At 69.4% G+C, this 52,889-nt stretch carries 46 protein-coding genes (1 of these 46 only partly in view); 21 read left to right on the top strand and 25 right to left on the bottom strand.

Annotated features, from left to right (window positions below; translation table 11 throughout):
• The coding region (locus ACI3KX_RS05155) for a family 16 glycoside hydrolase (protein ID WP_404908343.1) at positions 1-3,095 on the bottom strand (3,095 nt) is incomplete at its 3' end.
• A gap of 263 nt (positions 3,096-3,358) precedes the next feature.
• Here ACI3KX_RS05155 and ACI3KX_RS05150 point away from each other — a divergent pair.
• The 3 genes from ACI3KX_RS05150 to ACI3KX_RS05140 are packed head-to-tail and all read left to right on the top strand — an operon-like array spanning position 3,359 to position 6,847.
• On the top strand, positions 3,359-4,462 hold the full coding sequence (locus ACI3KX_RS05150) for a substrate-binding domain-containing protein (RefSeq protein ID WP_363356709.1): 1,104 nt from the start codon (positions 3,359-3,361) through the stop codon (positions 4,460-4,462).
• 46 nt (positions 4,463-4,508) lie between these two features.
• Positions 4,509-5,159, top strand: a complete 651-nt coding sequence (locus ACI3KX_RS05145) for a helix-turn-helix domain-containing protein (RefSeq protein ID WP_363356708.1) — start codon at positions 4,509-4,511, stop codon at positions 5,157-5,159.
• Positions 5,156-6,847, top strand: coding sequence for an MDR family MFS transporter (locus ACI3KX_RS05140; RefSeq protein ID WP_363356707.1), 1,692 nt, complete (start codon positions 5,156-5,158; stop codon positions 6,845-6,847). Before ACI3KX_RS05145 ends, ACI3KX_RS05140 begins: the two co-directional genes overlap by 4 nt.
• Before the next feature lie 8 nt (positions 6,848-6,855).
• Here the strand turns inward: ACI3KX_RS05140 and ACI3KX_RS05135 are convergent, their stop codons facing one another.
• The 5 genes from ACI3KX_RS05135 to ACI3KX_RS05115 form a co-directional block, all read right to left on the bottom strand.
• Positions 6,856-7,677 (bottom strand): isocitrate lyase/phosphoenolpyruvate mutase family protein, encoded by an 822-nt coding sequence (locus tag ACI3KX_RS05135; protein WP_363356706.1) that lies wholly within the window; start codon positions 7,675-7,677, stop codon positions 6,856-6,858.
• Between the two features lie 64 nt (positions 7,678-7,741).
• Positions 7,742-10,528 (bottom strand): TIM barrel protein, encoded by a 2,787-nt coding sequence (locus ACI3KX_RS05130; protein WP_404908339.1) that lies wholly within the window; start codon positions 10,526-10,528, stop codon positions 7,742-7,744.
• A gap of 28 nt (positions 10,529-10,556) precedes the next feature.
• On the bottom strand, positions 10,557-12,320 hold the full coding sequence (locus ACI3KX_RS05125) for a thiamine pyrophosphate-binding protein (protein WP_404908337.1): 1,764 nt from the start codon (positions 12,318-12,320) through the stop codon (positions 10,557-10,559).
• A complete protein-coding gene (locus ACI3KX_RS05120) occupies positions 12,317-13,171 on the bottom strand; it encodes a citryl-CoA lyase (protein WP_404908336.1) in 855 nt (284 codons plus the stop codon). Before ACI3KX_RS05120 ends, ACI3KX_RS05125 begins: the two co-directional genes overlap by 4 nt.
• The gene (locus ACI3KX_RS05115; RefSeq protein WP_404908333.1) at positions 13,168-14,616 is read right to left on the bottom strand and encodes an aldehyde dehydrogenase family protein; all 1,449 of its coding nucleotides are present in this window, start codon (positions 14,614-14,616) and stop codon (positions 13,168-13,170) included. The genes ACI3KX_RS05120 and ACI3KX_RS05115 overlap by 4 nt, the downstream gene beginning before the upstream one ends.
• Before the next feature lie 304 nt (positions 14,617-14,920).
• Between ACI3KX_RS05115 and ACI3KX_RS05110 the strand changes: the two genes are divergently transcribed.
• From ACI3KX_RS05110 to ACI3KX_RS05095, 4 genes are all read left to right on the top strand, one after another.
• Complete coding sequence (locus tag ACI3KX_RS05110) at positions 14,921-17,617, top strand: PQQ-binding-like beta-propeller repeat protein (RefSeq protein WP_404908331.1); 2,697 nt, start codon at positions 14,921-14,923, stop codon at positions 17,615-17,617.
• Between the two features lie 213 nt (positions 17,618-17,830).
• Positions 17,831-18,487 (top strand): TRAP transporter small permease, encoded by a 657-nt coding sequence (locus tag ACI3KX_RS05105; protein WP_363356700.1) that lies wholly within the window; start codon positions 17,831-17,833, stop codon positions 18,485-18,487.
• A 2-nt stretch (positions 18,488-18,489) separates the two neighbouring features.
• The gene (locus ACI3KX_RS05100; protein ID WP_363356699.1) at positions 18,490-19,767 is read left to right on the top strand and encodes a TRAP transporter large permease; all 1,278 of its coding nucleotides are present in this window, start codon (positions 18,490-18,492) and stop codon (positions 19,765-19,767) included.
• Between the two features lie 13 nt (positions 19,768-19,780).
• A complete protein-coding gene (locus ACI3KX_RS05095; protein WP_363356698.1) occupies positions 19,781-20,218 on the top strand; it encodes a type II 3-dehydroquinate dehydratase in 438 nt (145 codons plus the stop codon).
• Between the two features lie 26 nt (positions 20,219-20,244).
• On the opposite strand, the gene ACI3KX_RS05090 is transcribed toward ACI3KX_RS05095, so the two are convergent.
• Both ACI3KX_RS05090 and ACI3KX_RS05085 read right to left on the bottom strand, forming a co-directional pair.
• The gene (locus ACI3KX_RS05090; protein ID WP_404908327.1) at positions 20,245-21,603 is read right to left on the bottom strand and encodes an FAD-dependent oxidoreductase; all 1,359 of its coding nucleotides are present in this window, start codon (positions 21,601-21,603) and stop codon (positions 20,245-20,247) included.
• Positions 21,600-22,691, bottom strand: a complete 1,092-nt coding sequence (locus ACI3KX_RS05085; RefSeq protein WP_404908324.1) for a Gfo/Idh/MocA family protein — start codon at positions 22,689-22,691, stop codon at positions 21,600-21,602. The genes ACI3KX_RS05090 and ACI3KX_RS05085 overlap by 4 nt, the downstream gene beginning before the upstream one ends.
• Before the next feature lie 313 nt (positions 22,692-23,004).
• On the opposite strand from ACI3KX_RS05085, the gene dctP reads away from it, so the two are divergent.
• Positions 23,005-24,060 (top strand): TRAP transporter substrate-binding protein DctP, encoded by a 1,056-nt coding sequence (gene dctP, locus ACI3KX_RS05080; RefSeq protein ID WP_363356695.1) that lies wholly within the window; start codon positions 23,005-23,007, stop codon positions 24,058-24,060.
• A gap of 114 nt (positions 24,061-24,174) precedes the next feature.
• On the opposite strand, the gene ACI3KX_RS05075 is transcribed toward dctP, so the two are convergent.
• Together ACI3KX_RS05075 and ACI3KX_RS05070 are read right to left on the bottom strand one after the other, a co-directional pair.
• Positions 24,175-24,951, bottom strand: a complete 777-nt coding sequence (locus ACI3KX_RS05075) for an IclR family transcriptional regulator (protein WP_404908321.1) — start codon at positions 24,949-24,951, stop codon at positions 24,175-24,177.
• Between the two features lie 4 nt (positions 24,952-24,955).
• Entirely contained in the window at positions 24,956-25,714 is a 759-nt protein-coding gene (locus ACI3KX_RS05070) for an IclR family transcriptional regulator (protein WP_363356693.1), read from the bottom strand.
• Positions 25,715-25,848: 134 nt separating this feature from the next.
• Between ACI3KX_RS05070 and ACI3KX_RS05065 the strand changes: the two genes are divergently transcribed.
• From ACI3KX_RS05065 to ACI3KX_RS05055, 3 genes are read left to right on the top strand one after another with little or no spacing between them, the layout of a single operon-like run.
• Positions 25,849-27,693 (top strand): bifunctional sugar phosphate isomerase/epimerase/4-hydroxyphenylpyruvate dioxygenase family protein, encoded by a 1,845-nt coding sequence (locus ACI3KX_RS05065; RefSeq protein WP_404908318.1) that lies wholly within the window; start codon positions 25,849-25,851, stop codon positions 27,691-27,693.
• Positions 27,690-28,616 carry a shikimate dehydrogenase gene (locus ACI3KX_RS05060; RefSeq protein ID WP_404908315.1) on the top strand — a complete coding sequence of 309 codons (927 nt, stop codon included), beginning with the start codon at positions 27,690-27,692 and terminating at the stop codon, positions 28,614-28,616. The genes ACI3KX_RS05065 and ACI3KX_RS05060 overlap by 4 nt, the downstream gene beginning before the upstream one ends.
• Positions 28,613-29,275 (top strand): TetR/AcrR family transcriptional regulator, encoded by a 663-nt coding sequence (locus ACI3KX_RS05055; RefSeq protein WP_363356690.1) that lies wholly within the window; start codon positions 28,613-28,615, stop codon positions 29,273-29,275. The genes ACI3KX_RS05060 and ACI3KX_RS05055 overlap by 4 nt, the downstream gene beginning before the upstream one ends.
• 19 nt (positions 29,276-29,294) lie before the next feature.
• Here the strand turns inward: ACI3KX_RS05055 and ACI3KX_RS05050 are convergent, their stop codons facing one another.
• The 3 genes from ACI3KX_RS05050 to ACI3KX_RS05040 form a co-directional block, all read right to left on the bottom strand.
• On the bottom strand, positions 29,295-30,062 hold the full coding sequence (locus tag ACI3KX_RS05050) for an IclR family transcriptional regulator (RefSeq protein WP_404908312.1): 768 nt from the start codon (positions 30,060-30,062) through the stop codon (positions 29,295-29,297).
• 3 nt (positions 30,063-30,065) lie between these two features.
• Positions 30,066-30,806, bottom strand: coding sequence for an IclR family transcriptional regulator (locus ACI3KX_RS05045; protein ID WP_363356688.1), 741 nt, complete (start codon positions 30,804-30,806; stop codon positions 30,066-30,068).
• Positions 30,807-30,990: 184 nt separating this feature from the next.
• Entirely contained in the window at positions 30,991-31,959 is a 969-nt protein-coding gene (locus ACI3KX_RS05040; protein WP_363356687.1) for a ThuA domain-containing protein, read from the bottom strand.
• A gap of 305 nt (positions 31,960-32,264) precedes the next feature.
• Between ACI3KX_RS05040 and ACI3KX_RS05035 the strand changes: the two genes are divergently transcribed.
• Positions 32,265-33,317, top strand: coding sequence for a CorA family divalent cation transporter (locus tag ACI3KX_RS05035; protein WP_363356686.1), 1,053 nt, complete (start codon positions 32,265-32,267; stop codon positions 33,315-33,317).
• 12 nt (positions 33,318-33,329) lie between these two features.
• Here ACI3KX_RS05035 and ACI3KX_RS05030 read toward each other — a convergent pair whose 3' ends face one another.
• The 8 genes from ACI3KX_RS05030 to ACI3KX_RS04995 all read right to left on the bottom strand — a co-directional run bounded on the left by ACI3KX_RS05030 (position 33,330) and on the right by ACI3KX_RS04995 (position 42,742).
• Complete coding sequence (locus ACI3KX_RS05030; protein WP_363356685.1) at positions 33,330-34,637, bottom strand: ROK family transcriptional regulator; 1,308 nt, start codon at positions 34,635-34,637, stop codon at positions 33,330-33,332.
• Positions 34,634-37,024, bottom strand: a complete 2,391-nt coding sequence (locus ACI3KX_RS05025; protein ID WP_404908308.1) for a glycoside hydrolase family 2 TIM barrel-domain containing protein — start codon at positions 37,022-37,024, stop codon at positions 34,634-34,636. The genes ACI3KX_RS05030 and ACI3KX_RS05025 overlap by 4 nt, the downstream gene beginning before the upstream one ends.
• Before the next feature lie 6 nt (positions 37,025-37,030).
• Entirely contained in the window at positions 37,031-37,690 is a 660-nt protein-coding gene (locus tag ACI3KX_RS05020) for a YesL family protein (RefSeq protein WP_404908305.1), read from the bottom strand.
• Positions 37,691-37,768: 78 nt separating this feature from the next.
• Positions 37,769-39,310, bottom strand: coding sequence for an extracellular solute-binding protein (locus ACI3KX_RS05015; RefSeq protein WP_404908303.1), 1,542 nt, complete (start codon positions 39,308-39,310; stop codon positions 37,769-37,771).
• Between the two features lie 120 nt (positions 39,311-39,430).
• Complete coding sequence (locus ACI3KX_RS05010) at positions 39,431-40,411, bottom strand: carbohydrate ABC transporter permease (RefSeq protein WP_331909213.1); 981 nt, start codon at positions 40,409-40,411, stop codon at positions 39,431-39,433.
• Complete coding sequence (locus tag ACI3KX_RS05005; protein ID WP_363356681.1) at positions 40,398-41,264, bottom strand: ABC transporter permease subunit; 867 nt, start codon at positions 41,262-41,264, stop codon at positions 40,398-40,400. The genes ACI3KX_RS05010 and ACI3KX_RS05005 overlap by 14 nt, the downstream gene beginning before the upstream one ends.
• Positions 41,265-41,503: 239 nt before the next feature.
• Positions 41,504-41,893 (bottom strand): pyridoxamine 5'-phosphate oxidase family protein, encoded by a 390-nt coding sequence (locus ACI3KX_RS05000; protein WP_363356680.1) that lies wholly within the window; start codon positions 41,891-41,893, stop codon positions 41,504-41,506.
• Between the two features lie 36 nt (positions 41,894-41,929).
• Positions 41,930-42,742 (bottom strand): phytanoyl-CoA dioxygenase family protein, encoded by an 813-nt coding sequence (locus ACI3KX_RS04995; RefSeq protein WP_404908298.1) that lies wholly within the window; start codon positions 42,740-42,742, stop codon positions 41,930-41,932.
• 71 nt (positions 42,743-42,813) lie between these two features.
• On the opposite strand from ACI3KX_RS04995, the gene ACI3KX_RS04990 reads away from it, so the two are divergent.
• The 3 genes from ACI3KX_RS04990 (at position 42,814) to ACI3KX_RS04980 (ending at position 45,821) form a co-directional block, all read left to right on the top strand.
• Positions 42,814-43,665 (top strand): helix-turn-helix domain-containing protein, encoded by an 852-nt coding sequence (locus tag ACI3KX_RS04990; protein WP_404908295.1) that lies wholly within the window; start codon positions 42,814-42,816, stop codon positions 43,663-43,665.
• Positions 43,666-43,730: 65 nt separating this feature from the next.
• The gene (locus ACI3KX_RS04985) at positions 43,731-44,381 is read left to right on the top strand and encodes a DUF2510 domain-containing protein (protein WP_404908292.1); all 651 of its coding nucleotides are present in this window, start codon (positions 43,731-43,733) and stop codon (positions 44,379-44,381) included.
• 99 nt (positions 44,382-44,480) lie between these two features.
• Positions 44,481-45,821 carry a hypothetical protein gene (locus tag ACI3KX_RS04980; protein ID WP_404908289.1) on the top strand — a complete coding sequence of 447 codons (1,341 nt, stop codon included), beginning with the start codon at positions 44,481-44,483 and terminating at the stop codon, positions 45,819-45,821.
• Between the two features lie 16 nt (positions 45,822-45,837).
• On the opposite strand, the gene ACI3KX_RS04975 is transcribed toward ACI3KX_RS04980, so the two are convergent.
• The 3 genes from ACI3KX_RS04975 to ACI3KX_RS04965 form a co-directional block, all read right to left on the bottom strand.
• Entirely contained in the window at positions 45,838-46,176 is a 339-nt protein-coding gene (locus ACI3KX_RS04975) for a hypothetical protein (protein ID WP_404908286.1), read from the bottom strand.
• A gap of 74 nt (positions 46,177-46,250) precedes the next feature.
• Entirely contained in the window at positions 46,251-46,994 is a 744-nt protein-coding gene (locus ACI3KX_RS04970) for a GAF and ANTAR domain-containing protein (RefSeq protein WP_404908283.1), read from the bottom strand.
• Complete coding sequence (locus ACI3KX_RS04965; RefSeq protein WP_349426146.1) at positions 46,991-47,698, bottom strand: GAF and ANTAR domain-containing protein; 708 nt, start codon at positions 47,696-47,698, stop codon at positions 46,991-46,993. The genes ACI3KX_RS04970 and ACI3KX_RS04965 overlap by 4 nt, the downstream gene beginning before the upstream one ends.
• Before the next feature lie 165 nt (positions 47,699-47,863).
• Here ACI3KX_RS04965 and ACI3KX_RS04960 point away from each other — a divergent pair, with 165 nt between their 5' ends.
• The 6 genes from ACI3KX_RS04960 (at position 47,864) to ACI3KX_RS04935 (ending at position 51,668) form a co-directional block, all read left to right on the top strand.
• The gene (locus ACI3KX_RS04960; protein ID WP_349426145.1) at positions 47,864-48,199 is read left to right on the top strand and encodes an ATP-dependent DNA ligase; all 336 of its coding nucleotides are present in this window, start codon (positions 47,864-47,866) and stop codon (positions 48,197-48,199) included.
• Positions 48,200-48,279: 80 nt separating this feature from the next.
• Positions 48,280-49,245, top strand: coding sequence for a TIGR03885 family FMN-dependent LLM class oxidoreductase (locus ACI3KX_RS04955; RefSeq protein WP_404908279.1), 966 nt, complete (start codon positions 48,280-48,282; stop codon positions 49,243-49,245).
• Positions 49,246-49,294: 49 nt separating this feature from the next.
• The gene (locus ACI3KX_RS04950) at positions 49,295-49,420 is read left to right on the top strand and encodes a hypothetical protein (RefSeq protein WP_349426143.1); all 126 of its coding nucleotides are present in this window, start codon (positions 49,295-49,297) and stop codon (positions 49,418-49,420) included.
• Positions 49,421-49,423: 3 nt separating this feature from the next.
• Complete coding sequence (locus tag ACI3KX_RS04945; protein ID WP_404908275.1) at positions 49,424-50,098, top strand: DUF6766 family protein; 675 nt, start codon at positions 49,424-49,426, stop codon at positions 50,096-50,098.
• Between the two features lie 6 nt (positions 50,099-50,104).
• Positions 50,105-50,830 carry a histidine phosphatase family protein gene (locus ACI3KX_RS04940; RefSeq protein ID WP_404908272.1) on the top strand — a complete coding sequence of 242 codons (726 nt, stop codon included), beginning with the start codon at positions 50,105-50,107 and terminating at the stop codon, positions 50,828-50,830.
• Positions 50,814-51,668 carry an NAD(P)H-hydrate dehydratase gene (locus ACI3KX_RS04935; RefSeq protein ID WP_404908269.1) on the top strand — a complete coding sequence of 285 codons (855 nt, stop codon included), beginning with the start codon at positions 50,814-50,816 and terminating at the stop codon, positions 51,666-51,668. The genes ACI3KX_RS04940 and ACI3KX_RS04935 overlap by 17 nt, the downstream gene beginning before the upstream one ends.
• A 15-nt stretch (positions 51,669-51,683) precedes the next feature.
• Here the strand turns inward: ACI3KX_RS04935 and ACI3KX_RS04930 are convergent, their stop codons facing one another.
• Positions 51,684-52,889 carry the 3' portion of a family 43 glycosylhydrolase gene (locus ACI3KX_RS04930; protein WP_404908266.1) on the bottom strand. The gene runs 582 nt beyond the window's last position, so only the last 1,206 of its 1,788 coding nucleotides appear in the window; its start codon lies beyond the right edge, outside the window; its stop codon occupies positions 51,684-51,686.

The raw sequence follows: 52,889 nt of genomic DNA, 5'->3' as shown, positions 1-52,889 counted from the left end.
TCCTTGGGCGTCAGGCCGTCGGCCGCCCCCGCGAGCCGGGCGGCGAGCGCCGCCGCGCCCTCGGCGTCGAGGCCGTACGCCCCCGCGTCGGCGACAGCGGAGGTCGCGTCGGCGAGCACGGCCGCGAACACGGCCCACGTCTCGGCGCTGTACTCGCCCTCGTCCAGGCCATCCACGGCGTCGATCGCGGCGGCGAGCGCCGTGGTGTCCACCGCGGCGGAGTCCGCGGTCGCCGTGATGACGCCCACGGCGTCGACGTTGATCGAGGCGTCGTTCGCGGTCTTGATGACGACCGTGTGCGCGGCATCCTTCAGACCGCGGAGGATGAACGTCGTCCGCTCGCTGCCGGCCGCGAAGGTCGGCGCGGCGGCCACGATCGGGACGCCGTCCACGCTCACATCGAGTGTCGTGGCCCCGCCGTTGGTGCCGATGATGTCGAGGCCCGTGCCGGTGAACGAGTACGTCATCGCGGCGCCCTTGGCCGTGCTCTTGGAGGCGGTCCGCTGCCACTCGAACATGCCCTGGCCGTTGACGTGGCTCCAGCTCGCATCGAAGGTCAGCACCGGGACGGAGCGGTCCTCCCAGCTGGTCTGGTGCATGCCGTCGATGATCGTCGCGTAGTACGGCGTGTAGCCCGGTACGGTCTCGATCTTCAGGTTGTCGAACTGCACGAAGGTGAAGCTCGAGCCCAGCTGGATCCGGCCGGCTGCCTGCGGAGCGGCATCCGTGTAGGTCGCCACCTGCACGCCGTTGACGTAGGCGGTGTACACGGAGCCGGCGACCTTCACCGCGATGTTGTTCCAGACGCCCGCGCCGGCCTTGAAGGCGACGTCCGGCGTGCTCGCGACCGAGCCGCTCGACAGCGTGGCGCCGAAGCGCATGAAGGTCCAGGCGCCGGTCGGATCGATCTTCAGCTCCGCGGCCGAGACGCTCTGGCCGTTGGCCGTGCCGCCCTGCTCGCGCGCGCCGATGGTCGCGTACTGCGATCCGGTCGCCTCGAACAGCACGTCCGACGAGACGGTGTAGTTCGTCCACCGGGCGTCGCCGATCGTGGTCTTGGGGTCACCGGCGTTCCACGCTCCTCCCGCCATGCCCGGGCCCACCTGCTGGCGGAGCACCCGGTCGTGCGCGGCATCCGAGGTCGCGACCGACTCGAACGCGCCGTTCGTGTCGTTCGTGTAGCGGGGGGTCGCGCCGTAGTCCTCGCTCTGGACCGCCGGCGTTCCTGCGGGCTTCGCCTCTGCGCCGCGGCTGTCGAGGTACGACTGGCCCGAATCGATCAGCTGGCCGGTCGCCGGGTCGTAGCCCTTGATCGCGCCTTCTTCGCTGTAGTCGAAGTCGTCGGCGTAGATGACCGCGTCGTCGGTGACGCCGTTGACGTTTCCGCTCGCGTCGGTGTCGAGCACATCGCGGCCCCCCGTGTACTGACCATCGCCGTCGGCGTCGGTGTACTCCTCGGACGTGGGCAGCGCGCTGCCGTAGCCGTCCTTGGCGGTGAGAGCGCCGCCCGCTCCCGCCGTCGCGTGATCGAGCGTGGTGACGGTGAGCGCCGACCACGGCTTGACCGTGACGGTGTACGCGCCGTCGGCGGCGGGCGTGAGCTCGCCGACCGGCTTCAGGTAGTTCGCGTCGTACGCCTGTCCGGCGTCGGCGGCGCGGGTCTCCCAGACCTCGGCCGTCTGGTCGGATCCGAGGTCGAGGTCGCTCGCGACGATGCGGTAGGTCTTCGTGAACTTCGAGTCGTTGATGATGACCGTCGAGAAGTCCGACGCGTCGGGGGCCGCGAGCGTCGTGTACGACGCACCGCCTGCGCGTGCACCGCTCGGCGGGTTGCCGGTGCCGAGCTCGCTCTTCGAGGCCTGCGGGATGGCCCGCCAGATGCCGGCCGTGTTGTCGGCGTTCTCCCACCCGAGCTTCGCGAACTGGGTGAACTGCTCGATCACGGCGAGGCCGCCGTCGTAGTACATCCAGCCCGACCACGGGTCGCGGGCGTTGACGAGCTCCTTCGACGAGTACTGGAACCCGTCGTAGAACGAGCCGATGGCGGGCTGGAAGATGTTCAGCGTCCGGCGCGAGGCGGAGAAGCCGGTGGTGACCCAGTTGCCCATCTCGAGCGCGCTGTTGGTGCCGCCGAACTGGGTGCCGAAGCCCCCCTGCTCGTCACTGGCGTTGTTGTTGGGACGGTCGGCCGAACTCGAGAACGTCGACTGGCCCTCCGAGTTCCAGACCTCCTTGTCGAGCTGCTCGGCGATCTTCTTCATGTTGCCGGCGCTGTCATCGGCGCTGGAGTAGTGGAATCCGACGACGTCGACGGCGTCGCGCAGCGACGAGTCGGTGGCCGACGTCATGGCATTCCCGAACGACACCGGCGGCGTGCCGACCGTGTCGGCGGCGACGGTCTGGATCGCGTGGAAAAGGTTCTTCTCCTCGTCCGAGGCGAAGCCGTTGTTGGGGTCGGCGGCATCGGCGCCCTCGTATCCCGCGCTGTCGGCGGCGACCCAGGCGGAGAAGTTCTTGTACAGCTGGATGTTCGGGCTGCTGGTCTCGTTCGTGTCGGGGTTGATCGAGTCGACCATCACCCCGTACTCGCGGTACGCGGCCAGCACGGTGTTCTTGAACCAGATGTACTGGTCGGCGTCGTTCTGGACCCACGCCGGGCGGTTCCAGCGCAGCAGGCTGAGGTGCACGTCGCCGTGGGCAACCAGCTGCGCGTCCGCCGCGAGCTGGAAGCCGGGCTCGCGCTGCACGTTGGGGTATTCGTCGCGGCTGCGCATGGTCGACGCGTTGGGGCCGGTCGAGGTGTTGCGGTCGTTGCCCATCTCGATCTTGACCGTGGTCATGATCGGGTGGTCGCCGCCGAAGAGCGTCTCGATCAGCTCCCAGTACTTGTCGGGATGCTGCGACTTGTAGTCGAGGAGGAGCGCGCTGGTCGAGTTGGCCGACAGTACTCCGAAGCCCTTGAAGGTGAGGCCGTTCTTGTTCAGCGCGGCCGCTGCGACGTCGGCGCCGGTGACGTTCACGACGACCGGGTCGGTCACCGCCGCCTGCGCCATGGCCGGCACGGCGAGCGGGGCTGCGATCACCGCAGCGGTCACCGCTGCCGCCAGTGCGATCCTCAGTCTCCGCGGTGGCTTCTGAGCGTCCTTCGGACGAGGCGTCCCTGCCTGCGACATCGCAGTCTCCGTTCCCTGGGCTTCTCACGTGCGCTCGCGAACCCGGGCCGGCTTCGACGCACGAAAGGGCACGACCGCGTGCCCGCAGCGAAATCCTGCAACGAGAGGGACGCACGCCGGAACCAAACCGAACACACTTGATCACTCTTGAACCGACTCGAACACACTTGTACGCTGAGGCGATCATGGAGCCACCCCTCGACCCGCCCGCCTTCGGCCTTTCGCGCCGCGAGCACATCCTCGACGAACTGCGCCGGACCGGGTCGGTCCGCGTCGCCGAGCTCGCGCGCGAGCTGCGCGTGTCGGAGCTCACCATCCGCCGCGACATCGGTCACCTGGCCGACCGCGGCCTCGTCACCCGCGTCCACGGCGGCGCGACGCTGCGCAGCCGGCTGGATACGAGTGTGCCGGCGTCGTCCGGCGGGGCACCCATCCGCTTCCGGGTCGGCATGGTGGTGCCGTCGCTCAGCTACTACTGGCCGCACATCATCATCGGGGCCCGCGCGGCCGCCACCGACCTCGGGGTCCAGCTCATCCTGCGCGGCGCGAGCTACTCGGTCGACGACCAGCGCCGACAGATCTCCTCGCTCGTCGAATCCGGCAGCCTCCACGGCCTGATCGTGGCGCCCGAGACGCTCGGAGCCGACGGGCGCGCGCTGCTGCACTGGCTCGAGGCGCTGCCGATCCCGGTCGTGCTCGCCGAGCGCCGCGTGCCGTCGACGCTCGCGCTCACCAGCCTCGAGTGGGTCACGACCGACCACGTCTTCGGCGGCTCGCTGGCCGCCGATCACCTCGCCGCGCTCGGCCACCGCCGCGTCGGCATCCTCACCTCCGCCGGCTCCCCCACCTCGTGGCAGCTCCGCCGCGGCTGGGACCGTGCCGTGGAAGACCTCGGCCTGGAATGCCTCGTCGACGTCGACGCGACGCTCGACGCGCTGGACGGCGTGACCCGCGAAGCCCTCATCGCCGAGCTGCTCGGACGCTGTCGGGAGACATCCACCACCGCCCTGCTGATCCACAACGACCCGCAGGCGGTGCTGCTGGAGCAGTACGCCCGCGACCACGGCTGGTCGATCCCCGACGACCTGGCGATCGTCGCCTATGACGACGAAGTCGCCGAGAGCGCCGAACCCCCGATCACCGCTCTGCGCCCGCCGAAGCAGCACATCGGGCGGCTCGCCGTCGAGACGATGGTCGATCGCCTGGTGGACGGACCTCGGCGTCCGGTGCAGCGGACCTCCGTGCTGCCGGAGCTGCACCCTCGCGCCTCCAGCGCCGTGGCTCGCTGACCGCCGTCAAGCGGGTTTTTTGCACTTCGCATCATGAAGTGCAAAAATGCATGATGTGACTGATAGTGCAGATGGACTTCGTGAGCGCCGGCGCGCCGAGACCACCCGCACTCTCATTCGCGCCGCGCGGCGTTTCACGGCCGAGCACGGCCTCGCCGGTTTCACGGTCGAGGACCTGTGCGCCGAGGCGGACGTGTCGCGGCGCACGTTCTTCAACTACTTCGCCTCCAAGGACGACGCGGTGCTCGGCGTCCCTCTCGAGCGATCGGATGCCGCGGCCATCGCCCGCTTCGTCACCGGCGGCTGCGGCGGCCCGGGTCTCTCGCCGGACCTGCTGACCGAGCTGGCGCGGCTCGCCGAGGAGCGCTGGCGCGCCCTCGACATCGCCCCCGACACGGTGCAGGACCTCTTCCGCGCCGTGGAGAAGGAGCCGCGCCTGCTCGCGCGCATGCTCGAGCTCGGCGCCGAGGGCGAGCAGTTCGACGCGCGACTGATCGAGCAGCGCGAGAACCTGCCCTCCGGCGATCTGCGGGCGCAGGTCGCCTCCCAGGTCGTCGGCGCGCTGGTGCGCTCCGCCGCCGGAGAGTTCCTCAAGCCCGGCAACGACGACACCTTCATCGAGATCTTCGAACGACGCATCGCCGCGGCGCGCGACCTCTTCGCCAGTCAGAACGCATTGATGGGAACCTCCGAATGACCACCGCCACCGTCCCGACCGTCAGACCCGACGGCGACGCGCCCTTCCTGCTCACGCAGCGGCGCATCTGGATCATCTTCTCCGCCCTGATCGCGGGCATGCTCCTGTCGAGCCTCGACCAGACGATCGTCTCCACCGCGATGCCGACGATCGTGGGCGAACTGGGCGGGGTCTCGCACCAGGTGTGGATCACGACTGCGTACATCCTCGCCACGACCATCGTCATGCCGATCTACGGCAAGTTCGGCGACGTGCTCGGCCGACGCCGGCTGTTCATGGTGGCCATCGCGATCTTCACGCTCGCCTCGGTGGGTTGCGCCTTCGCGACCGACTTCTGGATGTTCGTGATCTTCCGCGCCATCCAGGGCCTCGGCGGCGGCGGCCTGATGATCCTGTCGCAGGCGATCATCGCCGACATCGTGCCCGCCGACCAGCGCGGCAAGTACCTCGGCCCGATCGGCGGCATCTTCGGCCTCGCCGCTGTCGCCGGCCCCCTTCTCGGCGGCTTCTTCGTCGATCACATGACGTGGCAGTGGGCGTTCTACATCAACATCCCGATCGGCATCGCCGCCTTCTTCGTCGCCGTGTTCGCGCTGAAGCTGCCCGATAAGAAGGCCGAGAAGCCCATCGACTGGCTGGGCGTGCTGTTCCTGTCGGCGGCGACGACCTGCCTCATCTTCTTCACCGACTTCGGCGGCTCGGCCGACCACGGCTGGGACTCGACCGCGACCTGGGCGTGGGGCGCCGGTCTCGTCGCCGCTGCCGGGCTGTTCATCTTCACCGAATCGCGGGCGGCCGACCCCATCATGCCGCTGTCGATGTTCCGCAACCCGATCTTCGTCAACGCCACCGCGATCGGCATGGCGATCGGCATCGGGATGTTCGCCGCGCTCGGGTTCGTGCCGACGTTCCTCCAGATGTCGTCGGGAACCTCGGCTGCGGCATCCGGCCTCCTCATGCTGCCGATGATGGTCGGCGTCATGGGCACGTCGATCGCCGCGGGTCTGCTCATCACGAAGACGGGCAAGTACAAGGTGTTCCCCATCATCGGCACGATCGTCGTCGGCGTCGCGATGATCCTGATGACGACGCTGACGGCCTCGACCCCGATCTGGCTCATCTGCACCTACCTGTTCCTGTTCGGCGTCGGACTCGGCTGCATCATGCAGGTCGTCGTGCTCGTCGTGCAGAACGCCGTGCCCGCATCCGATCTCGGCACCGCCACGTCGACGAACAACTACTTCCGCGAGATGGGCGCCGCGCTCGGCATCGCCGTGTTCGGCACGCTGTTCACCACGCGTCTCACCGAGAACCTGACGACGGTGTTCACGGATGCCGGAGCCAGCCCCGAGCAGGCCGGCGAAGCGACGTCGACCATCGATCCGTCGGTGCTGAGCACGCTCCCCGACAGCGTCCGGACCGGGGTCGTCGACGCCTACGCCGACGCGCTGGCGCCGGTGTTCTGGTACCTCGTGCCGTTCATCGCTGTGGCGCTGATCCTGGCGCTGTTCCTCAAGGAGATCCCGCTGTCGGATGTCGCCGGGCTCGTCGCCCGCGGCGAGGCCATCGGCGGCGAGGAGGCCGAGCGCCTCGAAGCCGAGCAGAACCGGATGTCGGACCAGGACGGCGCAGCGGCGCCGACCCGCGGGGCTCGGCGGTCCCGGCAGCGGGACCGCGCCGGACAGTAGTCGCGCGCTCAGGCCCCGAAGCGGCGCTGCATCTCGGCATAGCCGAGCGCGCCGTCGAGGAAGCCCAGCGTGCCGGACTCCTTGAGCTCCCGTCCGGCGCGCTCGACGAGACTGAGGGCGGCACGGGCGAGGCTGCCGCCCACGCTCACCCGTGACACGCCGAGCCCGAACAGGGTGTGTGCCGGGATGACGTTCGCGGCGAGCCCGGCGACGATGTTGAGGGGTGCGGGGATGGCGTCCGCGAGGCGCCGGATGGTCTCCTCGTCGTTGACCCCCGGCACGAAGATGCAATCGGCACCGGCACTGACGTAGCGGCGGGCGCGCTCGACGGTCTCATCGAACGGGTCGCCGGCGACACCGCCGAGGTAGGTGTCGGTGCGGGCGTTCAGCACGAAGGTGCCGGACGGCGCCGCGGCCCGCGCCGCGACCAGCCGTTCCACCGCCTCCTCGATGCCGAAGAGCCGGCCTTCCTGAGCATCCTCGATGTTCGCCCCCGCGATGCCCAGCCCCACGGCCCGCGCCACGGTGCGGCCGACCTCGGCCGGCGAGTCGCCGTAGCCCGCTTCGAGATCGGCACTGACCGGCACACCCACCGCCGCCACGATCTCGGCCAGGCGCTCGAACATGGTGTCGGGATCCAGCGCGTTCCCGTCGGGGACGCCGCACGCCCACGCGATCCCCGCGCTCGTGGTCGCGATCGCCGAGAACCCCACCTGCTCGAGGATGCGGGCGGATCCGGCGTCCCACGCGTTGGGGATGATGAACCCGGGGCCGGCGTGCAGGACGAGCAGCGCCCTCGCCCGGCTGGTGAACCTGAGGTCGTCGGCCATGGCATCCCCTGTCCTCGGGTCTGCGCCTCAGCCGGCGGCGGCCCGTCCGTGTCTACGCAACGTATCAGCGGGCCGGTGCGGCGGCGGGCAGGTTCGCGTCGAGGTGGCGGCGTGCGGCGGCGATCGCGAGGCGGGCGTGCTCCTTCCCGCCGACCTGCGCGACGAGCGTCGCTCGCGGAATCTCGAGCGCGAAGGGGAGACCCGCAGGGAGGGCATCGAGGATGCCGAGCATGTCGATGCCCCCTTCGCCCGGGAAGAGCCGCTCGAAGCGTGCGGTGTGGATCAGGCCGGCGGTGGTCGCCGGGATCTCGGCGGGGGCGTCGCACACGTGCGCGTAGTGGAACCACTCGGGCGGAAGCTCTCGCAGATCCCCCACACTCGACCGTGAGCGGGCGAAGTGCAGCAGGTCGATGAGCAGACCCGCATTCGGCTGATCCGCCGCTCGCAGGACCCGCGTCGCTTCCCGGAGGTCGGGCGTCTCCGTCCATGACGGGAACTCGAGGTCGATCGTGAGGCCGAGAGGAAGCGCCAGCTCGCAGAGCTCCGAGAAGCGGTCCGTCTTGCGGGCGAAGTCCGAGTCGGGCAGCTGCGCGATGACGTGGTGCGCTCCGAGTTCAGCACCCGCCTCGAGGAAGCGCAGGTAGTCGCGGGGGCTGTCGCCCGAGGTGATGCGCGCCAGTTCGATGTCGAGCACCTCGACCCCGGTCGCCGCGAGATGCGTCTTCGTCCTGCGCATCAGCGCCGGGTCGTACGCCAGCGGGTAGTGGGGTTCCTGCGGGGTGACCTTGGTCATGCGCAGGCCGACGTAGCGGTACCCGGCGGCGGCCGCGGCATCCACCAGTTCGGGCGGCGACAGACTCAGCGCCGTGAGATGGGCCAGCGAGTAGTCGTGACGGTGCCCGACGGCGGACTCGGTCGGGTCGCTCGCCAGTGTGCGCATACGCTGCCGGCGATGAGCGGCCATGCGCAGAGCGACACTGCGCGGGTCGCCGAAGCCGTCGTAGCCGTGGATCCGCTGCACCACCTGGAAGAAGACCCGCGAGCCGAGCATCTCTGTGAAGAAGTGCAGGAACTCCCCCTGCGCGTCTCGGTCGTAGAGGATCGAGTTCTCGCGCAGCGCCGCGACGAACTCGGCGGGCAGCGCCAGCCGCGCTTCGAGGTCGTCGTAGTAGTTCGCAGGCATCTCGAGGATGGGCGCCCGGCGCTCACGGGCCGCCCTCGCGCAGGCGATGGCGTCATCGGTGGCGAAGGCCACCAGCTGCGGGCTCGTGACACCCGGCGACCAGTCGCCCCGCCGGAGCGGGTTGGTGCTGAGAGCCACGCGGACGCAGCCGTCGGGAGCGCTGGCGGACCACGTGCGGATGAGGCCGAAGGGTGCCGTGATCTCGGTCAGCTCCCGGGGAACGAGGCCGAGCACGGAGTGGAAGAAGAGTGCGGACTGGTCGAAGTCGTCGATCGACTCGGTGACCGATACGTGGTCGATGCGGGTCAGGAGCGGTGGGGCGTCGGCCCGGGCCGCATCGGCCGGGGCCGCGTCGGCAGGGGCGAAGTCGTCGATCCAGGGCGTGCCGCCGGTGGCATCGCAGAAGAACAGCGCGGTGCCGTCCGGCGTCGCCACCGACGCGAGGTCGGTCTCGTCCGGTGACCGGCGACGCGCGAGCTTCGGCGCCAGCAGGCTCTCGGCCCGCCGCATCGACGCGGCGGCATCGGCCGTCTGCACCGCCAGGGCGCAGATCGCCGCGGTGGCGGGGTCGATCGATCGCTCCGGGGCCGAGTTGAGGAGCACGCGGGCATCGCCCTGCTGCCACAGCTGCACCGGCTTGGAGCGGTGCTGCCCGACGTGCGCGAAGCCGAGGCCGGCGAGGGCCCGCGAGACGAGCGGCCCCGAGACCTGGTCGACCGCGAGCTCGGCGAACGCGAAGCCCTCCAGTCTCGGAGCCGGGGGCAGCTCGCCACCGGCGAGCGGAGCGGGCGCATCGTCGGGGTCGCGCGCGGCCACCGCCTCGGCCAGCGCCCGCATCGAGCGCATGGCATCGATGGCGGCATGCCGAGGATCCTCCTGCTGATAGATGTCGTTGAAGACCTCGATCGCGAGGGGCCCGGAGTAGCCCATCGACAGCAGACGGCCGAGGAAGCCGGCGACATCGAGGGCTCCCTGGCCGGGGAACATCCGGTAATGGAGGCTCCACTCCCGCACGTCCATGTCGAGACGGGGGGCGTCCGCCAGCTGGACATGGAAGATCTTGTCGCCGGTCACCCGCGAGACGGCGTTCGCGTCGTTGGCGGCAGAGAGCACGTGGAAACTGTCGAGGCAGAGCCCGAGCGCGGGGTGGTCGACCTGCTCGATGAGACGCCACGCGTGCTCGTACGTGCGAACCCGGCCCCACGGCACGGCCTCATACGCCAGGCGCACGCCGCTCTGCGCGGCCCGCTCAGCCAGGGCGTGCAGCTGCTCCGCCGTCAGACCGTCGTCATCGACGCCGTCGTCCGTCCTCGACGAGCAGCACACCAGCACGCCGGCCCCGAGTTCGGAGAGCAGCTCGAACTTGCGCTCGGCGCGGCGGAGGGTGGCGCCGAAGCGGTCCGGCGGGACCGTTTCGATATGGAACGGCTGATAGACCTCGAGGGAGAGTCCGAGGTTCGCGGCCTCCCGGGCCACGCGCCCGGGAGACCACGTCGACATGATGAGGTCGTACTCCAGCAGCTCGATACCCGAGAACCCGGCCGCGGCCGCGGCACGGAGCTTGTCCTCGAGCGTGCCCGACAGGCATACGGTCGAGATCGACACGTCCAGCACGCGCTGTGCCCCGCTCATGATCGACGTGCGGTGCACATCATCGGACCGCCTCACGAATCGGTTCGTCGCCGAGGGCGACGGGTCAGGGGATGGCGACGTGCTCCACGGTCTCGCCGGGCGAGTAGATGTCGAGGATGTTCCAGTGGCCGGTCGTGGGCGTCGGCACGTTCACCATCGACACGTCGATCACGACGGGTCGCTCGAGCGCGATCGCCCGCTCGAGCGCAGGCTTGAAGTCGGCCGCCGACTCGACCTTGATGCCGGTGACGCCATAGGCCTCGGCGATCGCGGCGAAGTCGGTGTACAGGGGGTCGTCGGCGCTGCCGAACACGGTGCCGTAGGTCGTGTCGAAGGCCGCCTTCTCGAGGCCGGCGATCGTGCCGAAGGCGTTGTTGTTCATCACGACCCAGACCACCGCGACACCCTGCTCGCGGGCGGTCGAGAGCACCGCCGGATTCTGCCCGAAGCCGCCATCGCCCACGAGCGAGACCACGACGCGGTCGGGGCAGGCGATCTTGGCGCCGACCGCGGCCGGCCCGCCGAAGCCCATGGTCGCGAAGCCCCCGGGGGTGAGGAAGCTGCCGGGCGTGAGGATGTCGAATTGCTGACCGACCCCGTTCTTGTTCCAGCCGACGTCGGTGGTGATGATCGCGTCGGCCGGGAGCACCTCCCTCGTCTCGGAGAGGATCCGCTCGGGACGCATCGGCCACGCATCGGATGCCTGCGCCGGCGCGTTCTGGAGCTTCAGCGTCGCGCGGTTCGCCGCGATCTGCGAGAGCAGCTCGGTGCGCCGCACCCCGTCGGCAGCGAGGCGGCGGGCCACCCGCAGCAGCACGGTGAGAGCGGACTTGAGGTCGGCCAGGGCGCCGATCTCGAGCGGGTAGTTGCGGCCGAGCTCGGCCGGATCGACGTCGATCTGCATGAGCTTGGTGCCCGGGATGTCGAAGGTGTACTCGGCGTACCAGGAGCTCGAGTCGGCTTCCGCGAACCGCGTTCCGAGCGCGAGGATCCAGTCCGCCGTCCGGGTGGTCTCATTCGTGAACGCCGTTCCCCAGAACCCTGTCATGCCGAGGACCAGAGGGCTGTCGTCCGGCACCGCGCCCTTGCCCATCAGACTGTGGGCGACGGGGAGCGAGAGCAGCTCGGCGAATTCGGCGAGCTCGGCTGCCGCGTCCGCGGCGACGATGCCGCCGCCGACGTACAGCACCGGCCGCTCGGCATCCAGCAGATTCTGCACGATCCTCTCGGCGACGGCCTCGTCGAGGCCCGGCTTCACGAGCGCGCGGGTGTTGCCGATCACCCTGTCGAACAGCGCGACGTCGATCTCGGCCGAGAAGACGTCCATCGGCACGTCGACGAGGACGGGACCGGGACGCCCGCTCTCGGCCAGCATGAACGCCTTGTCGAGCACCTCGGCGATCAGGTGCGGCCGGTCCACCCGCCACGCGCGCTTGACGAAAGGCCGGTAGATCTCGTACTGCGCGGCATCGGCGTGGAGGTTGATCTCCTGGTGCGGATGCTTGCCGAAGTAGTGCGTGGGAATGTCGCCGGCGATGACGACCATCGGGATCGAGTCCAGGGCCGCGTTCGCGACACCGGTCGTGGCGTTGGTCAGACCGGGACCCAGATGGGTGAGGACGACTCCGGTCCGGTGGGCCGCCCGCGCATAGCCGTCCGCCGCATGCGCGGCGATCTGCTCGTGCCGCACGTTCACGAAGGAGATCCGTTCGCTCTTCTCGAGCGCTGCCAGCAGCGCGATGTTCGTGTGGCCGCAGAGGCCGAAGACATGCTCGACCTCACGTGCTTCCAGATAGCGAACGATCTGGTTCGAGACCAGGTCCCTCATGAGGTGCTCCTTCTTTCGTCGCCGTCGATCGGGACTGATCGGCGCGCCGGCCCCGTGTAGGTGTATCCGATGGATTTCGGCATCGGTCCCTTGATCCGGCCGCCCTGCGTCATCTGCTCGGCGGCGTGCGCGAGAATCCCCACCGAGCGCGCGAGGATGAACACCCCGCGGCCGAGCTCCGGCGTGAACCCCAGCTCGCAGTAGATGACGGCTGTCACGCCGTCGACGTTCATGGGGATCCGCTGGGGTCGCCCGGCGCTGATGGCGTCCTCGACGGCACGGCCGATCGCCGCGAAGCGACCGTCGATCACGCCGGCGGCGGCCGCGGCGTCGACCAGCGACAGCAGACGCGGCGTCCGGGGGTCGAGCGGATGGAACCGATGACCGAAGCCGGGGACGTAGACGACGCCGGCGTCGCGCTGACGCTGCAGCACGACGCGCGTCGCCTCCTCGAGGTCGCCCGTCCGCTGGAGCTCCTCGTCGATCGCGAGGTACACCTCCATGCACTGCTGGCCAGGACCGCCGTGCACGTCACCCAGCACGTTGATCGCGGAGGCCATCGCCCCGTTGATCGGCACGCCGCAGGTCGTCGCCATGCGGGCGATCGCGATCGATGGCGCCTGGGGCCCGTGGTCGACGGAGGCGACGAGCGCCGCCTCGAACAGAGCCGCCTCCTCGGACGAGGGAAGCTCCCCGCGCAGCATGAGCCAGATGGTGTCGACGAAGCCGACCCTGCCGAGGAGCTCCTGGATCGGATAGCCGCGCAGCGCGATCTCGCCGGGATGGACGTCGATGATGTCCGTCCGCCACCACTGCCGCGCCTCGTCGACGATGTCCTCGGCGGCGCTCACGATGCGGCCTTTACAGGATCCGCCGACTCCAGCGCGGCGTCGTAGAAGTCGCCGAACAGCTCCTCGTCGGACGGCCGGTCCTCAGCGATCGTGCGCGAGACCCACGTCGTGTTCAGGTAGTGACGCAGCGAGACGTTCTCGGACGTGATGTTGCCGCCCCACGTGCCGCATCCCATCGACGAGGTCATCGGCATCCCGTTCGTGAACGACCCGGCGTTCGCCTTCGAGTTCGGCTGGCGCACCATGATCCGCGAGACCGGCATGTGCCGGGCGAAGTAGTCGATGTGCGCCTCGTCGGTCGACGCGATGCCGCAGGAGTGGCCCTTGCCGCCGATGTCGTAGAGGCGCTTGGCGAGCTCGACGCCGTCTTCGAAGGTGCCCTCGTAGGCGTGGACCGCCATCAGGGTGGTGAGCTTCTCTTTGCAGAACTGCCGGTCCTCGGCGATGCCGTCGCCTTCGACCACGATGAACCGGCTGTCCGGCGGGATGTCGAAGCCTGCGGCTCGCGCGAGCGCCTGCGGGGAGATGGCGACGGTGTCGGGCAGCCGATGCCCCTCGTCGTCCCACATCACCGCCTGCAGCGCGGCGCGCTGCTCCGGACTCGTGAGATGACCGCCTTCGGCCTGGAGCGCCTCGAGCATCTCGCGGTATCTCGCGGCCGGCACGAGCACGTTGCCGTCGGCCGAGCAGCCCGAGCCGAAGTCCGACGTCTTCGACAGCATGCAGTTGCGTGCCGTCTCGCGGAGGTCCGCGGTCTCGTCGACGAACTCCGTCGCATTCCCGGCGCCGACGCCGTACGCCGGTGTCCCCGAGCTGTACGCCGCGCGCACCAGTCCCTGGCCGCCGGTGGCGATGACAAGGTCGGCACGCCGCATGATCTCCTGCGATGCCGCGAGGCTCGGAAGGGTGATGCACTGCAGGATGTCGGCGGGGGCGCCCTCCGCCTCGAGCGCATCGCGCATCAGCCGGACGGTCTCGAGGGTCGTGTGCTTCGAACGCGGGTGCGGCGAGAACACTACGACGTCGCGTGCCTTGATCGCATAGATCGCGTTGCCGGCGGGCGTGAGGTCGGGGTTCGTCGTCGGCACGACGCAGCCGATCACCCCGACCGGCTTGCCGTACTTGACGAGGCCCTTCTCGGCATCCTCTTCGATGATCCCCACCGAGGGGCTGCGCAGGGCATCGCGGAGGACGCCGCGGATCTTCATCCGCTTGTTCATGCGGCTGTCGAAGTCGCCGAGGCCGGACTCCTCGATACCCATCTCAACCAGGCGATGGAACGACGAGCGGTTGGCCACCGCCCACGCGACCGCGCGGATCAGCCGGTCGACACGCGCCTGGTCGTACGTCTCGATGACGGCGAGTGCCGCCTGCGCCCGGGCGAAGACGTCGTCGAGCTCCTGCTGCTGCTCGGGCGACAGGGATTTTGATGCTGAACCAGCCATGACAACTCCGTCCATGGGGGTGGGTGCCGATCGCCGCATGCTACGCAGACGCTGCCGTCGACGACAACGCGTGTCCCACTGGGCGAACAGGACGGGATCCACGGGTGCTCGGCCGTCCCGGAGCCGCACGCGCTGTACCACTCGATGGGTCGCGAGGTTGCCGCCTCCTCCGGCCGGGGTTAGCGTCCGAGCGCCGGCCGGTATGGCCGATCCCCAGGTCGGAGCCGGACGGCATTCCCCACAGCGGCGACGGGGAGGTGCGAGCCCATCCGTCGCCGGATCGAAGACGATCAAGGAGCAAGGGATGCGCAAAAGACTGACCACGAGGTTGGGAACTGCGGGAATCGGGGCGCTGGTGGCGGTGCTCGCCATCGCAGCCTCACCCGCGTACGGACTGACCACTCCGGCTGAGCCGGTTCCGCCCGCAGGATTGACGGGCCTCGAGCCGACCGGCGCCGACATGCCGACGGTCGGAGGCAATCTCGGCAACCAGCACTACTCCGCTCTCACGCAGATCACGCACGAGAACCTCGACGAGCTGGCGCCCACCTGGCGCACTCACGTGTCCTCCGTCGCGCCGGCGACCGACGACACCGGGCAGCAGACGACGCCCATCGTCGTCGACGGCGTCATCTATCTCGACACCCCGAGCGGCGGCGTGATCGCGGTCGACGGCGTCTCGGGTGCCCCCGTCTGGAAATGGGAGAACACGGTCTACGGTCTCTCCGGCACGCGACGGGGAGTGTCGGCCGGCGACGGCAAGATCTTCACCCTGGCCGGCGGCAACCGCGTGGTCGCGCTCGACCAGGCGACCGGTGCCGAGGTCTGGGCCGCACAGCCGACCGGCGCGAACGGCGAGGACCTGGGGCGCGTCGGCAAAGTCGCGACCGTCTACTACAACGGGATCGTCTACGCGCACGCCGCCGACGGGGACCGCGGCGCGGTCGTCGCGCTGGATGCGAGCGACGGATCGTATCTGTGGCACTTCTTCGGCGGCCCGCGGCGCGGTGAGCAGTTCACCGGGGTCGACGGTGTCACCTTCGACGCGTCGGCCACGTGGGGTCCCGTGCTCCCGGACGGCACCGACTGCTCCGAAGAGGGCGGCGCGACATCCTGGATGCAGGGCGCGGTGGATCCTGAGCTGGGCATGTACTACATGACCTTCGGCAACGCCCGGAGCTGCACCTCGTCGCAGGATGGATCGCTCCGGCCCGGCGACAACCTGTTCTCGAGCACGATGGTCGCGGTGGATGCCATGACCGGCGCCTACAAGTGGCACTACCAGTCGATCCATCACGACGTCTGGGACATGGACAACGTCCACCCGCCGACACTGGCGGACATCGTCGTGGACGGCGAGGAGAAGAAGGTCGTCTTCTACGGCAGCAAGTCGGGCCACCAGTTCGTGCTCGACCGCACGAACGGCGAGCCGGTGCTTCCCGTCACCGAGAAGCCGATGATCACCGACTCCCGCCAGAGCCACGCCGAGACCCAGCCGTTCCCTGCCACCCGGCTGCTGCCGGAGTGCGTCGTCTGGGAGAAGCTCGACCCCGAGAACATCCCCGGGGACCCGTGGCGCGCCGTGCCCAACTACAACGGCTACCAGCCGGATGCCGAGGGCAACCTGGTCTTCAACCCCGACAGCTACGTCGCAGCCGACGAGCCCTACCTGACGTACCCGGACGGCTACCCGTCCGACCACCGCCAGGGCTGCATGTACGACCCGCAGTGGGACGTGCCGATCCTGTCGACCACCAGCCAGAACGGCGGCGCCGACTGGTCGAACCACTCGTACAGCCACAGCACGAACCTCGTGTACTACCCGTACGGCACGAACCCGGTCGCGCACTACAACGGCGCCTCGGCCAACGGACTGCGCGCCATCGGGCAGTACCAGACCGGCGGCATCCTGGCGTACGACGCGTCGACCGGTGAGGTCGCGTGGCAGAACCACCTCGGCACCGACATGTCGCACGGTCAGGGACCGCTGACGACGGCATCCGATCTGCTGTTCGTCGGCCAGATCGACGGCCGGGTGCTGGCGATGGATGCCGTCACCGGCGACGTGCTCTGGGACTTCCAGACGGGCTCCGGCATCGCGGCGGCACCTGTCACCTACGAGGTCGACGGCGAGCAGTACGTCGCGGTGTTCGCCGCCGGGTCGACCAACCCCTACGGAGGGTCGGTGACGCAGGGCGACTCGCTGTGGGCGTTCAAGCTCGGCGGTTCCTACACGACGGAATCGGGCAGCCAGGAGGGGCCCGACACGGCACCGCTGACGATCCGCCGGCCGGTGAGCGGCGCTGCCGTCGAGGGCTCGACGGTGGGCGACACGGTGCTGCTCGCACGGCCCAGCCGCACCGCCGACACCGCTGCGGCACGCGACAGCGTGGCGACGAACGGCATGCAGCCGACCCACCTACGGGTCCCGGTCGGTACGACCGTGACCTTCCGCAACCCCGGGGCCGAGACGTTCCCGAACTTCCCCAACCAGAAGCCGCACTGCGCGACGCAGTTCTTCGAGGGCGAGTTCAACGCGAAGCTGCAGCCCGGAGAGACCTACCAGCACACGTTCGACCGTGCCGGTGAGTACTTCTTCAACGACTGCACCGACCCGCGCCCGACCGGCAAGATCGAGGTGTACCTCGTGCCGCAGGATCAGCCCGGTGCGCTGAAGTTCACGCCGGGCACGCTGCAGCTCGGCTCGGAGACCGGGCTGTTCACCGGGGTCGAGGGACGGGTCTCGGCGCACTTCGAGCTGCCGGCCGGCTACAGCTATGACGGCGGTGCGGTGCTGATCGCCCCGCTGACGTCCTCGCCGATCGAGGCGTCCGACGTCACGGCGAACAAGAACCGGATCATCGTCCGGTTCGACGCCGACGCGGTCGACCACAACGTGCCCGCAGGGGAGGTGACACTGACCGTGAGGGCGAACGTCCTCAACGCCGCGGGGGTCCAGGAGCAGCTCTCCTCCACCGCGACGGTCACCGTCGTCAAATAGCGGCTGACCCGCACCCGCCGACCCGGCACCCGATCCGCCCCCGTCGCCCACGACGGGGGCGGATCGGCGCGTGCGGCCGGTGTCCCATTCGGCGAAACTCTACTTTGCACGCCCTCACCCGCAGACCAGAGTCACAGGGGCGGCGATGCGCGCGCTCGGTCCTGCATCAACAGAGAGGTTGGCAATGCACCCTGACACCCTGGCGGTGGCGCCATGACCGACAAGGACCCGGGGCCCGAACCCGAGGAGGGCGGCAGCACCGAGCCCGAGAAGGCTGCGGAGGCCGCGCACGAGCCGGGGGTGGGCGAGTCGATCTACCCGCACACCAACACCTACTACACGACGCCGAAGCTCAATCAGGGCGTTCCGCCCGACCCGGTGTTCATCAGGGTGCTCTCGGGCATCGAGATCACGATCGGCGTCACGCTGTTCGCCTTCATCATCTTCGGCGTCATGTACCAGGTGCTCGGCCGGTACTTCCCCGCCGTCAGCTGGGTGGGCGCCGGTGAGCTCGCTCTGCTGTCGATGATCGCGCTGACCTTCATCACCACCGGCTACCTCGTCGGACGCAACGGCCACATCGTGCTCGAGATGTTCGACGAGATGCTGGCCGGCTCCCGGCTGTTCGTGGCCCTGCGCGTCATCTCGGCGGTCATCATGGTCGTCACCAGCCTCGCCCTCGCCTACGAGGCCTGGGTGAAGATCGACATCGAATGGGGCCGGCTCAGTGCCGCGATGCACGTGCCGCTCGGCGTGCTGTACATCTTCGCGCTCGTCGGCTTCGTTTCCGCAGCGATCCACTCGTCGTTCAAGATCCCCTACGCGAACCGCCCCGAGCGCAAGCTCGACATCGGCGAGATGGAGGGCTGATCGTGGACCTCTGGCTCTACATCCTGCTGTTCGTCGTCTTCCTGCTGCTGCGGGTGCCGGTCGCCTTCGCGATGATCGCGTCGAGCATGCTCTACTTCTACAGCCAGGGGCTGTCTGCCGGGTACGCGATCTCGTCGATCGTCAACGGCATCAACAGCTTCCCGCTCCTCGCCGTGCCGCTGTTCATCTTCGTCGGCACGGTCGCCAACAACCTCGGCATCGCCACGCGCCTCTACGACCTCGCGCGCGCTCTCCTGCCCCGGCTTCCCGGCAACCTCGCCTACGTCAACCTCGGCACCGCGATCGGCTTCTCGTGGATCAGCGGCTCGGCCCTCGCCGACGCCGCCTCGACGAGCAAGGTGCAGATCCCCCAGATGCTCAAGGCCGGCTATCCATACGGATTCTCCGCCGGGCTCACGGCGTCGGGCTCGCTGATGAGCACCGTCATGCCGCCGAGCATCCCGGCCGTCCTCTTCGCGGCGACCGCGTCGATCTCCACGGGCGCGCTGTTCGCGGGCTCCATCATCCCCGCCATGCTCATGGCGGTCGGCCTGGCGGCGTACATCTTCTTCTGGGTGCGCAGGCATCCGGATGTCGCCGTGGGGCGCCCGTTCGACGGGGGGATGCTCGGCAAGGCCGCCGTGCGCGTCATCGGCCCGGCACTGCTCCCGGTGATCATCCTCGGCGGCATCTTCAGCGGACTGTTCACCGCGACCGAGAGCGCCGGCATCGCCGCGGTGTACATGCTGCTCCTCGGCGTGATCTACCGCACGCTGACGTGGCGGGTGTTCTGGAAGTCGGCCAAGGAGACGGTCGTCATCTCCGGCGGGATCCTGCTCATCCTGGGCGCGTCCAACCTCATGGGCCAGGTGCTGGCACGGGAGCAGGTGTCGCGGGCGCTCGGCGAGTGGCTCACCGGCCTCACGGACAACCCGATCGTGTTCCTGCTGATGCTGAATGTGCTGCTGATCCTGCTCGGCATCCCACTCGAGGCTCCGCCGGTGATCCTGGTCCTGGTGCCGATCCTGATGCCCATCGCGACCCAGTTCGGGATCGATCCGGTGCAGCTGGGCGTGCTGATGATCCTGAACCTGATGATCGGATCGCTGACCCCACCCGTCGGCGCGGTGCTGTTCGTCGTCGGCTCGATCACGCGCAGGCCCATGGGAGAGCTGTTCCGCGGCATCCTGCCGTTCCTGATCCCGCTGGGAGCGGTCCTGCTGCTGCTGACGCTCTTCCCTGTCATCGTCACGTTCCTGCCGACGCTGCTCGGCCTGTAGAACGGAGTCATCCATGACGAGAAAGCTCTTCGTGCTGAACGGCCCGAACCTCAACATGCTCGGGGTGCGCGAGCCGGAGCTCTACGGCACCACGAGCCTCGACGAGGTGCGCGCCGACTGCGAGCGGGTCGCCGGTGAGCTCGGGTTCGAGCTCTTCTTCGCGCAGTCGAACGCCGAGCACGAGCTCATCGAGTGGGTGCACGACGCCTTCCGGCAGCAGGCGACCGTCGTGATCAATCCGGCGGGCCTGAGCTTCGGCTCGGTGTCGCTGCTCGACGCCCTGCACATGCTCTCGACTCCCGTCGTCGAAGTGCACATCACGAACATCCACGCCCGCGACGCCGACCACCGTCACTCGATCACGTCGAAGGTCGCGCGCACGGTGATCGCCGGTGCGGGCGTGTACGGCTACGAGCTGGCGATCCGCGCCGCCGACCGGCTGACCGGCTGACCTTCCTCCGGCCGGCGGCGGTCGTTTCAGGTGGCGATGCGGTCGGCGGCCACGATGCCGAATACGAGCGCCTTCGTGAGCGCCGTCCCCGTCATGTACGACGCGCCGTGGAATCCGCCGACGATCTCGCCGGCCGCGCAGAGGCCCTCGATCCGGCTGCCGTCGATCCGTGTCACCGACGTGTCGGGTGCGACGCTCAGGCCCCCGTAAGTCGAGGTCATGGCCGTCACCGCGGGATAGGCGTAGAACGGCCCGGTCGCAACCGGTGCGAGCGCGCCGACCCCGTTCACCAGACCGGCCCTGCCGAAGGGGTCGGCCGCGCGGCCGGCCACGCTGTCGTTGTACTGCCCCACGGTGCGTTCGAGCACGCCGGGAGGCATGCCGACGCGGTGCCCGAGCTCGGACAGGGTCGGCGCGCTCGCCAGATGGCCGAGCTCTTCGATGCGCTCCATGTCCGACAGCGGCACGCCCGGCCTCGAACGTGCCCGCACGCCGGAGTCGAAGATCTGGAAGGCCATCCCGCCGGGCTGGCTCAGCACCGCCGTGCCGAGCACCTTGTACGACTCGGACTCGTCGGCGAACCGCTCGCCGCGGGCGTTCACGAGGATCGCGCCGAGGTAGTTGGCGGTCAGCAGCTCGTGCTCGTCGTCCGTCGCGTCGGCGTGCTGGCCGTAGGTGCCCGCCACGTGACCGATGTCGGCGAGGCCCGCGCCCAGCATCCATGCCATGCGGAGCCCATCGCCGGTGTTGCCGACGCCGCCGTACGGCATTGCCGCGGCCTGGTCCGGTACGAACAGGTCAAGGAGCTCGCGAGAGCGCGAGAAGCCGCCGGTGGTGAGCACGACGCCCGCGTCGGCGGCGATGACGGCACGTCCTGAGCGGATGCCGGCCACCCGTCGCCCCTCGGTGATCAGTTCGTCGGCGGGGTGATCCCGGAGGATGACGGCGCCGGCGGCGAGCGCCTCGTTCTCGAGGTGCGCCAGCAGACGTCGGATGCGCACCAGGTGAGCGCGCGCGATCGTCATGCCGGCACTGACCTTGAGCTCATCCGTCCACGCGTCCGCGCGATCGATCGCCGCGACCGCGTGGGCCTGACCGGCGACGAGGGCTTCGAGCAGCGACGGGTCGGCGAAGCCACCGCCGGCGTCGACCATGTCCGAGAGGAAAACGTCGTCGGCGTCCTCGACTCCCGCCCGGCGCTGGACGGCGGTGCCCGACAGCGCGAACCACCCGCCGCTCATCGCCGAGCTGCCGCCGAGCCGGTCGCGCTTCTCGACGAGGGCGACGCCCAGCCCCCTCGCGGCCAGGCGCTCGGTGGCCGCCAGACCCGCGAGGCCTCCTCCGACGACGATCGCGTCGAACCGCCGCGTACGCGCTGCCGTCATCGGCCTTCCTCCGCCTCCGCTTGCGCGCCGGAGCGGAAGCGCGCGACGTCCACGGTCCGGCCGGTGCGCGCAGCGAGCGACGCCGCTTCGACGAGGGCGAGGGTCCGCGACGCGTCGTCCGCCGACACCACGGGCTCCGCCGTGCCCCGCGCGACCTCGACGAAGTGGTCGAGCTGAGCGGGGAAGGATCCCCGTGGCGCGTAGGGCAGGTAGGTGCGCGAGAGCGGCGAGTGCCAGTCCGCCGGCACCGACGGCGCGTAGGCGTACATCGCGAGATTCGGCACGGACAGCGCGGCACGTGTGCCGACGACGCGGTAGGCGACCTCGTCGGGCAGGAACGGGAAGGCGAGGGTCTCCTCGGTCGCCTGATCCCAGCCCCACGGCGAGACGCCGGCGTCGGAGGCGATCAGGCTTCCCAGGGCACCGCTCTCGAACCTGAGGCTCATCGAGACGGTGTCCTCGACGTCGAGGCCGCGGACATGCGAACTCCGCACCGCCTGGATCTCGGCGACCTCCCCGCACAGGTGCCGGAGGAGGTCCAGATCGTGCACGGCGTTGATGAGCGTGACGCCCGCCCCCGGCTCGCTGTGCCACGGCGCCTCGGTGAAGTACTCGGGCTCTTTGCGAGCCGACCAGAGGGCGCTGACGGCGACGATCTGCCCGAGCTCGCCGGCGCGTATCGCGGCGCGCGCCCGTGCGACCGCCGGATGGTGACGCCGGTGGTGCCCGACGAGCAGCCGCCCGTTCAGCCGTTCGACGGCATCGACGAGGCGGCGCGACTGCGCATAGGAGACGGCGACCGGCTTCTCCAGGAGCACCGCGACCCCGGCTTCGAGGCATTCGACGGCGGTCTCCACGTGCAGGGTGTTCGGGTTGGCGATGATGACCGCATCGAGCTGCTCGGCATCCATCATCTGCGCCGTCGACGAATACGTGGGGCACTCGAGCTCCGCCGGCTTCGCAGCGGGGTCGGCGACCGCCGTCAACATGGCTCCCCGCGCCGCGCGGATGAAGTCGACGTGCTGGCGCCCCATGAACCCGGCGCCGACCACGCCCATGCGAACCGGTGGGGCTGCGGATGCCGTCACGGAGCCTCCCTGCATCGTCGTCGCGGCGAGAGTCGGCCACGAGCGTATGGCACGATGGGCCGACGTGGGCGGATCGTTCCATTCAGCGGTGGGGCCCCCGCTCGGCGCTCCGACCTCATGTTCCATTCGCCGGGACATCGCTTTGCCGGCCGATCGAAGTCCGTAAGAGTCAGCACTGCCACCGGGCCGTACGTGACGGCGTGGTCGACGGGGAACTCGCAGCGCGATCAGAGTCGACCGCACGTCACGCACCGGCTACCGACTGACACGTCAGAACCCGCACGACGACGTGCGCACACCAGAGGAGAGTCCCATGAGCACAGCCCGCTCGAAGCGCCGCGGCATTTTCGCCGCGTCCGCGCTCGCAGCAACCGCTCTCGTCGCCGCCGGCTGCGCCGGCGGCGGCACCCCGGAGGGCACGAACACCGAGTCCGCGGCGGAGAACGAACCCGTCACGCTCACGGTCGCGACGAGCCAGAACGAGGAGACGCCGAACTACTACTGCGGCGTCGAACTCCTCAAGGAACGTCTCGAAGAGGCCGACATCGGCTTCACGGTCGACCTGTACCCCGCGAGCCAGCTCGGCCCCGACGCCGACCGCTTCCCGCTGGTCCAGGCCGGAGACATCGACATCGACCTGCAGGGTGCATCGGCGTTGAGCTCGACGTTCGAGCCGATCGGCGTCGTCGACGCGACCTACGCCTTCGACGACGTCGACCACGCGTTCCAGTGGATCGACGAAGGCTCGGAAGACCTGTTCACGTCGTTCCACGAGTCGACCGGCGTCAACATCGTCGACGGCTGGTTCTTCGGCTCCCGCACCTTCACCACGAAGGACGTCGAGGTGACCAGCCCCGACGACCTCGAGGGCGTGCCGATCCGGTTCCCGAACTCGCCGCAGTTCCTCGCCAACGCCGAGGCGCTCGGCGTGACGAGCCCGGTCTCGGTCGCGGTGGAGGAGGTTTACTCGGCGCTGCAGCAGGGCATCGCCGTCGGCCAGGAGAACCCGATCGTCGCGACGCGGTCGTCCAGCTACGACGAGATCCTCAACGTCGCGGTGCTGAACAACCACAACGTCGGCATCCACTGGATCCTCGTCAGCGACAAGACGTACGAGAAGATGAGCGACGAGCAGGCGGCACTGCTCGAGGAGACCATCCATGAGATCCGCCCCGAGAACGCCGCCTGCGTCGACGAGGCGACCGAGGAGATCCTCGACGAGTACCGCGCGAACGACGCGATGACGGTGATCGAGACGGAGGACATCGACATGGATGCCTTCATCAGCAAGTCGGAGGACTTCTTCAGCGGGTACTTCACCGGCGAGAGCCTGGAGGCCTACGAGGCCATCCGCGAGATGGCGGGCTGACCACTGCAACAAGAAGGGGGTGGGTGTGCGGTGCGCACCCACCCCCTTCGCGTGCGCTCGTGTCCCTTCGCTTGCGCTGGGCGGTCGGTGCGGCCGCGGTCCGCCGTCAGTGCGTCAGTGCCCCCGCTCCGCCGTGAGGCGGCGGCTGAGGGTGACGGCGGCGGCTCGTACCGCGGCCGCGACGCGGTCGGGCTGCAACGCGGCGGCGAGGCCGGCCACGCAGATCGCCGCGGTCGGCGCATCACCCGGAACGAGGATCGGACTGGCGACGGCGGCAGTGCCCGGCGCGCACTCCTCGTGCTCGGTCGCCACGCCGCTGCGACGGACATCGGCGAGCTCGCGCACGAGCGCGGCCTGCTCGACGATCGTGTGCGGTGTCCTTCTCTCCCACCCTCCGGCCGCGAAGCGCGTCACCGCCTCTGGAGGAGAGAACGCGAGGATGCTCTTTCCGAGCGCCGTCGCGTGCGCGGGCAGGCGTCCGCCGATCCGAGCCGGCGACGGCGCGGGAGAGCGCCCGGTGGACGGCGCCCGCAGCATCGCGATGAGGACGACGTCGGATCCGTCGAGCACCGCCAGCTGCACGGTCTGGGCCGTGACGTCCTGCAGCTCCCTCATGACCGGCAGCGCGAGCTGGCGGAGCATGCGCGGCTGCGGCACCGTCTGTCCGAGTTCGAAGAGTCGGACGCCGAGATGGAGCAGCTCGCCCTCCCGATCGAGGAACCGCTGGGCGACGAGGTCGGCGGCGATCCGTGACACCGTCGACTTGGGAAGATTCGCCCGCCGGGCGAGCTCCGAGACACCGAGCCCGTGATCGTCGTCGCCGAAGGCGTCGAAGACCGCGGTCACGCGATCCAGCACGCTGACCGAATCGGTCCAGTTCGCGGTGCGCATGCGCCTACGCCGCCGCCAGTCGGCGGGTGACCGTGCTGCCGGCGGCGCGCACCAGCGGCGAGGCCCGGTCCGGGTCCATCGCGCCACTCGGGCCGGCGATGGAGATCGCTCCGATCACGACGCGGTCGACGGAGAGCACGGGGCTCGCGACGGCGAGTATGCCGGGGTACGACGCCTCGACATCGAGGGCCACCGCCGCATCGCGCACGTGTGCGAGTTCTTCCCGGAAGTGGTCGGCATCGTCGTCGACGAGCGGCGCACTGATCCTGTCGACCACCGTGGGATCGGCGCAGAACGCCAGGTAGGCCTTGCCGCTGGCGGTCGTCAGCGCCGGGGATCGCATCCCGGCGCGGGTCGGCAGCATGGGCAGGCGCCCGGCCACGGCGGCGATGGACACCATGTCGGTGCCCTGCTGCACCCAGAGCCCGACACGTTCGCCGGTGGCGTCGCGCAGATTCCGCAGGACGGGGGCGGCGGCCGCGACCAGCCGGCGAGGCAGGCTGGCGCGCGCACCGAGCTCGAAGAGGCGCAGTCCGAGTGCGACGCCCTCCTCGGTGCGCTCCAGGTACCGCTGCCCGGTCAGCTCGGTGACGAGCCGCGAGACGGTGGACTTGGGCAGGGCGGTCCGGGCGGCGATGTCGGTGATCGTGATCGATCCGTCCGACTCCTTGACGGCATCCAGGATCGCGAAGATGCGGTCGAGCACAGAGACCGGCGCTCGCCCTCGCGAGGGAGTCGTGTTCCATTCGGCGAGACTCATCATCGAGTGTCCTCTCCCAGCAGGTTGAATCGTCGTCGATCGCCCTTGGCTTTCGAACGTACTAGTTAGTACACATCCATGCAATGCTCTAGACAGAATCATGCGGGCACCAGCGCCGGTGGCCGCAGGGAGGTGCCATGCGCACGTCGATCGCCACGGTCTGCCTGAGCGGAACGCTCGACGAGAAACTCGTCGCCGCGAGCGCGGCCGGGTTCGACGGCGTCGAGATCTTCGAGCCCGACCTCATCGCGTCGCCCCGCTCGCCGGAAGCCATCCGCGATCGCGCCGCCGAGCTCGGCCTGACGCTCGATCTGTATCAGCCCTTCCGCGACTTCGAGGGCGTGGGGCCCGAACTCCTCGAACAGAACCTCCGCCGCGCGGCGGCGAAGTTCGCCCTCATGAACCGCCTGGGCATCAAGGCGATGCTGCTGTGCAGCAACGTCGCGACGGCGCGCAGCGGCGACGAGCAGCTCGCCGCAGCCCAGCTCCGCCAGCTGGGAGATGTCGCGGACCGGTTCGGGGTTCGCGTCGCGTACGAGGCCCTCGCCTGGGGCCGGTTCGTGGACGGCTACGAAGCGGCGGCGCGCATCGTGCGGCTCGCCGACCATCCCCGTATCGGCCTGTGCCTGGACAGCTTCCACATCCTGTCCCTGGGCCACAATCCCGAGGCGATCGAGACCATCCCGGCCGAGAAGATCTTCTTCGTCCAGATGGCCGACGCACCGCTGCTCTCCCTCGACGTGCTCTCGTGGAGCCGGCACCACCGGCTCTTCCCCGGTGAGGGCGGCTTCGACCTCGGGACGTTCATGGCGCACCTGGTGCGCACCGGCTACGACGGCCCCGTCTCGCTGGAGATCTTCAACGACACCTTCCGCCAGGCCGACCCGCTGGCGACCGCCATCGATGCGCGACGGTCGCTGCGCTGGCTGGAGCACGAGACGGCTGCGGCCCTGGGCGCCCCTGCCGGCGGTCGCGCCGCGCGCATGTCGACGGCGAGCCTGCCGGCGGTCGATCCCCCCACCGACGTCAACTACGTGGAGCTGCGCACCAGCGAGGTGCCGGAGCTCCGGCGGCTGCTGAGTCAGCTCGGATTCCGACCGCACGGCCAGCACCGCACCAAGCCCGTGGAGCTGTGGACTCACGGCGCCGCACGGGTCGTCCTCGGCGCTCCGGACTCCGGCCGCCCGCAACCGACCGTCGCGGGCATCGGTCTCTCGGTCGGCGATCCGTCGCGCGCACTGCGCAGGGCGAGGGAGCTGTTCGCCCCCGAGGTGCCGCGCACCGAAGGAGAGGGCGACGAGCCGCTGGTCGGAGTGAGCGCTCCCGACGGCTCCGAGGTCTTCTTCGGCGCCGGACGAGGAGCGCAGCCGCGATGGGTGCGCGAGTTCGGCACGCCCGACGGGGACGACGCGGGCATGGTCGAGCGCGTCGACCACCTCAACCTCGCTCAGCCCTGGCAGCACTTCGATGCCGCGGTGCTGTTCTTCCACTCCGTCCTCGACCTGCGCACGGAGGCGTCGGTCGAGGTGGCCGCCCCCGTCGGCCTGGTGCGGAGCCAGGTGCTGCACAGCGCGAACGGCGTGCTGCGGATCGCTTTGAACCTGGTGCCCTCCGGAGCAGGAGAGGACGCGATCCTGCCGCAGCACGTCGCCTTCGCGACCGCCGACGTCCTCGAGCTCGCTCGCGCCGCCCGCGCGCGCGGCTTCAAGCCTCTCGACATCCCGTCGAACTACTACGACGACATCGAGGCGCGCTATCAGATCGACCCCGCGCTCCTGGACGACCTCCGGGAGCTGAACGTCATGTACGACCGCGACGAGGCCGGGGAGTTCCTGCACTTCTACACGCACCCGATCGGGACGGTGTTCCTCGAGGTCGTCGAACGACGGGGCGCGTACTCGGGATACGGGGCGCTCAACGCACCGGTCCGCCTGGCGGCGCAGTACCAGCACCGCCGTGCCGGCGAGGGAGTCCTCGCGTGACGGGGCGCGCCGTCGGATCGACTCCTCACCCGCCCCGCGACCGCTACCTCGTCGGGCTGATCGGCGAAGGCATCACCGCGTCGCTGACGCCCGCCATGCACGAAGCGGAGGCCCGCGCACTCGGCCTCGACTACGAGTACCTCATCTTCGATCTCCTGGAGCTGGGCCGTCCGGCCGAGGACGTCGGCGCCCTCCTCGCCGACGCGCGGTCGGCCGGCTTCGCGGCGATGAACATCACGCACCCGTGCAAGCAGCTCGTGCTCGATCTGGTGGATGAGCTCGACACGGATGCCGCGCACCTGCGCGCCGTGAATCTCGTGGTGTTCGACGCCGGCCGCCTGCGCGGTTACAACACCGACTGGCTCGGCTACCGCGACGGTCTCATCGCGGGCCTGCCCGGGGCGTCGTTCCAGCGGGTGGTGCAGATCGGCTGTGGCGGCGCAGGCGCTGCCACCGCCTATGCGCTCCTGTCGGAGGGCGCCGAACGGCTCGACCTGTTCGACGCCGATCCGAGCCGCGCGGACGAACTCGCGGCCCGCATGCGCAGCCGGTTCCCGACGCAGATCATCACGACGCTCTCGCCCGACGATCTGGCGTCCGCCATCGCGGGCGCGAGCGGGATCGTCCACGCGACGCCGATGGGGATGCTGCACCACCCCGGGATCGCCTTCGACCTCGACCTCCTCCGGCGGGAGGCGTGGGTGTCGGACGTCGTCTACCGGCCCCTCGAGACCGACCTCGTCCGTGACGCCGCGCGGCGAGGACACCCGGTGCTGGACGGAGGGCGGATGGCGGTCGGACAGGCATGCGCTAGTCTCCAGATCATCACGGGCATCCAGCCTGATCGCGACAGAATGCAGCGGCACTTCCGCGGGCTCATCAGTGCCGAGGAGCGGTCAGAGACGGGGAAGGGCGGTCGATGAGCGATCAGCTGAGCGAGGTGCGCGAGACAGCGACCACGGAGCGTGCGGTTCGCACACGGGACGACATCCTCCGGGTCGCCACCGCCGAGTTCGCCGCGAACGGCTACGCCGGCGCACGCGTCGACGAGATCGCCGCGCGCACGCGCACCACCAAGCGGATGATCTACTACTACTTCGGCTCCAAGGAGGGGCTCTACCTCGCCGTGCTGGAGCGGGTGTACGCGCAGATCCGCCAGGTCGAGCGCGGCATCCACATCGAGGAACTGTCGCCGGACGCGGCCCTGCGGACGATCGCGGAGGCCACCTACGATCACCACACGACCCACGAGGCGTTCATCCAGCTGGTCAGCATCGAGAACATCCACCGTGCCGAGCATCTGCGCCAGTCCGAGACCATCCTGCGCGAGAACGCCACAGCCATCACGCTCCTCGAGCAGGTCATCGAGCGGGGCGTGCGCGCGGGCATCTTCCGCGACGACGTGGACGCCGTGGACGTGCACATGATGATCAGCGCCTACGCCTGCTTCCACGTCGCCAACCGCCACACCTTCGCCGCCATCTTCGAACGGGACATGCTGGACCCTGACCTCCAGGACACCCACCGGCGCCTGATCGGCGACATGGTCGTCGCGACGATGACGGCTCGCCGCGGCGGCTGAGCGCCGAGGCGAAGGGTCGTCAGGCCGAGCCGGGTCGGAGCGACGCGAGCCGCCGGGTGAGGGTCGCGGCGGCCGTGCGCAGCGCCTGGGCGACCTGTTCCGCCTTCAGGTCGTCTGCGTCGCCCGAGACCGACACCGCCCCCGCGAGCGCGCCGCCCGGTGCCAGAACCGGGGTCGCCGTGCAGCACACACCGGTCGCGACCTCCCCCGCCTCCGCCGCGAGTCCGCCTCGCCGGATGGCGGTGAGCTGGCGCCGCAGCGCCGCTGGATCGGTGATCGTGTCCTCGGTCCACCACGGCAATCCCGCGGCGAGGACGTCGTCGATGTCCGACGGCGACGCGTGCGCGAGCACCGCCTTGCCGAGCGCGGTCGCGTGAAGGGGCAGCCTCGCCCCGGTGCGGACGGTGGACGGCTCGGGCGCGCGGCCGCGCATGACGGCGATGCAGACCACCTCGCCGCCGTCGCGGATGCCCAGGTGCACGTTCCCACCCGTCTGGTTGCGGAGGTCGGCCATGACGGGGAGCGCGGCGATCCTGAGCTCCCGCGGCTGCTCCGCGAGCTGGCCCAGCTCGAAGAGCCGCAGGCCCAGATGGATCAGCTTGCCGTCCCGTTCGAGGTATCTCTGGCGGATCAGGGTCGCCACCAGCCTCGAGACGGTCGACTTCGGCAGACCGGAGCGAAGGGCGAGCTCGGAGATCCCCATCCCCCTGTCGTCGCCGTCGAACGCCTCGAGGATGCACGTCATCCGGTCGAGGACGCCGACCGCGTCACCGGCGACGTCGGACATGCCTCAGGCCACCTGCAGGGCCAGCCGATGAGTGAGGGCGAGCGCCGCATGGCGCACGAGGGGCGCCATGCGCTTCGGATCCATGTCCGCCACGGGGCCCGCGACCGAGATCGCGGCCAAGGGCAGTCGCTCCGGTGAGAGCACGGGGCTCGCGACCCCCACGACGCCGGGAAAGGTCTCGCAGCGGTCGATGGCCACCGACTCCGCCCGCACGGCGGCGAGCTCCTTCTCGAGAGTGTGCCGTCGGTCGGCATCGAGACCGGTGATCACACTGCCGAGGACCCGCTCGTCGATGGTGAACGCCAGCACGGCCTTGCCGAGGGCGGTCGTCGCAGACGGCACACGCACGCCGGCGCGAGAGGGGACGGGCCGCAATCGGCCGCGTACGGAGATCACCGAGAGCATGTCGCGCCCCTCCTGGACCGCGACGTTGATGTGCTCGCCCGTGGCGTTGAAGAGCTCGGCCAGCACGGGAAGTGCGGCGGCGCTGAGCCGGCGGGGCGTGCTGGCTCGTGCGCCCAGCTCGAACAGCCGCAGGCCGATGGCGACTCCTTCATCGGTGCGCATGAGGTAGCGCTGGCGGACGAGGTCGCCGACGAGACGTGAGACGGTCGATTTCGGGATGCCGGTGGCCAGCGCGAGCTGAGTGATCGTCGTCGAGCCGTGCGACTCGCGGACGGTGTCGAGGATGGCGAGGATCCGGTCGAGCACAGACACGGGCTCGTCTCTGAGGGCGGATCTCATGTGTGCAGTATCCGTCGGCGCGATGGGCGCGGCAAGCGCCGGCGGCGGGACCGCGCCGATGGTTCCACCCAGTGGGACACCGGCCACCGGACAGGTCGCCCGCGTGACGAAACGGGGGCCCGGACGCGTCGTGACGACGTGTCCGGACCCCCGGCCCGCAGCGGGTGGACTCCCGTCCCCGCGGTCAGGTGGTGCAGAACGGCTTGACGCCCATGGCGCTCTCGATGCCCTCCATCACGTGCTGCTGGAAGAACTCGTCGCCGACGAGGGGCGCGTCGGTCCACGCCGCCACGTCGTGACCGAGGGTGGTGAGCCACGATCTGCCGCCGTCGTAGTACTGGCACCAGCTCACCGGGTGGGATTCGCCGTGGCCGGCCACTGTGGCCTCGCTGGTGGCCTGGTCGACCTCGAGCAGGACGTTGACGAAGCTCGGGTACGGAATGAGGTTGTACCACTCGTCCTTGAACGTCCACGTCTCCGGCATGAAGGACGTCGAGACGTCGCGGTTGTTGATCGTCTCGACCGTGCCTTCGCGGTTCGGCCCGTGGTTGTAGAAGTTGGCCCCGCCGAGCAGACCCTCGTAGTACGGCCAGTGATACTCGGCGCCGAAGGCGTTGTGAATTCCGACGAATCCACCCCCACCGCGGATGTACTGCATCAGCGTGGTCTGCGCGGTGTCATCGAGGGTGTCGCGGTTCGAGCCGAGGAACACGACTGCCTGGTAGTTGTTCAGTCGGCTGAAGCTCGCCAGGTCCTCGGTGTAGTCCACCGTGATCCCCCGTTCGGCCGCCCACGCGATCATCGCCTTCTGGGCGACGTTGTTGTCGTTCAGCGGTGGGTTGAGCCCAGGACCGAGCGCCGTGCCGAGATGGGCGTGACGCGGACCGGCGGTGCGGCTCCACACGAAGATGCGCTTCTCCTCGCCCTCCGTCCAGCCGTTGCCCCACTCGTGGTAGCACTCCGGATCGGTTCCCCGGCACACGCCGTAGTCCTTGATCTCGTCGAGGTAGATCTGACTGGCGGTGGCCGGCTGGCCGCCGAGGCCGTTGCCGTTGCCCTTGTCGGCCCCGGCCGCCGTCCCGGCGAGGACGATGCCGGCGCCCAGCGCCGCCGCAGCGACGAGCGCGACGCCGGAGCGTAGTAGCGATCTCATGTGATCTCCTTCGATCATTCGAGGTGGTCCTCGGGGAGTCGAAGCGCGATCGCCGCACTCGGCCGATGACGGCCTCCTGGTCCCGCCTGGGGAGCGGGGAACCCCCGGATCGACCCTCGGGTTGCTGCGAATGTAGGCGGCGCGCCACGGCGTCGGCAACGCGCGTTCCACCCAGTAAGCCAGCCGCCGCTGACCTGCGGTGACGGGCGGCGACTGCACAGGCGGTCGATCGCCGCAACCCCCTCCGGCCGCCGGCGTGGCTCGGGCTAGATTCGCGCCGACGACATGCCATGGGAGGTGCCGCTATGTCGCAACCGTCGCAGCAACAGAACGAATCCGCCACGCAGGAGCCCGCGCCGGCGGACACCGACGACGACTCGCTCCGCATCTTCATCGTGGGCCGCGAGATCGAACCACTGACGGATGCCGCCCTCGAGGACGTGCCCCCGATCGTCCGCCGCGTGCGGCGCAAGGACGAGTTCATCTGGCTGCATCTGCTCGACCCCGAAGAAGACACCGTGCGACGCGCGCGCGACGTGCTCGGCATCCATCCCACCGCCGTCGCCGACGTCGTCTCACGCCGGCAGCAGCCGAAGGTGCAGAAGTTCGACGAGCACCTCTTCGTCATGCTCTGGAACGTGCTCCACACGCCCGACGAAGCGCTCGTGCTGGGCGAGACGTTCCTCTACATCGGCGAAGACTGGCTGCTCACGGTGCAGCGCGGCAACGGCGGCGAGCCGCCCGATCTGCCGGAGCTGCTCGCAGAGGCCCCCGAGCATGCCCGGGCCGACACGATGCCGGCGGCGTACACGATCATGGCTGAGATCGTCGACGGCTATGCCAGCGCTGCGGCAGCCGTCGAGTCCGCCCTCGAAGAGCTCGAGGAGCAGGTCTTCAGCGAGAGCGAGCGCGAGGACCACCACCGCATCTACCGGATCCGCAAGGACATCGGCCGCGTGGACCGGGCGGTGTCGAGCATCGCGGCCGCGCTGCACGAGAGCACCCGGCATCTCGAGACGCTCACCGTCGGCAGCGAGCGCATCCTGCCCTACCTCCATGACATCCTCGACGACGCGGCCGGCACCGCCGCCCTGATCAACAACCAGAGCAAGGGCCTGGATGCGATCCTCTCCAGCTACGAGAACAACGTGGCGGCACGGCAGAACCAGGACATGCGCACCATCTCGGCGTTCGCCGCCCTCCTCGCGGTGCCGACCCTCATCGCCGGGCTCTACGGCATGAACTTCAAGAACATCCCGCTCGTGCAGTGGCAGTACGGGTGGATCGTGATCGGACTGACCATCGTCGTCCTCGATCTGGTGATCTACGGGCTGTTCAAGCGCCGCCGCTGGCTCTGACGGCCGGCGCCGTCACAGCGCCACCGGGATGTTCGACGTCAGGAGCCCGGCATCCACCAGGAACCGCTCGAGCACGACCGTGGCGACCCCGGTGGCCACCGAGTTGCCGCGCACCGTCGAGATCTCCAGCTCGACATCGCGTGCCGAGGCTCCGGGCGACTGCTCGAGCAGGTGCCGGCGCGTGGCCGGCATGAGGTGCTCCCCCAGTGCCCACGTGGTCCAGCCGGTGAGCGTCACGCCTTCGGGGTTGATCACGGCCACCAGGTCGGCGAGCGCCGAGCCGAGGTAGTAGGCGGTGCGGGCGATCGTCTCGGTCACGGCGGGATCTGGCTCAGGCCCGTCGGCGACCGCCGCCAGGGCGAGGATGAAGTCGTTCTGCATGTCGAGGTCGACGAGCGGATGCCCGGGGGCGATCTCGCGCAGCGTCTCCTGGATGCCGGGCGCGCCGATGTAGGACTCCACGCAGCCGCGCCGGCCGCAACGGCAGCGCCGCCCGTCGAGCACCAGCAGCGTGTGGCCCCATTCCCCGGCCGTGTTCGTGGCGCCGCGCAGGATGCGCCCCTCCAGCACGATGCCGGCGCCGACGCCGGTGCCCAGGTTGACCGTGGCGAGGCTCGAGAACCTCCGGCCGCCGCCGAGCCACAGCTCGGCGATCGCGATCGACTTGAGCGGGTTCTCGATCACGAGGGGCAGGCCGACGCGCTCCCGCAGGCGTTCGAGCTCCACTTTCTGCCAGGTCCAGTTCGGCACGACGACGGAGACGCCTTCGGGACCCTGGATGAGCCCGGGCAGGGCGATCCCGACCCCGAGCACCTCGCTGCGCGAGACGCCCGCCGCGTCGAGCAGATGATCCAGCGTGCGACCGATGCCCTCCACGACGGAATCCGGGTCGAGCAGATGCTCGTCGCGAGCGCTCTCGACCGAGAGCACCTCGTTCAGCGCCGTGTCGAACATCACCGCGCGCACGTACGTCTCGGCGACATCGATGCCGACCACGAAGCCGCGGTCGGTGTTCATGCCGATGAGCGCGGTCGGCCGCCCGATCCGCCCGGCCGCCATCTCCTTCTTCTCCTCGATGATCCCCTCGGCGAGCAGCTCGTTCACGACGGTGACGACCGTCGCCGGGCTCAACCCGGTGGACTGTGCGAGGGCGTTGCGCGTCGTCTCGCCGGCGGACAGCACGGCGTGCAGCACGTCGAGACGGGAGTCGCTGCGGATGTCGCGCGAGGTGCGCCGCGGCACGACCATGCCCGACGCGGACGTCGGCATGCGCACCGCCGGGTCGGGACGACCCTGGACCGGACTCGTCGACCGTGTCATGTGGAGCACTCCATTCGCACGTCGGGCAGGCCCGGTGAGCTCAGCACGACGGTCACTGCCCCACCGGACCGGACGAACAGGATCAGTCTCCCGTCGAGCGTACGACGCCGAGGGACGCTGTAGGCGGTGTCGTCGGTGAGATCACCATTCTCCAGCCCGAGCAGCTCCCCGTCGCGCACCTCGGCCGTCACGATTCGTTCGCCGCGCGCCACCTCGCCGTGCTGGTCGCGCAGCGCGCATTCGATCTGGAAGACATCGTCCGCGGCGATGCCCGCGTCGGCGCACCGGTCGGCGAGGCTGCCGGGGGCCCGCCAGAGGGCGGCGTCGAGCCGGACGGCCTCCCCGGCCGGCCCGAGCACATCGCGGGCGACGACCTCGCCGCCGCGCCGCGACTCCAGCACGAGCGTCCCGAAGGGCAGGGCGGTCGCGGCCGTCCAGTAGCCGTTCTCCTCGTCGCGGACGAGCGGGATGCCGCGCCCGTCGCACGTGAGGGTCAGCTCGTCGCCGTTGGCGAAGGCCAGCACCTCGACCGACGCGCCGGCCGCGAGCTCCCGTCCTCGTGAGATCGGATGCGACCAGAAGCTCTTGTCCTCATCGTCGGTGCCGGGCCGGACGGCGAGTCGGGCCACGGGCTCGTCGGACCACCAGCTGCGCCGCAGATGCCAGGTGTCCTTCTCGAATCCCGCGAGCGTCAGCAGCCCCGCCGGCGAGCCGTGCGACGGCCAGCCGCGGGTCTCGCCGAGGTAGTCGATGCCTGTCCAGAGGAACTGGCCGGCCACGTAGTCGTTGCGCTCGACGTGCAGCCAGTCGGCGTAGCGGTGCGAGTTCTCGCTGCCGACGAACGGCTTGTCGGGGAATCGGCGGTGATCGTCCTCGTAGAGATGCTCCTTGTAGTTGTAGCCGACGAGATCGAGGTCGTCGAGGAAGCCCGTCCGGCTCGACAGCTCGGGCAGTGCGGCCGCCAGCGTCACGGGGCGCGTGGGGTCGTTCCCCCGCACGATGGCCGCCAGCCGCTTCGCGATGGTCGTCAGACGGCGGATGTCGGGACGGTCGGGGTCGTAGAGACGCTCGGCCCGCGGCTTGCCGGCGTCGTTGTTGCCGACGGCCTCCTGGAAGAGCGGATGCGCGTAGGGGTCGTTCGGGTAGTCGATCTCGTTGCCGATGCTCCACGCGACGATCGACGGGTGGTTGCGGTGCGCTTCGACCATCGCCGACAGGTCGGCCTCGTGCCAGGCGGGGAAGTCGTGGGCGTAGCCCTCGTGCCGGGGCGGGTAGACGTTGTGCCCCTGCCACCACTTGTTCTTCGGGTTCTCCCACTCGTCGAACGCCTCGTCGATGACATAGAGGCCGAGGACGTCGCAGAGCGCGTACAGCTCGGGGCCGTGGGGGTTGTGCGCCATCCGCACCGCATTGCATCCCATGCGCTGGAGGGCGAGCAGTCGCCGCAGCCACACGCTCGCGGGCACTGCGGTGCCGAAGCATCCGGCATCCTCGTGCAGGCACACCCCTTTGAGCACGCGGCGTTCGCCGTTGATCGAGAAGCCGGTGTCGGGGTCGAACCGGAAGGTGCGGATGCCGACGGTCTCGACCGAGACGGCGCGCCGCGACGTTGCGACGCCCGGCCACTCGAGCGTGGTGGTGAGGCGGTGCAGCCGCGGGTCGTTGTCGGACCACAGCTCGGGATCGGTGAGCACCGTCGTCACCGCGGCGTCGGCCGAGCCGCCGGCGGGCACGTCGACCTCGGTGTCGAAGGAATGGACCCGTCCCGTCGCCAGCGACCGCAGCTCGTGGCGCACCCGCACCGCCGCCGGGGACGTCGTGTCGTTGACGACCGTCTGGACGACGCGGACGGCGGCCTCGGCGGCGTCCGCCGACAGCGTCGTGAACACGGTGCCGTGCTCGCCGACCCGCACCGGCTCATTGACCTCGAGCTCCACGCGCCGCGTGATTCCCGACCCGTTGTACCAGCGGGAGTCCGAGATGTCGGTGTGGTCGACACGGACGCTGACGACCAGGTCGTCGTCGGGCGCGTACGAGAGGATCTCGGTCAGGTCGAAGGAGAACTCCGCGTAGCCCGACGGACGGCCGCCGAGGTGGTAGCCGTTGACCCAGACGTCGGCGTTCTTGTAGACGCCGTGGAACACCAGCCGCACATGCTGCCCATCGGCCGGGCCGAGCTCCGAGATCCGCACGTGAGCCCGGTACCACCCGACGCCGCCGGGGAGGTACCCCGTGCCGCTCGAGTGCGCGGGCGAGAACGCCTGCTCGACGCTCCAGTCGTGCGGCACGACGACACCGCGCCACGACGCGTCGTAGTATCCCTTCGCCGCGGCTCCCGGGTCGTCGGCGAGCGCGAAGAGCCACCGGCTGATCGGAACTGTCTGCATGTGAACCTATTCCTCGTCTGATTCCTCGACCGCGACCGGCTGAGGTGCGTAGGTGTCGAACACCCGGGTGAAAAGGACGCCGGTCAGGAAGGCGATCGCGGCGAAGCCGATCGCGAGCCACAGCAGTCCGTACGCCGTCACGGCGGGGGAGAAGACCGTGACGACGATGGCGAGCCCGATGATCGCCAGGCTCATGATCGCCACCAGCGGATGCCGCCACGACAGCAATCGCGCGTTGCGCAGCACCTCCCGGATGGTGCCCTCGAAGTTGGCGAGATAGGGGAAGACGAACAGCAGGTTCACCGCGAACGCGAACGCCACCAGGTACCAGACGACCAGCAGGACGAGTTGCAGCCCCGCATCCAGCGAGCCGCCGGTGAGGACGACGTACCAGGCGCCGAGGGCGACCGCCACCAGGAGGAGGAGAAGCCCGAGCAGCGTCGCCTGGCGGAAGTTCTGCCGGAACGAGCGGAAGTAGTCGCGCGTCACCGCATCGCACTGGCCGCGCACGATCCGCATCACGGTGAAGTTCAGCGCCGTCAGGGCAGCGCCGAGCGTGACGACCGGGATCGCCGTCGCGATGAACACCAGGTTCAGGATCATCAGGTCCGCGATGCGAGTCAGGAACCGCATCGCTGCGGAGTCCGGTGCGAAGATGCCGCTCATTCGTACTTCCTCTTCAGATCGGTCGGGCGGGCCCACGCAGTGCGGACCCGCCCGACCGTGTCGATCCGATCCTTCGGGCTACTCGGCCCAGGCGTCGATGTCGGCCTGGATCGAGGCACGGGCGTCCTCGTAGCCGGCGTCCAGCAGCGCCTGCCGCATCTCGGCGATCGCCGCGGCCGGATCGTCGAACTTCCCGTACTCCAGCTGCGGGAGGTACTGCGAGAGCACGCCGCCCATCGCCGCCAGCGTCGGGTCGATGGCGTCCTTGTTCAGCAGCAGGGTCGAGTACGGATAGTCCTCGGCCACGGCATCCAGCCCGGCGTAGATCTCCTTGGTCGTGGGCGCATCGGTGACCTTCGTCAGCTCGAGCTCGTCCATGCGGCCGGCCCAGAAGTTCGAGCCCAGCGCATCGGTCGACGAGTCGTAGCCGTCGGGGTAGCCGAGCATGCCGTCGTCGGTAATGACGTAGTCGGTGCCCTCGATGCCGTAGTTGAGGAGGCGGTACGACTCCTCGTCGTTGCGGAGGAGGTCGTAGACCTCGAGCGCCTTCTCGGGGTTCTGCGAGTTCGCACTCACGGCCATCGCGCCGTGGGTGAGGATGTCCTTGAAGACGTTCCCGTTCTCCTGACCCCAGTAGAAGAACTTCGGGTCGGAGCCCTCCTGCTTCTTCGACATGTTGTCGTAGATCTGGCCGATGAAGGTCTGCGTGTGGTGCTGGTCGGCTCCCGACAGGCCGGCGTAGAACTCCTCGCGCGTGTCGCCGTCGTAGTTCAGCGCGTCTTCACGCCAGACGCCGATGTCGTTCCATTCCTTGGCGAGCTCGGCGGCTTCGAGCAGCTCGTCGCCCTCCATGAACCACGAGGTGACGGTCTCGGGGTCCGAAGCGCTCATCTGGAACGGGTAGTAGTTGCCCGAGCTGACCTGCTGGAGGTTCTGCAGGTCGGTGCGGCCCTGCATGTAGCCCTGCAGGGCGGCCTGGTTGTCGCCGGCGACATCCCACGGGTATGCCTCGGGCACGTTGTCCTTGACCCACTGGAAGTACGTCGTGAAGTCCTCGAACTTCGTGATGTCGCCGTTCTCGAAGCCGGCCTGCGTGGCCCAGTCGCCGCGGTAGAAGAAGCCGTGGTTCGTGTACTGGGTGAAGTTGTCCTCCGGGATGAAGTAGATCTGCCCGTCGTCCAGCTTCGTGAGGTCCCAGTGGCCGTCGGCGTCGACCTGTTCCCACGTCTTCGGAGCGTGCTCCTGGAGCATCTCCTCGGTGAGGGGCAGGAAGGCGCCCTTCTCCGCGTTCTCCCACGCGAAGAGCCAGTCGGTCGCCGTCGTGATCAGGTCGACGTTGGAGTCGCCCGACAGCAGCTGGAGGTTGTACTGGGTCTGCCAGTCCGCCCACTCGACGTAGAAGAGATCGAGGGTCGCGTTCGCCTCCTCGGTGAGGCGCTCGTTGAGCTTGTCGAGCATCGCCTCGAGACGCCCGTTGGTGGGCTTGTCGCCGAGCACGAGCATCGTGATCTCGGTGGGCGTGCCGTCGTCGTCAGCCGGCCCGGTGCAGCCGGCGAGGGCGGTCGCGCCCAGGCCGAGAACGACCAGCGCCGCTCCTGCCTTGAAGAGTTTCCTTGCCATGTGAGGCTCCTTCGGCTCTCATTACTCGGTGATTGCAGTGGTGTGTGCGCGCCTCAGGGAGGCGTTCTGGGGGGAGCGACCGGGCTTCGGCGACCGGTCGCACGACGTCAGCTGCGCGTGTCAGCCCTTGACGGCACCGACCGTGATGCCGCTGACGAAGTATTTCTGGACGAACGGGTAGGCGAAGAGGATCGGGACCGTCGCCACGACGGCGCTCGCCATCTTCAGCGTGTTGCTCGGCAGGTCGGTGATGCTGACGTTCGAGCCGGCGACCGAGTTGCGCAGGGCGTTGGCCGTGTTGATCACGTTGTAGAGGTAGTACTGCAGCGGCTTGAACTCGACCGTGCTGCCCAGGTAGAGCGACGACAGGTACCACTCGTTCCAGTACCCGAGGGCGAGGAAGAGACCGACGGTCGCGAGGGCCGGCTTCATCATCGGCAGCGCGAGCTGGACGAAGATCCGGAAGTCGCCGGCGCCGTCGATCTTGCCGGACTCGATGATCTCGTAGGGGATCGTGCGCATGAAGTTCTTCATCAGGATGATGAGCCACGGCGTCATGAGGAGGGGGAGGAACACCGCCAGGTAGTTGCCCCGCAGCCCCAGGTCGCGGCCGATCCAGAGGAACGTCGGGGCGAGGCCGGCCGAGAAGAGGGTCGTGAAGTAGATGAAGAACGCGATGTAGTTGCGCAGCCGGAAGTCCTGCCGGTAGAGCGCGAACCCGGTCATCGCGATGATGAACAGACCGATCGCGGTGCCGGCGACGGTCATCACGATGGTGACGACGTACGAGCCGATGATCTGCCGGGGCGCCCGGAAGATGTACTCGTAGGCGGTGAACGAGAACCCCTTCGGCAGCAGGCCGAAGCCGCTCTTCATGATCTCCGACTCGCTCGAGAACGAGGCCGAGACGATCATGATGAAGGGCAGCAGGCAGAAGAGCACGAACACCGAGATCGACACGTACGAGACGCCCCGGATGACGTAGTCGCTGCGGTCGAGTCTGATGCGACGCGTGCGTTCCGCGGCGACGGCCTTGCGCTTTCGGGCGGTCTTGCCGAGCGTCTCGGTCACGGCGACCGCGCCGATGTCAGAAGAGAGCATAATCGGGGTTCATCCTCCGGACGATCCAGTTCGCCGTCATCACGATCGCGAAGCCGAACAGCGATTGATACAGGCCCACCGCGGTGGACGTCGTGAAGTTGTTCTGCGCCATCACCATGCGGTACACCGAGGTCTCGATGATGTCCGTCGTGGGGAAGAGCGCGGCGTTGTTGCCGACCAGGTTCCAGAAGAGCCCGAAATTGCCGTGCATGATGCCGCCCAGCGAGAACAGCAGCAGGATCACGAAGATCGGCTTGAGACTCGGCAGGATGACGTAGCGGATGCGCTGCCACGCCGATGCGCCGTCGATCGCGGCCGCCTCGAACAGCACCCTGTCGATGCCCATGATCGCCGCGAAGTAGACGATCGTGCCGTATCCGGTGCTCTGCCAGAGATGGACCAGCGTGATGATGAACGGCCACGCGCCGGGGCTGCTGTAGACCTTGACCGGATCGCCGCCGGTCTGCTCGAGGAAGCCGTTGAGCGCGCCGTTGTCGTAGTTGAGCAGGTTGAACGCGATGACGCCGACGAGCACGACCGAGATGAAGTACGGCAGGAACATGACGCTCTGGCTGATCTTCTTGAAGTACTTCAGCCGCACCTCGTTGAGCATCACCGCGAATGAGATCGCCAGGATGTTCCCCAGCACGATGAAGGCGAGGTTGTAGAGGATCGTGTTCCGCGTGAGCAGCCACAGCTGGCCGGACTTGATCAGGAACTCGAAGTTCTTGAAGCCGACGAAGGGGCTGCCGAAGATGCCGTCGCGGTAGTTGAAGTTCGTGAAGGCGATCCAGATGCCGGGCAGCGGCGCGTAGTTGAAGACCAGGAAGAACGCGATGGCAGGAACGCACATCAGCAGGAGCATCCTGCTCCCGGTGAGCTTCCGCCACCGCGACCGCGGTCGCTGGGGCACCACTTTCACAGACATCCGTCCGCCTCTTCGCGTTCGTGAAGTCGCCTCGTCGCGACTCGTCTGCCAGTTAACCTAACCATCGATATAACTCGGCGCGCCTCACGGTACAGCCCGCGTCGGGCCGACGCAAGCATGAGTTCGCGGGCTGTGGAGAACCCCTCGTGGACCTCGCGGAGGCGTCAGACGGTGCGGAGAAGCCCGCTGCTGCCCATCAGCCGCACGGGCACGAGGTGGATCGCGACGCGGGACGGATTGACGCGCGGTTGGCGGTAGCGCTGTGCATAGAGCTCGACGGCGAGGGCGACCTCGTCCGGGTCGTCGTGCACGGTCGCGCTGGCGGGGAACGCGAGCCAGCGGGCGCCGTCGACCTGGCTGACGGTGGCGGTGGGGTCGCGCAGGACGTTGCGCACCTTCTGGGAGTGGCGCGACGTGATGATGCGCAGCACGCCCTCGTGCAGGGTGAAGCCCACGGGCACCGAGTGGATGCCGCCCCACGGCGCCATCGTGGAGAGCGTGGCGATGTGCCGTTCACGGACGAACTCCTCGCCCGCCTCCGACAGTTCCCGCACGCTCTCACGTTAGCCGCGTGCGGCGGGCCCGCGCGATCAGTGCGGTGCGATCGGCGCCCAGCCTTCGCCGCATGCGCCCCCGTCGGTCACCTCCGCGATCACGACCTCGCTGCCGTCGAGGCTGAGCAGGGGGTTGTAGAACCGCGAGATCTCCACGCTGTCGACCGGCACGTAGTGGAAGATGAGCGACCGTCGGAAGCGGTCGGCCGACCGGTTCGGTCCTGAGCCATGGACCATGCTGCCGTGGAAGAAGAGCACGTCGCCGGCGGTGAGCTCCGTCTGCACCGCCTCGAAGCCCTCGGGCAGCGTGATCTCGGTGCTTGTGAACGACTCCTCGGGGTCGGCCTCATCGGGGCAGACGATCTCATATCGGTGCGAACCGGGCACCATCTTCAGCCCGCCGTTCTCGCCGTCGCAGTCGTCGATCGCGACCCAGGCGGCGATGCAGGTCTCGGGGTGCGCCTGCAGGAAGATGTTGTCCTGATGCAGCGCCTGCCCGCGCGCGGTCGGCGGCTTGAAGTAGAACATGGACTGCGCGGCGTGCACCGGCCCCACCATGTCGGTCACGGGCCCGACGATGCGCGGGTCCAGCATCCACCGCCGTGCCAGGCGACCGATCTCGAGGTCCGTGCGCCGGTGCGGATGGATGAGCCGGGGAAAGCGCGCGAGAACGTCATCGGCCGAGATGTTGTCGTCGTGCCCGATCGTGCGATCGCGCTCGACCTGCTCCATGAAGACGTCGCGGATCTCGGCGACCTCCGTCGGGCTGAGGAGCCCGCGGACGTGCACGACGCCGTGCTCTGCGTAATCGAGGGCGAGATCGGGGGTCGGAGTGCTCGTGAGGGACATGGCTGCAACTCTTGTCTGCAGCCACCGCCGACGCCATGGGATGATCGGGCGATGACATGGATGATCCTGCTATGACAGCGCTGGCGTCTCGGCGTCGCGAGACGCCGCACCCGCACGTCGTACGCGTCGTGGCGGGGGTCTTCTCCGAGGGCGGCGAGTATGCGACGTGGCGCGAGCGCGGCACCTCGGACTGGCTTCTCATCCACACCGTCGCGGGGTCCGGCCGCGTGGCCGGCCCCACGGGCACGGTCCTCACCGGAGCGGGCGACACCGTGCTGCTGCGACCACATCAGCGGCACGACTACGGCACTGCGGCGACGTCGTGGTCGCTCGCGTATGCGCATTTCCATCCGCGCGCCGAGTGGTCGCCGCTCCTCGAATGGCCGGCGCAGGCGGGAGGCGTCGGCGTCGTGCACACCCAGGGCGAGGTGCGACCACGGATCCTGGCGTCCCTTCGCGCGTGTGCGCGGTCGTCGGCGGGGTCGCTCCCCCAGTCGGAGCTGTTCGCGATGAACGCCCTCGAGACGGCGCTGTTGTGGCTCGACACCCAGAACCCGCTGCGCGGCCGTATGGACGAACGGCTCATGCGCGTTGTCGAGCACATCGGTGCCGACCTCGCCGGCGATCTGGGCGTCGCCACGCTCGCGCGGATCGCGACGCTCTCGCCGTCGAGGCTCACGCACCTGTTCACCGCGACGCTCGGCATGCCGCCCCAGCAGTACGTGGAGCGCGAGAGGCTGACCCGCGCCGCGCACCTGCTGGCATCGACCGATCGCGCGGTCGGCGAGATCGCGCGTGACGTCGGCTGGGACGATCCGCTGTACTTCTCGCGGCGCTTCTCGGGGCTGCACGGCCTCAGCCCGACGGCCTACCGTCGGGAGCGGTCGGCGTCGGCCGGCCGCGGAGATCGGCGTGACGTGTGAGGCGCGGGAGGTGCCCGCGAATGCCGGTCTGACGGGAACGGATGCCGCGGGTCTATCGTTCTCGCATGACGACGACTCCCCCCGGGTGGTACGACGACGGCCACGGTGCGATGCGGTGGTGGGACGGCACCCGGTGGACGGAGCACGTCGCCGCGCAGGATGCTCCCCCGGCGCCTGCGGCTGACCCGGCGCCGGCGGCTCCCCCGGCGCCGGCGAAGTCGAAGCTGTGGATCGTGTGGGTGATCCTCGGCGTCGTCGTGCTCGGCATCCTGATCCTCGGGGCCGTTCTCCTCTCCCGGATCCTGAGCGCCGGTGTCGGGCAGGTCGGACTGTCCGGCGACGGCGGGCCGGCCGACGCCGACCAGCAGGCCGCCGTCGCGGCGGTCGAACTGTACGACGACGCGTGGCAGGACGCCGATTGCGAGGCCTACGTGGCGTCGACGACGGAGGGCTTCCGCGCGGAGTCGGGGCTCACGGACTGCTCGGCCTTCGAGAGCGAGGCCGAGGCGTTCGGGTCCGCGGTCGAGCACTACGAGGTCGAGGTCACCGACGTCCGGCAGGAGGAGGACGCGATCGTCGTGACCACCACCGAGACCTATACGGCCCTGGTCGACGACAACGGCGAGCCGCTCGAGGAGCCGGCCGACGACTCGATCGACTGGGTGTACACCGTCGTCGCCGACGGCGACGACTGGGTCATCGACGACATGCAGTAGCTCCGGCGCCCGGGCGACGGTGGGCGGCCCGACCCAGCCGCAGGCATCGGTTCCGGATCCGTTGATGCCCTCGCCGCCGTGAAGGGCTAGGCTCCGGCCATGGGGAGCTCTGGGGGCTCGTCCGGCAGCGGCGGTGGCCGCGCCCGACGGCCAGCCGAAACGGTCGGCGCGGCGGTGCTGACGGTGATCTTCGGCGCAGCCGCCATCACCTCGTTCCCCTCCACAGCGACCGCCGCGCCGTCTCCGTCGCCGTCGCACGCCGGCGGGAACGAGGCCGACGCCATGAGCGTCGTCGCCGCGTACGAAGAGGCCTTCGCCGAAGCGGACTGCGACCTGTTCGTGACGGCGACGACCACCGCGTACCGCGAGCGCATCGGCCTGACGGACTGCGAGGTCTTCGCGCAATCCGCCGCCGGCCGGGCCCAGGTCCTGGACTCGCTCGAGGTGACGCCGATCTCGGCCAGCGGCACCGGCCGGGGAACGATCGCCGCACGGGTGCACACCGAGGCTCGGAGCTACATCGACGAGAACGGTCAGCCGGTCGCCACCCCGGTGTCGCTGGAGGCCGACTATCGGTATCACCTCGTCCGCGCCGACGGCGCGTGGAAGCTCGATGCCGTCCACGACGTCACGGGCGGCCGCACCGAAGGCCAGCTGACCGCCGACGAGAAGCAGGCGGTCGCCCGGACGATGGCCGACTGGAGTGTGGCGTATTCATCCGGCGACTGCGCTGCTCTCGAGGCGTCCACGACAGCGGGCTATCGCGAGCTCATGGCCTGGACGGACTGCCCCGCGTTCGAGCAGTACATCAGCGACCAGAACGCCTACTGCCCGATGGACGTCCATCCCGAAGACATCCGGTTCCGCACCAACGTCGATCCGCACGTGGGCGAGATCATCGTCGACGTCGTCGAGGTGTGCACGCTCGAGGTCGACGAGTTCGGCGCGCCGCTCGATCCGCCGTACGAGGCGGGTGCGCCCTACCGGTACCACCTCGTCGACGAGGACGGCACGTGGAGGATCGCCGAGGGCGAGAACGGGGCGGCGGCAGAGGACGAGCCGTCGAACGCGAACGAACGAGCGGCGATCGAGACCATGCGCGCGTACAACGACGCCTGGCTCGGGGTCGACTGCGACGCGTACCTGGCGGCGACCACCGCTTCGTTCCGCACGGCGCTGAACACCAGCGGCTGTGCGGCCTTCGGCCCCGCGTCGCGCTCGTACAGCGAGTCCGTCGCCAACTTCGCCCTGACCCCCACCGACATCGAGCGGCCGTCCGCGAAGACGTTCGAGATCAAGTCCCACGAGACATACGACTCGCTGACGGGTGCCGACGGCCAGGTGATGGACGCACCCATCCCGGTCGACGAGTTCTGGGTCTACACCCTCGTGCTGGTGGACGGCACCTGGGTGATCACCGACGTCGTCATGCTGCTGTGATCCCGCGCCGGCGGCGTCACAGCATGTCGTCGTACCCCTGCGTGTGACCGACCTCGTCGCGTGACATGGGCGTGTCGCCGTGAGGGACGAGGCGATGCGCCTGAGCGACGATGGCCTGCACGGCACGGTGATCGACGAGTTCGTCGCCCGCGGTCGACTGCGTCTCGGCGTTCACGCGTGTCTGCCAGCCGATCGTGAGCATCGCCTGCTCGACTCCTCCGTGAGGCGCGCGATAGGGGATCTCGACGACGTCGACACGCTGCTCGTTCGAGAGTGCGATCCCGAGCCGCACCACCGCGTCGGCGATCCGGTCGCCGGTCAGGTAGGTTCCTGTCCCGTTCGTCAAGAGCTTCATGAGTACACCCGGCCTTCTGTGAGAACGCCGGGGTCCGGGGCGCGCGGTCAGTATACGCTTCGCGCTTCGGGGTGTCAGCGCGGTGTGCCGTCGCCGGTCGGGTCGGCGATGCGGAGCTCGCGATTGACCAGGCGCGCCGCGACGCTGCTCAGCGGCAGCTGATTGCTGCGGGCGTAGGTCCGGATGATCCGGAAGGCGTCGTCGATCGGCACGCCGTTCGTGAACGCCACGACGCCCTTGGCCTGTTCGATGACGATCCGCGACTGCAGAGCCTGCTTCAGCTGCCGTGCGAGCAGCTCCGACTCTCGCAGCGAGCGCTCGTGGAGGATGCCGATCGTGGCGACGTCGGCGAAGGCCCGTGCCGCGACCACGTCGAAGTCGTCGGGCGGCCCCTCCTCCTCACGCAGCAGGTTGAGCGCGCCGATGGTGGTGTCTCGAAGGCGCAGCGGCACGGCATCCGTCGCGCCGAAGCCGTGCGCGGTCGCGCTGTCGCGGAACGCACCCCACTTCTCCGGGACGGACGGGATCGAGGCGACCGACACGGCCGCCCCCGTGCGATAGCACTCGATGCAGGGGCCCGCCTGGGCACCCAGCTGCATGAGCTCCACCAGGCGGCTCGCCTCGCTCGTCGAGGCGACCACCTGCAGGTCGCCCTCATCGTCGGCCAGCAGGATGCCGGCGGCCGAGATCCCGAGCACGTCATGGCAGGCATCGACCAGAAGCTGAAGCAGATCGACCACGTCGTAGTCGTCGACCATCGTGTCGGCCAGCATGGCGAAGGTCTGGAGAATCCGGCTGTCGCGCGATGTCTTCGTCATGACTCGACCTCGATCCTGTCGTCGCGCCGCGTGAACCGCAGGCGTCCTGCGACGACGTCTTCCGCGACGTCGGCCATCGACCTGCCGGTCGCGAACGCCTGCCCTTGGATCACGAGGCGCGCGTCGTCGGGCGACAGGTCGAGCTGTGCCAGGACGACGCCGGTCGCCTGGTGCACCACGCGGCGGGAGAGCGGCTGCTGCAGGCTCTCCTCGCGGGCCTGCTCGTCGAGCGCGAGGCGCAGCACGTGCCGGCTGATCACGTACGCCAGCGCGGCGGCTCGATGCTCGTGGTCGGGATTGAGGGCCATCGGCTCCCGCGAGTACAAGTCGATCGCACCGATGCGCAGCGCGCCGACGAGCAGCGGGAACGCGAACAGGGAGCTGACCTCCTCCCCCTCGAGAGCGCCGACGAAGGCCGGCCACCGCTTGCGGCCCTCGACACGAAGGAATGTCGTGCCCACAGGACGCGCACTGCGCAGGGCATCCCAGCAGGGGCCTTCGCCGAGATCGAACTGCAGCTCATCGAGGCGGGCGGCACGGTCGTCGGTCGCCGACAGGGTCTCGTTTCCGAAGACGTCCCCGAGCGTCGACACGGCCGCGCCCGTGATGGGGAGGAACTCCACGAAGGGGACGCTGAACTCCTCCGGCCGACCGCCGGACTGCTCGAGGTGCGCCAGCGCTGCGGCGAAGTTACTGTTCATCATCTGTCCTTCCTTCACGCTACCCGCACGAGGGGAGGCTGCCCAGCGCCCAGCGTCGAGGGGGCGCGAAGAAGCACTGATCGGGTGCATCCTGGCTTCAGGCGCATCGTGGGCCCGGTGGGGACTCGCTTCCCGCCCGTCGCCCTGACCCCAGCACCCGGAGGCGTCATGGGCAAGTTCATCTACGAGGGGACGGTCAAGGCCGACTTCGACGACCGCGTCCTGGCACATCTGATGGTGGTCATCAGCGCGAAGCTGCGCCGCGGCGAGTCCTTCTCGTTCAGCTGGAAGGACGATCCCAGCATCGGCAACGGTCGCATGACCGTCTGGATCCACCCCCACGCCGCGCTCGTCTACAAGTTCTACGGCAGCAGACAGCCGCCGATCAACCGGGCGTGGGTGGAGGCTCTCATCTACACCGCCAACTCGACGACCGGTCTGCACATCGTGCCCGAACCGCCCGACCACCATGAGGACGGGCCCGCCTGGCACCACGAGCACTGAGCAGGAACCGTCGTTAGCACGTGCCCCCACGGGGTGCAACGGCGTGGCCAGGACCGCGTTCCCCCGGCACGCTGGAGAACATGGTGTTCCTCGGATATCACGCCTCCCACGAGCAACTGCCCCCGTCGACCCTGCTCGCCGCCGTCCAGGAGGCGGAGCGGGCCGGCTTCGACGGCGCGATGTGCTCGGACCACCTCGCACCGTGGGGACTCGCGCAGGGCGAGTCCGGCTTCGCCTGGAGCTGGCTCGGCGCGGCTCTCGCCATGACGTCGTTCCCGATGGGCATGGTGTCCGCCCCCGGACAGCGGTATCACCCGGTCATCGCCGCCCAGGCGCTGGCGACGCTCGCGGAGATGTTCGAGGGGCGGTTCTGGTGCGCGCTCGGCTCGGGCGAGGCCCTCAACGAGCACATCACCGGCGATGCCTGGCCCGCCAAGCCGGAGCGGCAGGACCGCCTGTTGCAGGCCGCGGACGTCATGCGCCGGCTCATCGCCGGTGAGCGGGTGACGCACGACGGAGCGTTCCAGGTGCATGACGCCCGCGTCTGGTCTCGGCCGCAGAACCCGGCGCCGCTGCGCGCCGCCGCCGCCTCGGCGGAGACGGCGGCGTGGGCCGCCTCATGGGCCGACGGCGTCGTGACGGTCGGTCACGAGGTCGAGACGGTGGGGAAGATCCTGTCGGCATACCGGGATGCCGGGGGCACAGGTCCCTGCGCTGTGCAGGTTCATGTGAGCCTCGCCGACTCCCGCCCCGAAGCGCTGCGGACGGCGGCCGACCAGTGGCGCCAGGCGACCGTCGACCCCGCCCTGATGTGGGACCTCATGCAGCCGGAGGACTTCGACCGGCTCGCCGACCCCGGCGACACCGCGGCGCTCGAGCGCGGCATCCTCGTCTCCGCCGATGAGCGGGATGTCGCCGAACGCCTCGGCGCGCTGGTCGACGTCGGCGCCGACGAGCTCTTCCTCCACCCCGTCGGCAAGGACCAGAGCTCCTTCTTGGAGCGTGCGCGAGAGGGGCTCCTGGACGCGATCAGGGAGCGCGCGTAGAGCGAGCTCCGGCTCGAGCGGAGCATCGGGAATCAGGAAGGAGTGCACGATGGATGACTTCATCCCGGAGGAGGCCGGCCCCCGCCGTGGCGAAGCCGTGGTGTTCTGGTCGTGGATCACGGTCCTCGCCGTCGGCCTCGCCTACATGATCACGATTCCCCTGGTCGGACGGTGAGCCATGCGACAGCTTCGCGACAACGCCCTCAGCCTCGTGTTCGGCGCCCTGTTCGTGCTCGCGCTCGCGGGGCAATCCATCGCCGGCTGGTTCGAGAACAACGAGCGGCTGGCGCAGCACGGGATGCCGCCCGACGCGTTCGGAGCCTTCGTGACCTCGTCGGAGTTCGTCGTCGACGTCGCCGAGAACTGGCAGTCCGAGTTCCTGCAGTTCTTCCTCTTCATCGCGGCGACGATCTGGTTCGTGCAGCGCGGTTCGCCCGAGTCGAAGAAGCCCGGTGATGAAGGCCCCGGCACCGACGAAGAGCAGATGGTCGGTGAGCACGCGCAACCCGACTCCCCCTCGTGGGCTCGCTCTCGCGGCATCCGTCAGACGATCTTCTCCAACTCGCTGCTGCTCGTGATGGGTGCGGTCTTCGTGCTGTCATGGCTGGCCCAGTCCCTGGCAGGCACCGTCGTGATGAACGCGGAGAACGCCGAGCACGGACAGCCGCCCATACCGTGGGTGGAGTACCTGGGTTCGCCCGATTTCTGGAACCGGACGCTGCAGAACTGGCAGTCCGAGTTCCTGGCCGTCGGCGCCATGATCGCACTGTCGATCTTCCTGCGTCAGCGCGGCTCGAGCGAGTCCAAGCCGGTCGGCCTTGCGCACCACGCCACCGCGACGGAGAGCGAGTAGACCGCCATGGCGGTGGACGAACTGTGGCTCGTGCGGCACGGCGAGAGCGTCGGCAATGTCGCCGCCACGCAGGCCGAGATCGACGGCGTGGACCGGATCCCGCTCGACATCCGCGACGCCGACGTGCCGCTCTCCCCTACCGGTGAAGAGCAGGCGCGGGCGCTCGGCCGATGGCTCGACGGGCATCGCGACGACGTCGACCTCTTCTGGGTCTCGCCGTATGCGCGAGCACGGCAGACCCTCGCGATCGCGCTCGGCGATGCCGAGCGCGCCGTTCCCGTGACGGCCGACGAACGGCTGCGCGACCGCGAGCTCGGAGTGCTCGACCTGCTGACGCGCAGCGGCGTCGCGCGCATGCATCCCGAGGAGACGGAGCGCAGGCTCCACCTCGGCAAGTTCTACCACCGCCCGCCCGGCGGCGAGTCGTGGGCGGACGTGGCACTGCGCCTGCGGTCGTTCCTGCGCGACGGCCTCGAGCAGCCGGGGCGGCGCGCGCTGCTCGTCGCGCACGACGCGGTCGTGATGCTGCTGCTCTATATCCTGCTGCCGATGCGCGAGGAGGAGCTCCTCGACTTCGCGGCCGGGCACACGGTGCTCAACGCGTCGGTCACGCACCTCGTGCGAACCTCTGACGGATGGCGCCTGGAGACCTTCGCCGATGTGACGCACCTGCAGCGCGAGGGCGCCGAGGTCACCGTCCACCCCGGGAACCCCGATGTCGAACCCGAGTGAGCTCGTCACCGCGGCCGTGCTGCGGGAGTGGGGCCTCCCGGCGCCCGGCGACTCGAAGAAGAGCCGCGGCGAGATCGTGATCGTCGGAGGCGCGCGCAGCTCCCCCGGTGCCGTGATCCTGGCCGGCGAGGCCGCGCTCCGCGTCGGCGCCGGCCGCGTCGCCCTCGCGGTGCCGGGATCGATCGACGCCCACGTGGGCATCGCGCTGCCCGAGGCAGGCATCTACGCGCTCCCCGACGACGCCGACGCACCGCTGGAGGGACGCCTGGGGGAGCACCTCGGCTCGGCGGACGCGGTTCTCATTGGTCCGGGCTTCGACGATCCCGCGGAGACGCGGGCGACGGTGCTTGCCGTCGCCGAAACGGCACCCGCCTGCCTCGTGCTGGACGCGTTCGCGGTGGGAGTGCTGCCCGACATCGACCGAAGTGCACTGCCCGACACGCTGATCCTCACTGCGAACAAGGAGGAGGCGGCGATCCTCCTCGGCCGTCCCCTTGCCGACGCCGACGACCCCGCAGACCTCCTCGAGATCGCACGGCGATTCGACGCCGTCGTCAGCTGCTACGGGCTCACCGCCCACCCCGACGGCCGTTCCTGGCGGATCGATGAGGGTGGTCCCGGGCTCGGAACCTCCGGGAGCGGCGATGTGCGCGCCGGTGCGATCGCCGGCTTCGCCGCTCGCGGCGTCGAGCCCGAACGGGCCGCGGTCTGGGGCGCGTGGACCCACGCCAAGGCGGGCACGCGGCTCACCGAGCGCATCGGCCTCGGCTTCCTCGCGCGGGAGCTCGCGGCGGACCTCACGCCGACGATGAAGGACGTCCTGTCCGCGGGCGATTGAGCGGGCCCGCAGGTATCAGGGCCCGTCCGCGATCGACGTCGGCTGCCCGAGCGTCACGCCGTTCTCATTGAAGGAGTCGACGGCGAACCAGGTCGCCTGGTCGGCGTTGAGGGACGGCACATCGAGGTGGGTCCTGTCGTAGACCAGCCAACTGCGGTAGAGCTTGTCCGGGCTCACGCCATAGCGGATGTTGTACCCGTGGGCGCCGGCAGCGGCGTTCCAGGTGAGACGTGCGGTCAGAGCATCCAGACGCACCGCATCGGCCGCCACCGGAGGCGGTGCGCTGCCCGCTCCGCGTCCGAAGACGCGGAGTCCGCTCACCGCGAACGCGCCGCCGAAGGGAAGTGCCCGCGCGGTGACACGGATGAAGCGCAGCGGACGAGGCTCGTCCAGAACGATGAGCGCATGCGGACGGTCTTCGCCTGTGTCCGAACCGTCGAACAGCACGGTCCAGTCAGCACCGTCGCGTGATCCTTCGATCTGGACCTCGGCTGCGTCATGGGTCGGGTAGATCCCGCGCCAGGTGTGACCGCTGTCGGCACCCTCATCCAACCGCGGCGCGAGCTCGGCGAGCGCGTGATCAGCCAGGTTCACCTGGATGGCGCTCACCATCCGCTCCCCCTCGAGTTCGACCGAGAGCCATTCGCCGACGCCCGGTCCGTCGGATGCCCACCAGTTGCGCACGTCCTCGTTCACACTGAGGCCGGGCTCGTGCCCCGCCGCCGCTGACGATGCGAGAGTATGCGCCCGGTAGGAGAGCAGCATCCATTCCGGCTGCCGCTGCAGCCACGGATCGAACGGACCATCGGGGACGCGGAAGGGATAGTCGGCGAAGCTCTGGTTGCAGAACAGCACGCCATCGTCGTCGAAGCCTGCCGGGAAGATGCCGACGCGGCGCTCGAAGATGTCGTTCGTGCTGATGCGCATCGTGGCAGCGTGCCACCAGTTGCCCCACTCGTCCTGGAACGTGCTGCCGTGGCCTGCTCCGGTGATGAACCCTCCCGGCTTGGACGAGAACGGGCTGTGCGGAGAGTACGTGAACGGCCCGAGCGGGGACTCCGCCGTGAAGTATCCGTCGGCGTAGGTGTTCCACTGTGTACCGGGTGCGGCGTATTGCAGGTAGTAGCGGGCACCGACGCGGGTCATCCACGCACCTTCGAGGTACGGCGAAGTCCCCATGAACTGCGCAGTCAGCCGCTCCCGCTCGGTGGTCGGCTCCGG

The organism is Microbacterium sp. ZW CA_36 (assembly GCF_044987475.1).
Taxonomy (GTDB): Bacteria; Actinomycetota; Actinomycetes; order Actinomycetales; family Microbacteriaceae; genus Microbacterium.
Note: the sequence above shows the minus strand (reverse complement) of the source record. Positions and strands in the feature narration are given on the sequence as shown.

Bases quoted from the DNA above. Each gene is read 5' to 3' on its own strand.
- ACI3KX_RS05150 (WP_363356709.1), top strand. From the start codon at position 3,359: ATGGAGCCACCCCTCGACCCGCCCGCCTTCGGCCTTTCGCGCCGCGAG.
- ACI3KX_RS05145 (WP_363356708.1), top strand. From the start codon at position 4,509: ATGCATGATGTGACTGATAGTGCAGATGGACTTCGTGAGCGCCGGCGC.
- ACI3KX_RS05140 (WP_363356707.1), top strand. From the start codon at position 5,156: ATGACCACCGCCACCGTCCCGACCGTCAGACCCGACGGCGACGCGCCC.
- ACI3KX_RS05135 (WP_363356706.1), bottom strand. From the start codon at position 7,677: ATGGCCGACGACCTCAGGTTCACCAGCCGGGCGAGGGCGCTGCTCGTC.
- ACI3KX_RS05125 (WP_404908337.1), bottom strand. From the start codon at position 12,320: ATGAGGGACCTGGTCTCGAACCAGATCGTTCGCTATCTGGAAGCACGT.
- ACI3KX_RS05115 (WP_404908333.1), bottom strand. From the start codon at position 14,616: ATGGCTGGTTCAGCATCAAAATCCCTGTCGCCCGAGCAGCAGCAGGAG.
- ACI3KX_RS05110 (WP_404908331.1), top strand. From the start codon at position 14,921: ATGCGCAAAAGACTGACCACGAGGTTGGGAACTGCGGGAATCGGGGCG.
- ACI3KX_RS05105 (WP_363356700.1), top strand. From the start codon at position 17,831: ATGACCGACAAGGACCCGGGGCCCGAACCCGAGGAGGGCGGCAGCACC.
- ACI3KX_RS05095 (WP_363356698.1), top strand. From the start codon at position 19,781: ATGACGAGAAAGCTCTTCGTGCTGAACGGCCCGAACCTCAACATGCTC.
- ACI3KX_RS05090 (WP_404908327.1), bottom strand. From the start codon at position 21,603: ATGACGGCAGCGCGTACGCGGCGGTTCGACGCGATCGTCGTCGGAGGA.
- dctP (WP_363356695.1), top strand. From the start codon at position 23,005: ATGAGCACAGCCCGCTCGAAGCGCCGCGGCATTTTCGCCGCGTCCGCG.
- ACI3KX_RS05075 (WP_404908321.1), bottom strand. From the start codon at position 24,951: ATGCGCACCGCGAACTGGACCGATTCGGTCAGCGTGCTGGATCGCGTG.
- ACI3KX_RS05070 (WP_363356693.1), bottom strand. From the start codon at position 25,714: ATGATGAGTCTCGCCGAATGGAACACGACTCCCTCGCGAGGGCGAGCG.
- ACI3KX_RS05065 (WP_404908318.1), top strand. From the start codon at position 25,849: ATGCGCACGTCGATCGCCACGGTCTGCCTGAGCGGAACGCTCGACGAG.
- ACI3KX_RS05055 (WP_363356690.1), top strand. From the start codon at position 28,613: ATGAGCGATCAGCTGAGCGAGGTGCGCGAGACAGCGACCACGGAGCGT.
- ACI3KX_RS05050 (WP_404908312.1), bottom strand. From the start codon at position 30,062: ATGTCCGACGTCGCCGGTGACGCGGTCGGCGTCCTCGACCGGATGACG.
- ACI3KX_RS05045 (WP_363356688.1), bottom strand. From the start codon at position 30,806: ATGAGATCCGCCCTCAGAGACGAGCCCGTGTCTGTGCTCGACCGGATC.
- ACI3KX_RS05040 (WP_363356687.1), bottom strand. From the start codon at position 31,959: ATGAGATCGCTACTACGCTCCGGCGTCGCGCTCGTCGCTGCGGCGGCG.
- ACI3KX_RS05035 (WP_363356686.1), top strand. From the start codon at position 32,265: ATGTCGCAACCGTCGCAGCAACAGAACGAATCCGCCACGCAGGAGCCC.
- ACI3KX_RS05030 (WP_363356685.1), bottom strand. From the start codon at position 34,637: ATGACACGGTCGACGAGTCCGGTCCAGGGTCGTCCCGACCCGGCGGTG.
- ACI3KX_RS05025 (WP_404908308.1), bottom strand. From the start codon at position 37,024: ATGCAGACAGTTCCGATCAGCCGGTGGCTCTTCGCGCTCGCCGACGAC.
- ACI3KX_RS05020 (WP_404908305.1), bottom strand. From the start codon at position 37,690: ATGAGCGGCATCTTCGCACCGGACTCCGCAGCGATGCGGTTCCTGACT.
- ACI3KX_RS05015 (WP_404908303.1), bottom strand. From the start codon at position 39,310: ATGGCAAGGAAACTCTTCAAGGCAGGAGCGGCGCTGGTCGTTCTCGGC.
- ACI3KX_RS05010 (WP_331909213.1), bottom strand. From the start codon at position 40,411: ATGCTCTCTTCTGACATCGGCGCGGTCGCCGTGACCGAGACGCTCGGC.
- ACI3KX_RS05005 (WP_363356681.1), bottom strand. From the start codon at position 41,264: ATGTGCGTTCCTGCCATCGCGTTCTTCCTGGTCTTCAACTACGCGCCG.
- ACI3KX_RS04995 (WP_404908298.1), bottom strand. From the start codon at position 42,742: ATGTCCCTCACGAGCACTCCGACCCCCGATCTCGCCCTCGATTACGCA.
- ACI3KX_RS04990 (WP_404908295.1), top strand. From the start codon at position 42,814: ATGACAGCGCTGGCGTCTCGGCGTCGCGAGACGCCGCACCCGCACGTC.
- ACI3KX_RS04985 (WP_404908292.1), top strand. From the start codon at position 43,731: ATGACGACGACTCCCCCCGGGTGGTACGACGACGGCCACGGTGCGATG.
- ACI3KX_RS04980 (WP_404908289.1), top strand. From the start codon at position 44,481: ATGGGGAGCTCTGGGGGCTCGTCCGGCAGCGGCGGTGGCCGCGCCCGA.
- ACI3KX_RS04975 (WP_404908286.1), bottom strand. From the start codon at position 46,176: ATGAAGCTCTTGACGAACGGGACAGGAACCTACCTGACCGGCGACCGG.
- ACI3KX_RS04970 (WP_404908283.1), bottom strand. From the start codon at position 46,994: ATGACGAAGACATCGCGCGACAGCCGGATTCTCCAGACCTTCGCCATG.
- ACI3KX_RS04965 (WP_349426146.1), bottom strand. From the start codon at position 47,698: ATGATGAACAGTAACTTCGCCGCAGCGCTGGCGCACCTCGAGCAGTCC.
- ACI3KX_RS04960 (WP_349426145.1), top strand. From the start codon at position 47,864: ATGGGCAAGTTCATCTACGAGGGGACGGTCAAGGCCGACTTCGACGAC.
- ACI3KX_RS04955 (WP_404908279.1), top strand. From the start codon at position 48,280: ATGGTGTTCCTCGGATATCACGCCTCCCACGAGCAACTGCCCCCGTCG.
- ACI3KX_RS04950 (WP_349426143.1), top strand. From the start codon at position 49,295: ATGGATGACTTCATCCCGGAGGAGGCCGGCCCCCGCCGTGGCGAAGCC.
- ACI3KX_RS04945 (WP_404908275.1), top strand. From the start codon at position 49,424: ATGCGACAGCTTCGCGACAACGCCCTCAGCCTCGTGTTCGGCGCCCTG.
- ACI3KX_RS04940 (WP_404908272.1), top strand. From the start codon at position 50,105: ATGGCGGTGGACGAACTGTGGCTCGTGCGGCACGGCGAGAGCGTCGGC.
- ACI3KX_RS04935 (WP_404908269.1), top strand. From the start codon at position 50,814: ATGTCGAACCCGAGTGAGCTCGTCACCGCGGCCGTGCTGCGGGAGTGG.